The sequence below is a fragment of the Bosea sp. F3-2 genome (assembly GCF_008253865.1).
GTDB lineage: Bacteria > Pseudomonadota > Alphaproteobacteria > Rhizobiales > Beijerinckiaceae > Allobosea.
Window position 1 is genome coordinate 3,103,338 of the sequence record NZ_CP042331.1, and the last position, 57,477, is coordinate 3,160,814.

49 protein-coding genes (2 of these 49 running past the window's edge) are annotated in these 57,477 nt (G+C 66.6%); 27 read left to right on the forward strand and 22 right to left on the reverse strand.

What is annotated here, in order from left to right:
* From FQV39_RS14410 to FQV39_RS14445, 8 genes are all read left to right on the forward strand, one after another.
* A protein-coding gene (locus FQV39_RS14410) for an NAD(P)/FAD-dependent oxidoreductase (RefSeq protein ID WP_149130923.1) crosses the window boundary here: on the forward strand, nucleotides 1-832 show its 3' portion. It extends 455 nt beyond the left edge of the window; 832 of the gene's 1,287 nt are visible here — the last part of the coding sequence; its start codon lies off the left edge, out of view; its stop codon occupies nucleotides 830-832.
* A gap of 216 nt (nucleotides 833-1,048) precedes the next feature.
* Entirely contained in the window at nucleotides 1,049-2,686 is a 1,638-nt protein-coding gene (locus tag FQV39_RS14415) for a methyl-accepting chemotaxis protein (protein WP_149130924.1), read from the forward strand.
* Between the two features lie 23 nt (nucleotides 2,687-2,709).
* On the forward strand, nucleotides 2,710-3,174 hold the full coding sequence (locus FQV39_RS14420; RefSeq protein ID WP_149130925.1) for a chemotaxis protein CheW: 465 nt from the start codon (nucleotides 2,710-2,712) through the stop codon (nucleotides 3,172-3,174).
* Nucleotides 3,174-4,448, forward strand: coding sequence for a CheR family methyltransferase (locus tag FQV39_RS14425; protein WP_149130926.1), 1,275 nt, complete (start codon nucleotides 3,174-3,176; stop codon nucleotides 4,446-4,448). The genes FQV39_RS14420 and FQV39_RS14425 overlap by 1 nt, the downstream gene beginning before the upstream one ends.
* A complete protein-coding gene (locus FQV39_RS14430; RefSeq protein ID WP_149130927.1) occupies nucleotides 4,448-5,149 on the forward strand; it encodes a chemotaxis protein CheW in 702 nt (233 codons plus the stop codon). Before FQV39_RS14425 ends, FQV39_RS14430 begins: the two co-directional genes overlap by 1 nt.
* On the forward strand, nucleotides 5,146-7,410 hold the full coding sequence (locus FQV39_RS14435; RefSeq protein WP_149130928.1) for a hybrid sensor histidine kinase/response regulator: 2,265 nt from the start codon (nucleotides 5,146-5,148) through the stop codon (nucleotides 7,408-7,410). The genes FQV39_RS14430 and FQV39_RS14435 overlap by 4 nt, the downstream gene beginning before the upstream one ends.
* A gap of 26 nt (nucleotides 7,411-7,436) precedes the next feature.
* Nucleotides 7,437-8,459 carry a chemotaxis response regulator protein-glutamate methylesterase gene (cheB, locus tag FQV39_RS14440; protein WP_149130929.1) on the forward strand — a complete coding sequence of 341 codons (1,023 nt, stop codon included), beginning with the start codon at nucleotides 7,437-7,439 and terminating at the stop codon, nucleotides 8,457-8,459.
* 10 nt (nucleotides 8,460-8,469) lie between these two features.
* Nucleotides 8,470-9,498: a response regulator gene (locus FQV39_RS14445; protein WP_149130930.1), complete on the forward strand. Its 1,029-nt coding sequence runs from the start codon at nucleotides 8,470-8,472 to the stop codon at nucleotides 9,496-9,498.
* Between the two features lie 40 nt (nucleotides 9,499-9,538).
* On the opposite strand, the gene FQV39_RS14450 is transcribed toward FQV39_RS14445, so the two are convergent.
* Entirely contained in the window at nucleotides 9,539-10,243 is a 705-nt protein-coding gene (locus FQV39_RS14450; RefSeq protein WP_149130931.1) for an SDR family oxidoreductase, read from the reverse strand.
* Nucleotides 10,244-10,372: 129 nt separating this feature from the next.
* On the opposite strand from FQV39_RS14450, the gene FQV39_RS14455 reads away from it, so the two are divergent.
* Together FQV39_RS14455 and FQV39_RS14460 are read left to right on the forward strand one after the other, a co-directional pair.
* Nucleotides 10,373-11,257: a LysR substrate-binding domain-containing protein gene (locus FQV39_RS14455; protein WP_187640289.1), complete on the forward strand. Its 885-nt coding sequence runs from the start codon at nucleotides 10,373-10,375 to the stop codon at nucleotides 11,255-11,257.
* A gap of 110 nt (nucleotides 11,258-11,367) precedes the next feature.
* On the forward strand, nucleotides 11,368-12,531 hold the full coding sequence (locus FQV39_RS14460) for a M20 aminoacylase family protein (RefSeq protein WP_149130932.1): 1,164 nt from the start codon (nucleotides 11,368-11,370) through the stop codon (nucleotides 12,529-12,531).
* A gap of 7 nt (nucleotides 12,532-12,538) precedes the next feature.
* Here the strand turns inward: FQV39_RS14460 and FQV39_RS14465 are convergent, their stop codons facing one another.
* Nucleotides 12,539-13,177 carry a Vgb family protein gene (locus tag FQV39_RS14465; RefSeq protein ID WP_149130933.1) on the reverse strand — a complete coding sequence of 213 codons (639 nt, stop codon included), beginning with the start codon at nucleotides 13,175-13,177 and terminating at the stop codon, nucleotides 12,539-12,541.
* A 34-nt stretch (nucleotides 13,178-13,211) separates the two neighbouring features.
* A complete protein-coding gene (locus FQV39_RS14470; protein WP_149130934.1) occupies nucleotides 13,212-14,432 on the reverse strand; it encodes a helix-turn-helix domain-containing protein in 1,221 nt (406 codons plus the stop codon).
* A 109-nt stretch (nucleotides 14,433-14,541) separates the two neighbouring features.
* On the opposite strand from FQV39_RS14470, the gene FQV39_RS14475 reads away from it, so the two are divergent.
* The gene (locus FQV39_RS14475; RefSeq protein WP_149130935.1) at nucleotides 14,542-15,321 is read left to right on the forward strand and encodes a DUF899 domain-containing protein; all 780 of its coding nucleotides are present in this window, start codon (nucleotides 14,542-14,544) and stop codon (nucleotides 15,319-15,321) included.
* A gap of 21 nt (nucleotides 15,322-15,342) precedes the next feature.
* Here FQV39_RS14475 and FQV39_RS14480 read toward each other — a convergent pair whose 3' ends face one another.
* The 10 genes from FQV39_RS14480 to FQV39_RS14525 form a co-directional block, all read right to left on the reverse strand.
* A complete protein-coding gene (locus FQV39_RS14480; RefSeq protein WP_248313370.1) occupies nucleotides 15,343-17,826 on the reverse strand; it encodes a DNA translocase FtsK in 2,484 nt (827 codons plus the stop codon).
* Between the two features lie 193 nt (nucleotides 17,827-18,019).
* A complete protein-coding gene (gene ccoS, locus FQV39_RS14485; RefSeq protein WP_149130936.1) occupies nucleotides 18,020-18,169 on the reverse strand; it encodes a cbb3-type cytochrome oxidase assembly protein CcoS in 150 nt (49 codons plus the stop codon).
* On the reverse strand, nucleotides 18,166-20,376 hold the full coding sequence (locus FQV39_RS14490; protein WP_149130937.1) for a heavy metal translocating P-type ATPase: 2,211 nt from the start codon (nucleotides 20,374-20,376) through the stop codon (nucleotides 18,166-18,168). The genes ccoS and FQV39_RS14490 overlap by 4 nt, the downstream gene beginning before the upstream one ends.
* Nucleotide 20,377: 1 nt before the next feature.
* A complete protein-coding gene (locus FQV39_RS14495; RefSeq protein WP_187640290.1) occupies nucleotides 20,378-20,899 on the reverse strand; it encodes a FixH family protein in 522 nt (173 codons plus the stop codon).
* A gap of 20 nt (nucleotides 20,900-20,919) precedes the next feature.
* Nucleotides 20,920-22,374, reverse strand: a complete 1,455-nt coding sequence (gene ccoG, locus FQV39_RS14500) for a cytochrome c oxidase accessory protein CcoG (protein ID WP_149130939.1) — start codon at nucleotides 22,372-22,374, stop codon at nucleotides 20,920-20,922.
* A 1-nt stretch (nucleotide 22,375) separates the two neighbouring features.
* Nucleotides 22,376-23,275 (reverse strand): cytochrome-c oxidase, cbb3-type subunit III, encoded by a 900-nt coding sequence (ccoP, locus tag FQV39_RS14505; protein WP_149130940.1) that lies wholly within the window; start codon nucleotides 23,273-23,275, stop codon nucleotides 22,376-22,378.
* A 3-nt stretch (nucleotides 23,276-23,278) separates the two neighbouring features.
* Nucleotides 23,279-23,434, reverse strand: a complete 156-nt coding sequence (locus FQV39_RS14510) for a cbb3-type cytochrome oxidase subunit 3 (protein ID WP_149130941.1) — start codon at nucleotides 23,432-23,434, stop codon at nucleotides 23,279-23,281.
* A gap of 11 nt (nucleotides 23,435-23,445) precedes the next feature.
* The gene (gene ccoO, locus FQV39_RS14515; protein ID WP_149130942.1) at nucleotides 23,446-24,210 is read right to left on the reverse strand and encodes a cytochrome-c oxidase, cbb3-type subunit II; all 765 of its coding nucleotides are present in this window, start codon (nucleotides 24,208-24,210) and stop codon (nucleotides 23,446-23,448) included.
* 12 nt (nucleotides 24,211-24,222) lie between these two features.
* Nucleotides 24,223-25,845, reverse strand: coding sequence for a cytochrome-c oxidase, cbb3-type subunit I (gene ccoN, locus FQV39_RS14520; RefSeq protein WP_149133851.1), 1,623 nt, complete (start codon nucleotides 25,843-25,845; stop codon nucleotides 24,223-24,225).
* Nucleotides 25,846-26,018: 173 nt separating this feature from the next.
* Nucleotides 26,019-26,675 carry a helix-turn-helix domain-containing protein gene (locus FQV39_RS14525; protein WP_149130943.1) on the reverse strand — a complete coding sequence of 219 codons (657 nt, stop codon included), beginning with the start codon at nucleotides 26,673-26,675 and terminating at the stop codon, nucleotides 26,019-26,021.
* A gap of 217 nt (nucleotides 26,676-26,892) precedes the next feature.
* Here FQV39_RS14525 and FQV39_RS14530 point away from each other — a divergent pair, with 217 nt between their 5' ends.
* Nucleotides 26,893-27,366, forward strand: a complete 474-nt coding sequence (locus tag FQV39_RS14530; RefSeq protein ID WP_149130944.1) for a hypothetical protein — start codon at nucleotides 26,893-26,895, stop codon at nucleotides 27,364-27,366.
* Between the two features lie 50 nt (nucleotides 27,367-27,416).
* Here FQV39_RS14530 and pcaF read toward each other — a convergent pair whose 3' ends face one another.
* The 6 genes from pcaF to FQV39_RS14560 all read right to left on the reverse strand — a co-directional run bounded on the left by pcaF (nucleotide 27,417) and on the right by FQV39_RS14560 (nucleotide 34,278).
* Nucleotides 27,417-28,625 carry a 3-oxoadipyl-CoA thiolase gene (pcaF, locus tag FQV39_RS14535; protein WP_149130945.1) on the reverse strand — a complete coding sequence of 403 codons (1,209 nt, stop codon included), beginning with the start codon at nucleotides 28,623-28,625 and terminating at the stop codon, nucleotides 27,417-27,419.
* A gap of 123 nt (nucleotides 28,626-28,748) precedes the next feature.
* A complete protein-coding gene (locus tag FQV39_RS14540) occupies nucleotides 28,749-29,666 on the reverse strand; it encodes a dihydrodipicolinate synthase family protein (protein ID WP_149130946.1) in 918 nt (305 codons plus the stop codon).
* 52 nt (nucleotides 29,667-29,718) lie between these two features.
* Nucleotides 29,719-31,230, reverse strand: a complete 1,512-nt coding sequence (locus FQV39_RS14545) for a tripartite tricarboxylate transporter permease (RefSeq protein WP_149130947.1) — start codon at nucleotides 31,228-31,230, stop codon at nucleotides 29,719-29,721.
* Nucleotides 31,231-31,515: 285 nt separating this feature from the next.
* Nucleotides 31,516-32,004 (reverse strand): tripartite tricarboxylate transporter TctB family protein, encoded by a 489-nt coding sequence (locus FQV39_RS14550; RefSeq protein WP_248313371.1) that lies wholly within the window; start codon nucleotides 32,002-32,004, stop codon nucleotides 31,516-31,518.
* Between the two features lie 170 nt (nucleotides 32,005-32,174).
* Complete coding sequence (locus tag FQV39_RS14555; protein WP_149130949.1) at nucleotides 32,175-33,170, reverse strand: Bug family tripartite tricarboxylate transporter substrate binding protein; 996 nt, start codon at nucleotides 33,168-33,170, stop codon at nucleotides 32,175-32,177.
* 73 nt (nucleotides 33,171-33,243) lie between these two features.
* Nucleotides 33,244-34,278: a 4-hydroxythreonine-4-phosphate dehydrogenase PdxA gene (locus FQV39_RS14560; RefSeq protein WP_149130950.1), complete on the reverse strand. Its 1,035-nt coding sequence runs from the start codon at nucleotides 34,276-34,278 to the stop codon at nucleotides 33,244-33,246.
* A 154-nt stretch (nucleotides 34,279-34,432) separates the two neighbouring features.
* Here FQV39_RS14560 and FQV39_RS14565 point away from each other — a divergent pair, with 154 nt between their 5' ends.
* From FQV39_RS14565 to FQV39_RS14615, 11 genes are all read left to right on the forward strand, one after another.
* Entirely contained in the window at nucleotides 34,433-35,824 is a 1,392-nt protein-coding gene (locus FQV39_RS14565) for an NAD(P)H-dependent oxidoreductase (protein WP_149130951.1), read from the forward strand.
* A 52-nt stretch (nucleotides 35,825-35,876) separates the two neighbouring features.
* Nucleotides 35,877-36,542 carry a GntR family transcriptional regulator gene (locus FQV39_RS14570; RefSeq protein WP_149130952.1) on the forward strand — a complete coding sequence of 222 codons (666 nt, stop codon included), beginning with the start codon at nucleotides 35,877-35,879 and terminating at the stop codon, nucleotides 36,540-36,542.
* A 249-nt stretch (nucleotides 36,543-36,791) separates the two neighbouring features.
* Nucleotides 36,792-38,384, forward strand: coding sequence for an ABC transporter substrate-binding protein (locus FQV39_RS14575; protein WP_149130953.1), 1,593 nt, complete (start codon nucleotides 36,792-36,794; stop codon nucleotides 38,382-38,384).
* Between the two features lie 149 nt (nucleotides 38,385-38,533).
* Nucleotides 38,534-40,150 (forward strand): ABC transporter substrate-binding protein, encoded by a 1,617-nt coding sequence (locus tag FQV39_RS14580; RefSeq protein ID WP_149130954.1) that lies wholly within the window; start codon nucleotides 38,534-38,536, stop codon nucleotides 40,148-40,150.
* A gap of 286 nt (nucleotides 40,151-40,436) precedes the next feature.
* A complete protein-coding gene (locus tag FQV39_RS14585) occupies nucleotides 40,437-41,447 on the forward strand; it encodes an ABC transporter permease subunit (protein ID WP_149130955.1) in 1,011 nt (336 codons plus the stop codon).
* Between the two features lie 40 nt (nucleotides 41,448-41,487).
* On the forward strand, nucleotides 41,488-42,399 hold the full coding sequence (locus FQV39_RS14590) for an ABC transporter permease subunit (RefSeq protein ID WP_149130956.1): 912 nt from the start codon (nucleotides 41,488-41,490) through the stop codon (nucleotides 42,397-42,399).
* Nucleotides 42,400-42,403: 4 nt separating this feature from the next.
* On the forward strand, nucleotides 42,404-43,426 hold the full coding sequence (locus FQV39_RS14595) for an ABC transporter ATP-binding protein (protein WP_149130957.1): 1,023 nt from the start codon (nucleotides 42,404-42,406) through the stop codon (nucleotides 43,424-43,426).
* Nucleotides 43,423-44,403, forward strand: coding sequence for a peptide ABC transporter ATP-binding protein (locus tag FQV39_RS14600; protein WP_149130958.1), 981 nt, complete (start codon nucleotides 43,423-43,425; stop codon nucleotides 44,401-44,403). Before FQV39_RS14595 ends, FQV39_RS14600 begins: the two co-directional genes overlap by 4 nt.
* A gap of 99 nt (nucleotides 44,404-44,502) precedes the next feature.
* On the forward strand, nucleotides 44,503-45,732 hold the full coding sequence (pepT, locus tag FQV39_RS14605; RefSeq protein ID WP_149130959.1) for a peptidase T: 1,230 nt from the start codon (nucleotides 44,503-44,505) through the stop codon (nucleotides 45,730-45,732).
* Nucleotides 45,733-45,868: 136 nt separating this feature from the next.
* Entirely contained in the window at nucleotides 45,869-46,864 is a 996-nt protein-coding gene (locus FQV39_RS14610; RefSeq protein WP_149130960.1) for a sterol desaturase family protein, read from the forward strand.
* Entirely contained in the window at nucleotides 46,861-48,024 is a 1,164-nt protein-coding gene (locus FQV39_RS14615) for a GNAT family N-acetyltransferase (protein WP_149130961.1), read from the forward strand. Before FQV39_RS14610 ends, FQV39_RS14615 begins: the two co-directional genes overlap by 4 nt.
* On the opposite strand, the gene FQV39_RS14620 is transcribed toward FQV39_RS14615, so the two are convergent.
* Nucleotides 47,948-49,444, reverse strand: coding sequence for a glucosamine inositolphosphorylceramide transferase family protein (locus FQV39_RS14620; RefSeq protein WP_248313372.1), 1,497 nt, complete (start codon nucleotides 49,442-49,444; stop codon nucleotides 47,948-47,950). The genes FQV39_RS14615 and FQV39_RS14620 overlap by 77 nt on opposite strands.
* A gap of 285 nt (nucleotides 49,445-49,729) precedes the next feature.
* On the opposite strand from FQV39_RS14620, the gene FQV39_RS14625 reads away from it, so the two are divergent.
* Nucleotides 49,730-51,826, forward strand: coding sequence for a GumC family protein (locus FQV39_RS14625; RefSeq protein WP_248313373.1), 2,097 nt, complete (start codon nucleotides 49,730-49,732; stop codon nucleotides 51,824-51,826).
* Nucleotides 51,826-53,169 (forward strand): VpsF family polysaccharide biosynthesis protein, encoded by a 1,344-nt coding sequence (locus FQV39_RS14630; RefSeq protein ID WP_187640291.1) that lies wholly within the window; start codon nucleotides 51,826-51,828, stop codon nucleotides 53,167-53,169. Before FQV39_RS14625 ends, FQV39_RS14630 begins: the two co-directional genes overlap by 1 nt.
* Here the strand turns inward: FQV39_RS14630 and FQV39_RS14635 are convergent.
* Entirely contained in the window at nucleotides 53,111-54,352 is a 1,242-nt protein-coding gene (locus FQV39_RS14635; protein ID WP_149130964.1) for a glycoside hydrolase family 5 protein, read from the reverse strand. The two genes, FQV39_RS14630 and FQV39_RS14635, sit on opposite strands and share 59 nt — an antisense overlap.
* Complete coding sequence (locus FQV39_RS14640) at nucleotides 54,349-55,521, reverse strand: DUF1972 domain-containing protein (protein WP_149130965.1); 1,173 nt, start codon at nucleotides 55,519-55,521, stop codon at nucleotides 54,349-54,351. Before FQV39_RS14640 ends, FQV39_RS14635 begins: the two co-directional genes overlap by 4 nt.
* Before the next feature lie 558 nt (nucleotides 55,522-56,079).
* Here FQV39_RS14640 and FQV39_RS34385 point away from each other — a divergent pair.
* Both FQV39_RS34385 and FQV39_RS14650 read left to right on the forward strand, forming a co-directional pair.
* Complete coding sequence (locus FQV39_RS34385) at nucleotides 56,080-56,829, forward strand: glycosyltransferase family 4 protein (RefSeq protein WP_472840645.1); 750 nt, start codon at nucleotides 56,080-56,082, stop codon at nucleotides 56,827-56,829.
* Nucleotides 56,826-57,477 carry the 5' portion of a hypothetical protein gene (locus FQV39_RS14650; protein ID WP_149130966.1) on the forward strand. Its footprint extends 605 nt past the window's final position, so the window shows 652 of its 1,257 coding nt (coding positions 1-652); it begins with the start codon at nucleotides 56,826-56,828; its stop codon lies off the right edge, out of view. The genes FQV39_RS34385 and FQV39_RS14650 overlap by 4 nt, the downstream gene beginning before the upstream one ends.

Consider the following 57,477-nt stretch of genomic DNA (forward strand, 5'->3'; position numbering starts at 1 on the left):
TCTGCGCTATCTCGGGCGGGAGGAGACGCGCGGGCTGCTGCGCTCGCCGAAATACCACGCAGCGCTCGCCGATGACGACGCCTTCCACTTCCACCCTCTGAACTATGCCCGCGGCCTCGCCCGCGAGATCGTACGGCTCGGCGGCGCCATCCATGAAGGCTCGCCGGTCCTGTCCTGCGAGCTGGAAGGGTCGGTGAAGCGTCTGCGCACGGCGCAGGCCACCATCGAGGCCGAGCAGGTGCTGTTCACCACGGGCGGCTATACGGACGGCCTGTTCGCGCCGCTGAAGCGCGCCTTTCTGCCGATCGCTACCTATGTGCTGCTGACCGAAGCGGCGCCGGAGCTGATCCGCGAGGCCATCCGCACCAGTGCAGGCGTCGGCGACGATCGGCGGGCCGGCGACTATTACCGGCTGGTCGAAGGCGGCTCCCGCATCCTCTGGGGCGGCCGGATCACCACACGCACGACCGAGCCGCACAATGTCGCCGCGCTCCTGCGGCGCGAGATGGTCACGACTTATCCGCAGCTTTCGGAACTCAAGGTCGAGCTCGCATGGTCGGGGCTGATGTCCTATGCGCGCCACCTGATGCCGCAAATCGGGCAATACCGCCCTGGCGTCTGGTACTGTACCGCCTTCGGCGGCCACGGCATGAATACAACAGCTGTCGGCGGCACCGTCATCGCGGAGGCGATCCGGGGCGCCAGCGATCGCTTCAAGCTGTTCGCCCCGTTCGGCCTCGCCTGGAATGGCGGCCCGTTCGGCACCGCTGCGGTCCAGCTGACCTACTGGCGCTACCAGGCGGCCGATTTCCTCCGGGAACGCCGACAATAGAGCATCGGACCGAGAAGTGGACTCCACTTCGCGTCCAATAGGACGCTCGGCGATCTAGCGGCCGGATCGACGCCAAGGCGGTTCTTCGAATCGTAACGGCGCTCTTCAACAGTCGGGAAATAACTCCGCGCTAACGATGATTCGGAGCGTTCCGTCCGCGTGCCTGCGCAACCGCGATCGGGGAGCCCGAACCGCACCTCGGTGAGAGATTAAACCATGAAGAGCCTGACGATACGCCGCCGTATCCTGCTCAGCTTCGCTGCCGTGATGGCGGTGATGTCTGCGATCGCGGCGCTCTGCTATCTCTGGTTCCTGCAAACCGAACGCGAAGCGCTGGCCGTCGAGACCAAGACGGTGCCCGCCCTCTACTACAGCGCGCAGCTGACCACGGCCTGGACCGAGGCCCGCGGCCTCGTCCGCGAATTCCAGCTTTCGGACACGGCGGCGGAAAGGAACCGTGCGAGCGATGCCATCCTCGCGAGCAGGGAGCGGATGCGTTCCCTGCTGAAGTCATATGAACCCACCATCGACTCCGAGGGGGATCGCAAGAACCACGCCGAGGCGCAGCGGTTGTTCGAGCAATTGGTCCTGATCGAGGATGCGATGGTCGCGGCCGCAAAGCTCGCGGCCACCAATGGGCAGGCCATTGATCAGAGCGCGATGGTGAAGAACCAGATCGAGCCGCTCGCGGCCCGGCTCAGCAATGCCCTTCAGACCATGATGGAGTTCAACAAGGCCGAGGCCGACGACTCGACACGCAACATCGTCGCCATCGTCCGAGCCGCCGAATTCGGGCTGATCACCGCCTTCGTCGTCGCGCTCGGCCTCGCGATCCTCTGCGGCTTCCTGCTGTTCAGGGCGATCACCGTGCCACTCGGCAAGCTGCTGGGCCTTGTCGACGTGATGCGGCGCGGCGATTTCAGCGAAAGGCTGGAGCTTGCCCGGCGCGACGAGTTCAGCACGCTGGCGGACGGCGTCAACGCCATGGCCGACGACCTCGCCGGGCTGATCGGCCAAGTCCAGAAATCGAGCATCCAGGTCAACACCTCGATTACCGAAGTCGCCGCGACGTCGAAGGAACAGCAGGCGACGGCCAGCGAGATTGCCGCAACCACGACGGAGATCGGCGCCACCGCCAAGGAGATCTCGGCGACCTCGAACGAGCTGGTGCGGACGATGGACGAGGTCTCGGCCGTGGCCGAGCAGACCGCGACGCTCGCCGGCGGCGGCCAGGCCGGCCTCGCGCGAATGGAAACCACGATGCAGCAGGTGATGGAGGCTGCCGGCGCGATCAATGCCAAGCTCGCGATCCTCAGCGAGAAGGCCGGCAACATCAATCAGGTCGTCACCACCATCACCAAGGTCGCCGACCAGACCAATCTGCTGTCGTTGAATGCCGCGATCGAGGCTGAGAAGGCGGGCCAGTACGGGCGCGGCTTCGCCGTCGTGGCGACAGAAATCCGCCGCCTCGCCGACCAGACCGCAGTCTCGACCTATGACATCGAGCAGATCGTCAAGGACATCCAATCGGCCGTCGCAGCCGGCGTGATGGGCATGGACAAGTTCTCCGAGGAGGTCCGGCGCGGCATGCAGGATGTCCAGCAGGTCGGCGGACAGCTGTCGGAGATCATCGAGCAGGTGCAGGGGCTGGTGCCGCGCTTCGAGGTGGCGAACGAGGGCATGCAGGCGCAGGCGACCGGCGCAGGCCAAATCAGCGAGGCGCTGGCGCAGCTCAGCGAAGCCGCGCAGCAGACCGTCGAATCCCTGCAGCAATCGACCCTCGCGATCGACGAGCTGAACCAGGTGTCGAGCGGGCTGCGCGGCAGCATCTCGCGCTTCAAGCTGCGTGCGTGACGGAGACGGTGCGGGAGCGAGCGATGCTGTTCCTCATGTTCCAGCTTGGGCAGGATCGCTACGTGCTCGACACCGCGCAGGTCGAGGCGGTGCTGCCGCTGCTCGCGGCAAAGCAGCTCCCGGCGGCTCCAGCCGGTGTCGCGGGCGCGATCAGCTACCGCGGCACGCCGGTGCCGCTGATCGACCTCTCCCTGCTTGCGCTTGGCCGCCCGGCTGCGCCGGTGCTGAGCACCCGGATCATCCTGCTGCGCTACCCGACGGAACAGGGAGAGCATAGGCTCCTCGGGCTGATCGCGGAGCGGGCCATCGAGACAATCGCACGCGATCCCGCCGATTTCGTCGCCTCCGGCGTCGAGGCCGGGACGCCGCCCTATCTCGGGCCGGTTGCGGCCGACGAAGGAGGCCTCATTCAGTGGATCAGGGCGGAGGCGCTGCTGCCGCCCGAGATCCGCGACATCCTGTTCCGGCAACTGGCGGCAGAGCCGTGATGGAGAAAGGCGCAGCCACCGGCGAGTTCGAGCGCATCCTCCGGGCGATGATCGGGCTGAGCAGCGAGACAGTCGGTCCCTCGGTCATCCGTCACGCTCTGACGCGGCGCATGGCGGCTTGCGGCCAGCCCGACCTCGACGCCTATCGGCGCTATTTCGCCGAGAACGCGGGCGAACGCCAGGGGCTGATCGACTGCGTCGTCGTGCCGGAGACCTGGTTCTTTCGTGACCGCGAGGCCTTTGTCGCAATGGCGCGCAAGGCACACGAACTGCGCCGCCGGGACCGCCCGCTCCGGCTGCTGAGCCTGCCCTGCTCGACGGGCGAAGAGCCGTATTCCATGGCGATGGCGCTGTTCGACGCCGGCTTCGAGCCGAAGGACTTCGCGATCGACGCCATCGATGTCAGCAGCCGCAACCTCCTGCTGGCCGAGCAGGCGAGCTATGGGCGGAACTCCTTCCGCGGCAGCGACCTCTCCTTCCGGGCGCGCTACTTCGAAGTACTCGACGGCGAGTTCCGGCCCCATGAGATCGTGCGGCGGCAGGTTCGGTTTTTGCTCGGCAATGTCCTCGATCCGGCGCGAGCACCCGGGCGCGAGGCCTACGACATCATCTTCTGCCGCAACCTGCTGATCTATTTCGATCGCGAGACGCAGGCCGCAGCCCTTGCGGTGCTCCGTCAAGCCCTGACCCCGGATGGGTTGCTGCTCGTCGGGCCTGGGGAATCCGGCCTGCCCTCCTTGCACGGCTTCACGGGCGCGCGCCTGCCGCGAGCTTTCGCCTTTACCAAGGCGGACGCTCCACCGACAATCCAGACCAAGCTGCGCCCCGAGCCGAAGCCGCAACCAAGTCGCAAACCGCCTGGCCCCGCAGTCTCCGGCGCAGCGTCCAAGCCGAGACATCGCCCCTTCGCGGCTCCGGCACCGACCGCGTCGAAGGTTCCAGCCGTGTCGCCCGACGGCGAAGCTGCAGGCCTTGCCGACATCGAGAACGCCGCCAATGCCGGGCGCCTCTCCGAAGCGCGCGTCGCAGCGGAACGCCATATCGCCGCGTTCGGCCCCTCGGCCCAGGTCTTCTATCTACTCGGCCTCGCCCAGGATGCCGACAATGCCGAGGAGGAAGCTGCCGGCAATTATCGCAAGGCTCTCTACCTCGCACCGGACCACCGCCAGGCGCTGGCGCATCTCAAGCTGCTGCTGCAGCGCCGCGGTGACGAGACGGGCGCCAGGGCGCTTGCCAACCGGCTCGATCGGCTGACGAAGAGGAGCGGAACCTGATGTCCGTCGCAGTCGACATGACGCCGGAGCCAGCGAGCGGCATCAGCGAATGCTGGCGACAGATCGGTGTCCGGGGCGACCAGTCCTGCCCCGAGCTCGCGGCGCATCTGCATTGCCGCAACTGCCCGACCCATGCGCAGATTGCCCGCCAGCTGCTCGATCGGGCGGTGCCGCAGGGCTACCGCGAGGAATGGACCCGGTTCTTTGCCAAGCCGGCCAGCGACGACGCGAAACGGGGCACGCTTGAGACCGTCCTGATCTTCCGACTTGGGCAGGAGTGGCTCGCCCTGCCGGCAGCCGCCTGTCAGGAAATCGCCGAGCCGCGCCCGATCCGTTCCCTGCCCCACCGCCGCAGCAGCGCCGTTCGCGGCATCGTCAACGTCCGCGGCGAGTTGCTCGTCTGCGTCGCCCTGTCCGAACTGCTTGGGATCGATGCCGGCGCGGCGCCGCAGGCAGGCGGGCGGATCACCGCTTTCCGCCGCCTCGTCGTGGCTGGGGAGGAAGGCCGGCGTTCGGCCTTCGAGGTCGATGAGGTCCATGGGCTCCACAGCTTTGACCGGAGTGACCTGGGCGCGGCTCCCGCCACCATCGGCAAAGCCACCGCCAGCATCGTCGCTGGCGTGATCGCCTGGAACGGCCGGGCGGTGGGCCGTCTCGACGACGGAAGGCTGTCCGGGCTGATCGACCGGAGCATCGCATGAGCGGCGAGGATTTCAGCGAACTCTCCCTGCTCGAGCTGTTCCGCGCCGAGCTTTCCACGCAGTCTCAGGCGCTGACGACCGGGCTTCTGGCGCTGGAGCGCGATCCGGTGGCCGCCACGCATCTGGAAGCCTGCATGCGGGCCGCGCATTCGCTCAAGGGCGCAGCGCGGATCATCGATCTGACCCCTGCCGTGCGGGTCGCCCATGAGATGGAGGAGTGCCTAGTCGCAGCGCAGCACGGAAAGCTGCGGCTGAATCACGCCCATATCGACACCCTGCTCAAGGGCATCGATCTTCTGGCAGCCCTGTCCTCCGACGAGGGCCCCGATGCGGCCGAGGCGGAGCGGCGGATCGACAGCTTCATTGCGGCGCTTCAGCAGGCTTCTGCAGGCGGCGTGCCGGAGGCTCCCAAGAGCGCCGAACCCGCGCCCGAACAGAATACCGCCCCGTTCACAGACAACAGCGCGCTGTCGGCTTCTGCCGAGGCCGGCTCGATATCTCTCCCGGGCGACGGTCATGGCGGCCGCATGGTCCGGGTCACGGCGGAGAGCCTCAATCGCCTGCTCGGTCTTGCCGGCGAGTCATTGATGGCATCCCGGCGCCTGCGGCCTTTCAACGATGGGCTTCTGAGGCTGCGGCGAGCGCAGGCCGAGCTCGTCCGGAGCGTCGACGCCCTCCAGACCGCGCTGCCGGCCGCGACGACCGACCCGCACGCGCTGCAGGCGCTGGAAGCCGTGCAGATCAGGCTGCAGGAAAGCCAGGCGATCCTGAGCGAGCGGCTCGATGAGTTCGACGCCGTCGACCGGCACGCCACCGATCTGGCCAGCCGGCTCTACGACGAGACGCTAGCAAGCCGCATGCGGCCTTTCGACGACGGCGTCCGGCACTTCTCCCGCACTGTCCGGGACATCGGGCGGGCGCTCGGCAAGACGGTACGCCTCGACATCGTCGGCGGCGCGACGAGCATCGATCGCGATATCCTCGAACAGCTCGACGCCCCGCTCGGCCATCTGCTGCGCAACGCCGTCGATCACGGGCTCGAAACGCCCGAGGAACGGCGCGCGGCCGGCAAGCCGGCCGAAGGCGTCATCCGGCTCGAAGCTCGGCACCATGCCGGGCTCCTGCAGATCATCGTCTCGGATGACGGTCGCGGCATCGATCTCGACGCGTTGCGGCAGGCGACGCTCGAACGCGGCTTCACCACGACTGAGACCGTGCATGATCTCAGCGAGGCGGAGCTGCTGGAATTTCTCTTCCTGCCCGGCTTCTCGATGAAACCGACGATCAGCGACATCTCCGGACGCGGCGTCGGCCTCGACGCCGTCCAGGCGATGGTGCGCCAGACACGCGGGCAGATCGAGATCACCTCGCGGCTCCGCCATGGCACCCGCTTTCAGCTGCAACTGCCGCTGACGCTGTCGGTCATCCGCGCCTTGCTCGTCGAGATCGCCGGGGAACCCTATGCCCTCCCCCTCGCCGCAATTACGCGGACCCTGCACCTGCCGCTGGAGTGGATAGCCTCGCTCGAAGGTCGACCGCATTTCCAGTTCGACGACCGGCAGGTCGGGCTCGTCACCGCGCATGAGGTTCTCGGTCGTGGCGAGCCCAGCTCGGCCGGGGCCGAACTCGCGGCCGTCGTCGTCGGCCAAGGCAACGACATCTATGCCCTGGTTGTCGATCGCTTCCTGGGCGAGCACGAACTCGTGGTGCGTCCGCTCGATCCGCGGCTGGCCAAGGTCAAGGATGTGAGCGCCGCCGCCCTGATGGAGGACGGCTCCCCCGTGCTGATTCTCGATGTCGAGGATCTGATCCGTTCGATGGAGAAGCTGGTTTCGAGCGGTCGCCTGAAGCCGCTGGAGCACCGGGCGGAACGCGCCGCGCAGAGGCAGCGCAAGCGCATCCTCGTCGTCGATGATTCGCTCACCGTGCGCGAGCTGGAGCGGAAGCTGCTCGCCCATCGCGGCTTCGAGGTCGAGGTCGCGGTCGACGGGATGGATGGCTGGAATGCCGTCCGGTCCGGCGCGTTCGACCTCGTCGTGACCGATATCGACATGCCCCGCATGGATGGGATCGAGCTCGTGACCCTGCTCAAGAAGGACAGCGGCCTGCGGAACATCCCGGTGATGATCGTTTCCTACAAGGATCGCAAGGAAGATCGGCGGCGTGGCCTCGATGCCGGCGCCGATTACTATTTGACCAAGAGCAGTTTCCACGACGAGACTTTGCTCCACGCTGTCGAAGATCTCATCGGCGAGCCGTGAGGTCGAAGCCCGATGAAGGACGTCCCATGAGAGTCGGTCTGGTCAACGATCTGCCGATGGCCGTCGAAGTCCTGCGGCGGATCGTGACCTCGACCGCTGAGCACAGGATCGCCTGGATTGCGATGGACGGCTCGGAAGCCGTGGAGGCCACCCGGCGCGACCGGCCCGATCTCATCCTGATGGACCTGAACATGCCGGTCATGGACGGCGTCGAGGCCACCCGGCGGATCATGGCCGAGACCCCCTGCCCGATCCTGCTCGTGACGGCCAGCGTGGATGCCAATGTCTCAGGCGTCTACGACGCGATGGGCTATGGCGCGCTCGACGCCGTCGATATCCCCGTCATCGGTGCAAATGGTGCCGCCTCCACCCAAGGCGGCGCGCTGCTGGCGCGCATGTCGGCCGTCGCCCGCCTCGCCAGCGACATGCCGCGAACGGTGCGCAAATCCCGTCCGCCGGCTCCCCGCAGCGCCTCGACGCAGGAGCTCGTCGCCATCGGAGCCTCTGCCGGCGGCCCCGCCGCCGTAGCCACCCTGCTCACGGGGCTGCCGCGGGGCTTTTCGGCGGCCATCGTCCTCGTCCAGCATCTCGACGCGCAGTTCGTGCCGGGATTCGCAAGTTGGCTCGAACAGCAAAGCGGGATCGCAGCGCGCCCGGCCCGAGAAGGCGACCGGCCCGTGTCGGGCAGCGTGCTGATCGCGGCAAGCGGCGACCATCTGGTCTTCACCTCGGCGGACGAGCTCGGCTACCGGGCGGAACCGCGCGACTATGCCTATCGCCCCTCGGTCGATGCCTTCTTCGAGAGCGTCGCCCGGCAATGGCGCGGCAACACGGTCGGGGTGCTGCTCACCGGCATGGGGCGGGACGGCGCGCGCGGATTGAAACTCCTGCGCGACAAGCACCATTTGACAATCGCGCAGGATCAGGCGACCAGCGCCGTCTACGGCATGCCCAAGGCAGCCGCGGCCATCGGCGCCGCCACCGAAATTCTGCCCCTGACCGCGATCGCGCCGCGCCTCGCCGAGGTCTGTGGCCAGCCGGCTCTCTAGAAGGCTCACCATGGCAGGCGAACCCACCACCTCCTCCCCCGATGCGCCGCTCCCCGCCGATAATTATCTGGCGATGGTGCTGCTCGTGGACGATCAGGTCATGGTCTGCGAGGCGGTCCGGCGGGCGCTGACGCATCATGGCGACGTGGACTTCCACTATTGCACCGACCCGCTCGAAGCGATCGAAGTCGCCCAGCGCGTCAAGCCGACCGTCATCCTGCAGGATCTGGTGATGCCCGGCGTGGACGGACTCGATCTGGTGCGGCGCTACCGCAAGCACCCTGCGCTGCACAACGTGCCGGTCATCGTGCTCTCGACCAAGGAAGATCCGGCAATCAAGAGCGAAGCCTTCCAGGCCGGTGCCAACGACTATCTGGTGAAGCTGCCGGACAAGATCGAGCTGATCGCGCGCGTCCGCTATCACACCCGGGCCTATCTCGATCACCTCCAGCGCGACGAGGCCTACCGAGCGCTGCGCGAGAGCCAGCGCGAACTCATGCGCGCCAATCTCGAGCTTGAGCGCCTGACACGAATCGACGGGCTGACCGGGCTCGGCAACCGCCGCTATTTCGACGAGTATCTCGCGGCGGAGTGGAAGCGCGGCGTTCGGACCGGCGGTCCGCTCTCGGTGCTGATGATCGATGTCGATCACTTCAAGCGCTACAACGACGCCTATGGCCATCTCGCCGGCGACGACGTGCTGAAGCAGGTGGCGGGCGTGATCCAGAACGGGGCCTTCCGCGCGACCGATCTCGCCGCCCGCTTCGGCGGCGAGGAGTTCGTCATGATCCTGACCGATGTGTCGCCCGAAGGCGCCGCCAATGTGGCGGAGCGTGTGGTCCAGGGCGTGCGCGACCTGAACATCCCCCATGGCGCAGGGCGCGTGACGATCAGCGTCGGCGTGGCGACCGCCTGGCCCAGCAGCGAAGCCGGCCCAGGCGGCCTCGTCAACGCGGCCGATCTCGCCCTGTTCCGCGCGAAGAACAGCGGGCGGGACCGCGCGGTGTTCCCGGAGGCGACGCCAGCGGAGGGCGGCTAGATCGCGTTAGTCCAGGTATCGGATTGGCGGAAACTTCGTCTCAGACAGACCGGGTGAGACCGCCGTCGACGCGGAGATTCTGGCCGGTGATGTAGGCTGCGTCCGGCGAGACCAGGAAGGCGATGGTGCCGGCGATCTCGGCGCTCGTCCCATAGCGCTTCATCGGCACGCCCTGGCGCCGCTCCTCCGTCGCCGGCAAGCTGTCGATCCAGCCCGGCAGCACGTTGTTCATGCGGATGTTGTCGGCCGCATAGGTGTCGACGAAGATCTTGGTGAAGGATGCGAGCCCCGCGCGGAACACGGCCGAGGTCGGGAACATCGCGCTCGGCTCGAAAGCCCAGGCCGTCGAGATGTTGACGATGGCGCCGGATTTCTGCGCCTGCATGATCGGCGCCACCAGGCGCACCGGGCGGATGACGTTCAGCAGATAGGTCTCCATGCCTCGGTGCCAATCCTCGTCGGTGATGTCGAGGATGGGCGCGCGCGGCCCGTGGCCGGCGCTGTTGACGAGCGCGTCGATGCGGCCCCAGCGCTCCATTGCGAGATCGACGAGCCGGCGCAGATCGTCGTTCGACTGGTTGGAGCCGGTCACGCCGATTCCGCCGAGTTCCTGCGCCAGCGCCTCGCCCTTGCCGGACGAGGAGAGGATGCCGACCCGGAAGCCATCCGCCGCCAGGCGTTTCGCCGCGGCAGCGCCCATGCCGCTGCCGCCTGCGGTGACGAGAGCTACTTTTTCTGTCGCCATGCTTGTCTCCATCGTCGTTGCGCAGCACTATCAAGCGGCGCATTCCAAGAGCTGGGCGACTTTCCTATCACTCCGACCCCGGCCTGACGAACCAGTTCCATTCGCGGCGGCCTGTAGAAAAACTATCGCATGACCGGCCGCATCCATCGCCTGCCCTCACTCAACGGCCTGCGCGTCTTCGAGGTCGCCTCGCGCCATCTCAACTTCCGCCTGGCTGCCGAGGAATTGGGCGTGACTCAAGGAGCGGTCGCCCAGCAGATCCGCCAACTCGAGGCGGAACTCGGCCTCAAGCTCTTCGAGCGGCTGCCGCGGGCGCTGGCACCGACAGAAGCAGGGCGCAGCTATGTCGTCTCCGTGCGGCGCGCGCTCGAACTGATCGCCGACGCGACCGAGGGCCTGAAGCCGGCGCCGCTGCATCTGACCATCAGCGTGACGCCAAGCTTCGCCTCGCGCTGGCTCATCCCGCGCCTGCCGGATTTCACCGCCGCCCATCCCGGCATCGACCTGCGCATCGTCGCGACCGACCGGCTCTCCGATTTCCGGACGGATGCGGTCGATCTGGCCATCCGGCTCGGGCGGCCGCCCTTCGGAGCGGGGCTTAACGCCGAACTGCTCTATGAGCAGAGGATCATTGCCGTCGGCAGCCCGCTCCTGCTGGAGAAGCTCGGCGATCCGGCAGAGCCGAGCATCTTCGCACGCTACCCGTTGCTGCATGACGGCCATGATTTCTGGCCGGCCTTTCTGGAGGCCATCTTTTCCGGCTCGGCACCGAAATCCGCCCAGAACATCCGCTTCAACCAGACGGCGCTCGCGCTGGACGCCGCCATCGCCGGCCAGGGCCTGGCGCTGACGAGCCGCTTCCTCGTCGATGACGATATCGCGCGCGGACGGCTGGTCCCTCTCTTCGGCGCCGAGCTGCCGATCGAGGCCGGCTTCTACATCCTGTCGCCGCGCCGGCGTCGGCACCCGGAGCCGGTCGCAGCCGTGCGCAGCTGGTTGATCGAGGCCGCCTGAGCGCGCTGACGGCAAGCGCAACAAACTTGCATCCCACATGCCGGATTGCAGCGCCTCTTTCGCGCAGCCTGCCCTAACCATATGGCCGATGGACCAGCGAGGCCGCGACCATGCCCGAACTCGATCTTGATGCACTCCAGTCCGAGATGACGTCATGGCGGCGGCATCTGCATGCCCATCCCGAATTCGGCTTCGAGGAGGTGGGGACGGCCTCCTTCGTCGCCGCGAAGCTCCGCGAGTTCGGGCTCGACGAGGTGGTGGAGGGCGTCGGCGGCTCCGGCGTCGTCGGCACATTGAAGCGCGGCAGCGGCAACCGCGCGATCGCGCTACGTGCCGACATGGATGCGCTGCGCATCACCGAGCAGGGCGAACGCCCCTATCGCTCACAAACACCCGGCGTGATGCATGCCTGCGGCCATGACGGGCACACGACAATGCTGCTCGGCGCAGCCAAGCTGCTCGCGACTGAGGGCGGCTTCGACGGCACGGTGCGTTTCCTGTTCCAACCGGCAGAGGAATGGGGCAAGGGCGCGCTCGCCATGCTCGCCGACGGCCTGATGGAACGCTTTCCCTTCGACGAGATCCACGGCCTGCACAACATGCCGGGCCTCGCCGTCGGACAGTTCCAGACCCGCGTCGGCCCGTTCATGTCGGCGGAGGACAATTTCGAGATCGTGCTGAAGGGCGTGGGCGGCCATGCTGCAAGGCCGCATTCCGGCAACGAGGTGCTGGTCGCGGCCTGCGCGCTGGTCACCAGCCTCCAGACCATCGTCTCGCGGCGTTTGAGCCCTGCGGACATCGCCGTGGTCTCGGTCACGGAACTGCTGACTGACGGCACCCGCAACGTCCTGCCCGGAACCGCGCGCATCCTCGGCGACGCCCGCAGTTTCCGCCCCGAGGTCAGTGCCGAGATCGAGCGGCAGATGGGGATCATCGCGCAGGGCACGGCGCAGAGCTACAATCTCAGCGCCGAGCTGCACTACACCCGCGAATTCGTGCCGCTGGTGAACGATGAGACCATGGTGCAGGAGGCCTTCGCCGCGGCGCGCACGGTGTTCGGCGATGGCAACGTCTCCATCGCGCGCGAGCCGATGACCGGATCGGAGGACTTCGCCCGCTTCCTCGATCAGGTGCCGGGCTGCTTCGCCTATGTCGGGAACGGCGAGGATTCCGCGCCGCTGCACAATCCCCGTTACGATTTCGACGATCGCGGGCTGATCCATGGGGCGCGCTATCATGCCGCCATCGCGCGCCGCAGGCTCGCTCCCGGCTAAGGAGGTCTCAGTTCCGCTTCGGCCGGCGGATGGCACGAACCGTGCCCTTCCCCGCAGCGCCACAGAAGAAGAGGTCTTTGCCGTTCGATTCCATGCCCGACACGCCCTCGCCCGCCGGCATGACGAGGCTGTCCAACACCTCGCCCGTCGCGGGGTCGATCCGGCGCAGCTCGCTCTCCTCGCCTTCCCAGGTTCCGTGCCAGAGCTCGCCATCGACCCAGGTCACGCCGGTGACGAAACGGTTGGATTCGATGGTGCGCAGTGTTTTGCCGGTCTCCGGGTCGATCTGGTGGATCTTGCGCTCCCGGTACTCACCGACCCAGAGCGCGCCCTCGGCCCAGGCCAGGCCGGAATCGCCGCCGCCGCCGGGCGCGGGGATGGTCGACAGCACGGCGCCTGTGCGAGGGTCGATCTTCTGGATGCGGTCCTCGGCGATCTGGAACAGGTGACGGCCATCGAAGGCCGTGCCGGCATGTGCGGGCACGTCGAGTGCGCGCTCCACCTTCCCGCTGTCCGGATCGAGGGCGTTCAACCGATCGCCCGATGCGAACCAGACGCGCTCGCCATCGAAGCTCACGCCATGGACCTTGTCGACGCCCGGAAACGGGCCGTATTCGCGGATGATCTCTGCCTTGGATGCCGTCATGGTTCTGCTCCGAGAGGATGGTGACGACGCCACCCTAGGCGTCGCGCCAGGGAGCCGTGAGTAACAAGCTCGTCGCGAAACCGGGGATCGTCGGCATCGTCCAGCGCCGCGCCCGGCCTTGCCCGTAAAATTGCACCTTGCCGGCCGTTGCCAGCTCTTCGAGCGCGCGCTGGACATTGCGCTGGCTGGCCCCGAGCGCAAGTGCGAGCGCCGAGCTCGACCAGCTCTCGCCATCGGCGAGAAAGGCAAGCACCGCCGCGTGCTTCTCCTCGACAGGGCGCGCCAACACGACCACTTCGGCAGCATGGCGCGGCACCATCGCGAAGCCGTCCCGCGTGGCAGAAAATCTTGCAACCGGACGCAATGCTGCGCGCAACCGCCCGATCTCGACGCGCAGGCGGGCGCGATGCGATTCATCGGTGAATTTCGACCCGAACGCCCGTGCGATCAGCACCTCCCGCGACGCATCGGCGGGCCAGGCCTGAGCGAGCGCTCGCGCCAGGGCAAAGAGCACCGGGCGGGTCGCCAGGGATACCGATGCCTGCAGGTCGCGCACGACGAAACGGCACGCATCGACGATCAGGGCGGGCGAGGATTGCAACGCTTCGACATTGCTGAGGAGCAGGCTGCGCTCCTCTCCATTTGCGATCAGCCGTGCCGCCGGCGCGTGCAGGGTAGAAAATGCCCCCTCCACCTCGGCCAGCAGTGCCGGGATGCCGCCTCTGCGTGCCGCTTCGCGCGCGGTAGCCAGGGCCTCTTGAGCTGCGCCAGCGCGCAGCCTGCGCAAGGCGATGCTTGCGGTCGCGAGCCCGTGTACGGCCTGGAGCGCCGATGGCAGCAGCGCGGGCTCCATCGCCGCCAACGCCTGCTCAGCCGCGTCGAGCCGGCCGATCAGCACCAGTCGGCGAATATCGAGATAGTGCGCATGCGCGGCATTGATCCGGTCGCCATGGGCTTCGAGCGTCGCAGCAGCAGCAGCGAGCCGGCGCGGCGGCCAGCCCAGATCGCGCGACGCCAGGGCGATCTCGGCTTCGGCGACCACACAGCGAGCCCGTGCGACGACCTCCTTCGTTCCAAAGCCGCGCGCCGCCCGGCGCAACAGGAGCTTGGCCCGCGGAAAATCGCCGAGCTGCGCCATCGCGATGCCGCGCAGGGCCAGCGCAGGCGGGTCTTCGCGCAGGGCGACGCGGTTCAGGGCGCCCAATGGATCGCCCGAGGCGAGCGCTCGGCCGGCGGCAGTGATCAGCGAGTCCATGCGAATCCCGCCAAACTTGTCACTCCCTTCCCGCGTTGTCTCCGCAGTAGCACCGATCAGCGCGCCGCAGCGAGCGGCGCGAGACATCCGGCAACAGGAGCGAAGCACGATGACGACACATCGTATCGGAACGCGCGCGGAATGGCTGGCGGCACGGATCGCGCTGCTTGAGGCCGAGAAGGAATATACGCGTCAGGGCGACGCGCTGGCGCAGCGGCGCCAGTCCTTGCCCTGGGTGCGCATCGACGAGGATTACCGCTTCGACACCGAGGACGGCGCGGCGTCGCTAGCCGACCTCTTCCGTGGGCGCTCGCAGCTTCTCGTCTACCACTTCATGTTCGGCCCGGACTATGAGGCGGGCTGCCCGTCCTGCTCGGCGATCGCGGACGGGTTCAACGGCTGCGCCACCCATCTCGCCCATCACGACGTGATGCTCTGGGCGGTGTCGCGGGCGCCGCTCGCCAAGCTCCTCGCCTTCCGCGAGCGGATGGGCTGGAGCTTCCCCTGGGCCTCATCGAGCGACAGCGACTTCAATTTCGACTTCAATGTCTCCTTCACGGAGGAGCAGGAGCGCACCACGGGAATCGACTACAACTTCCGGCACAAGCCGAAATTCGAATGGCGCTCCGGCGGAAACGCGGTCGAGCGTGCCTTCGCGGAGATGGCCGGCACCGATGTCCCGACCTATCACCGCGAACGCCCCGGTATGAGCGCCTTCATCCGCGAGGATGGCGCGATCTATCACACCTATTCCACCTATTCGCGCGGCGTGGACGGCATCTGGGCGATGTATGCCTGGCTCGACCGCGCCCCGAAGGGGCGCCACGAGGCCGGCGGCCCCTGGTGGCGCCATCACGACCGCTACGAGAGCGGACGGAACGCATCGTAGACGTGGATCGACGCCTTTCGATCAATCCTCATCGTCACGCGGCGGGCGGGCGCCATCGACGAGGATCTCGCGCTTGCCTGCGTGGTTGGCGGGTCCGACGATGCCCTCGTTCTCCATGCGCTCCATGATCGAGGCGGCGCGGTTGTAGCCGATCTGGAGGCGGCGCTGGATGTAGGAGGTCGAGGCCTTCTTGTCGCGCAGGACGACGGCGACGGCCTGCTCATAGGGGTCGTCGCTCTCGGCCGAACCCATGCCGGTCTTGTCGAAGACGGCGCCGTCCTCGTCCTCGCCGGCTTCCTCCTCCTCGGAGGTGACGGCGTCGAGGTACTGCGGCCGGCCCTGCGTCTTGAGATGCGCGACGACCTTCTCGACCTCGGCATCCGAGACGAAGGGGCCGTGCACGCGGGTGATGCGCCCGCCACCGGCCATGTAGAGCATGTCGCCCTGGCCGAGCAATTGCTCGGCGCCCATCTCGCCGAGGATCGTGCGACTATCGATCTTGCTGGTGACCTGGAAGGAGATCCGGGTCGGGAAATTCGCTTTGATCGTGCCGGTGATAACGTCGACCGACGGGCGCTGCGTCGCCAGGACGACATGGATGCCGGCGGCGCGGGCCATCTGGGCGAGGCGCTGGATCGTGCCCTCGATCTCCTTGCCGGCGACCATCATCAGGTCGGCCATCTCGTCGACGATGACGACGATATAGGGCAGAGGCTCGAGGTCCATGACCTCCTCCTCATAGATCGCCTCGCCGGAATGCTTGTCGAAGCCGGTCTGGACCGTGCGGGTGATGATCTCGCCGGCGGCCTTGGCCTCGCCGACCCGGGCGTTGAAGCCGTCGATGTTGCGCACCGAGAGCTTCGACATCTTCTTGTAGCGCTCCTCCATCTCGCGCACCGCCCATTTCAGGGCGACGACCGCCTTCTTCGGGTCGGTGACGACGGGGGTGAGCAGATGCGGGATGCCGTCATAGACCGAGAGCTCGAGCATCTTGGGGTCGACCATGATCAGGCGGCATTCCTCCGGTTTCAGCCGGTAGAGGATCGACAGGATCATGGTGTTGATGGCGACCGACTTGCCCGAGCCGGTGGTGCCGGCGACGAGCAGATGCGGCATGCGGGCGAGATCGGCGATCACCGGCTCGCCGCCGATGGTCTTGCCGAGGCACAAAGCGAGCTTGTGCTTGGTCGCCTCGAAATCCTGGCTGGCGAGCAATTCGCGCAGGAAGACGGTCTCGCGCTTGCTGTTGGGCAGTTCGATGCCGATGGCGTTCTTGCCCTGCACCACCGCCACACGGGCCGAGACCGCGCTCATCGAGCGCGCGATGTCGTCGGCAAGAGAAATCACGCGAGAGCTTTTGATGCCGGGGGCGGGTTCGAGTTCATAGAGCGTTACGACGGGACCAGGGCAGGCCTGGACGATCTCGCCCCTGATATTGAAGTCTTCCAGAACACCTTCGAGGAGGCCCGCATTCTGCTGCAACACCTCGATCGGCATCGCCTCGCTCTGCGTCAGCGGCGGCTCGGCCAGGAACTCGATCGGCGGAAGCTGGAAGCCGGCATCGTGCACCACCACCGGAGATGGGTCGATGAGACGAAGCTTGGCCTTGAAGGGGGCGGCCTTGGCGGGTTGGACCGCAACAGGCTCTGACGCAACAGGCTCTGACTCGGGTTCGACCGCAGGCCGCGTGCTGCGCGCCACCGGTACGCCGGGTTTCGTGGCGGTCGCGGGTTCGACCGGGGCCGGAACTTCGTTCTCGACCGGGCGCACTTCAGCCGCCGGCGCGTTCCAGGACGGCGCCGAGATCTGGAAGCTCACCTGATAGCTTTGACCCCAGCCCAGACCCGACCAGGCAGGCACACTGACCGGAACCGAAACCGCGAGCGGCGTAGCCTCAGGCCGCTTGGCCTCGGGTTGTGCGTGCGCCTTCTCGGCCTGTGGCGGCTCTTCGAAAATAGTGGCGGCTGGAGCTGCTGTGGTGTCAGCGGTCCAGGTTGCAGGCGGCGCAACAGTCTCGAACGAGAACTCCGCATCGTCCCGCTCGGCTTCGGGGACGCATTCCCAGAAGGCGTGATCGGAAATGAAGGCGAGCGGTGTCGTGGCCTCCTCGGCTTCGCTCGGCGACTCCGGCCAGACGACCTCGTCCACGACCTCGAAAGGCTCGTCGATGATCGGAGACACGGCTTCGTCCAGCTCGGCATCGCGCGCAGCGGGCGGCTCCGCGAGCGCGGTCTCTTCGCTCTCCGGAGCGCCCCAGACCTTCTTGATGAGATGGTCCGGCGTGCGCCAGAAGCGGACGCGGTTGGCGCTTGCGGCCGGCTCGGCCGGAGGCGCGGCAACGGCGACGGCCTTGGTTTCCACAGCGGCGGGGACCGCCTGTTCGCGTTCCGCCTGCGCCGCCTTGCGCAGCTTGTCGGGCGTGCGGCTGAAACGGACGTTCTCGGGCCAGACGAAAGGCTTCTCCTGCGGCTCCGCCGCAGGGCGACGGACGGCCCGCTGCGGCACCGGAGCCTGAAAGGATTCGTCGGTTTGATCGGGACGATGAGCCTCGGAAACGATGACGTTCGCGCGGCGATGACGGTCAAGTTTATGCATGGGCTTGGGCGAACACGATAACTCGTTAACCAGTCACCCAGTGCTAGCCCGGCAGGGTTAAGGCCCCATGAATCGCAGCGGTTGTTAACAGGCGAGACAGAGCTCAGTCGCGCGTGTCGTCATCCTGCAGGACACGCCAGGCCGCCCCCTCCAGATCGGCGAATTGCCCGCTGCGCATGCACCAGAAAAAGGCGCCGAGCCCGATCAGCCCGAGCCCCAGAGCGAGAGGAAACAGGATCACGATAATGTTCATGCCTCTAACTCCGCGGCCCTGCGGCTGCGTACGCGCAGGGCGTTGAGCGTCACCCCCAGCGACGAGCCCGACATGGCGGCAGCAGCCACCAGCGGTGTCGCCAGCCCCGCAATCGCGATCGGCACCGCCACCGCGTTATAGAGCACGGCGAACCACAGGTTCTGCAGCATCAGCCCGCGCGCCTTGCGGGCGATCTCGATCGCTGCAGATACCGGGGCGAGGCTGTCGCCGAGGAAGACGACATCCGCCGCAGCTTGCGCGAGATGGGTGGCGCTGACCGGCGAAATCGAGACATGGGCGCCCGCCAGCGCCGGTGCATCGTTGAGGCCATCGCCGACCATCAGCACCTTGCGGCCATTCGCCGCCATGCTGTCGAGCAGGTTGAGCTTGTCGCTCGGCAGGAGGCCGGCACGAACATGCTCGATGCCGAGCGCAGCCGCAATCGGCGCGACCGCTTCCGGCCGGTCGCCGGAGAGAATCGCGATCTCCAGCCCCGCCGCGCGCAGGGCGTCGATCGTCTCGCGCGCTTCCGGACGCAGGCTCTGCCCGAACGCGAGCACGGTGCGATAAGTGCCGCGGCGATAGGCGATGAGCGAGGCGCCAGGATACTGCGCCTGCACCGGAGCGGCTTCTGCTTCCGCGCCGCAGAAGTCGATGCTGCCGAGCCGCTGCTCGCCGCCGCCCCCGCCGGCCGACAAGCCCTGCCCGCGCTCCTCGCGGACATCGGCTCTTGCGGACGGGCCACCGAGCGCACGCGCCAAGGCCTGCGCCAGCGGGTGGTTGCTCGCCGCCGCCAGCGCACCGATCTCGGCCCGGCGTTCCGATAGCAGCGCCTCGGGATTGAGGATGTCCGGCTCGGGCAGCGTCAGAGTCCCGGTCTTGTCGAAGACGGCGATATCGGCCTCGGCGAGACGCTCCAGCGCGTCGCCCTCCTTCAGCATGATCTTGCGCTTGAACAGGGCGGAGGCTGCGACGACCTGCACTGCAGGAATCGCGAGGCCAAGTGCGCAGGGGCAGGTGATGATCAGCACGGTGACGGCGATCATCAGCGCCTCCGGCCAGGCGAGCCCCCAGGCGAGCCAGCCGAGGAAGGTCGCGGCCGCCAGGGTGTGGACGACCGGCGCATAAAGCCGCGCGGCCCGATCTGACAGGCGGACATAGCGCGAGCGGCTGCCGACGGCCTGGCTCATCAGCCGATCGATCTCGTCGAGCAGCGTGCCTTGGCCTGCCGCCTCGACGCGCACCGTCAGCGCGCCGGTGAGGTTGAGCGTGCCGGCATGGACGCGCTCGCCATGACTAATCGCAACGGGAGCGGTCTCGCCGGTGACGAGGCTCTGGTCGAGTTCGGAACGGCCGGTCTCGACGATGCCGTCGACCGAGACGCGTTCGCCCGGCCGCACGAGGACGCGGTCGCCCGGCGCGATCGCCGCGATCGGCGTGATCGTCCAGCTTCCATCATCGGCAAGCCGCGTCGCGGTCTCGGCCTTGAGGGCTGCGAGGTTGCCGGCGAGGTCGCGGGTCCGCCGCCGCATCAGCTGATCGAGATAGCGCCCGATCAGCAGGAAGAAGAGCAGCATCACCACGCCGTCGAAATAAGCGTGGCGGCCATGGGTCCAGGTTTCGGCAACCGACATGGCGAGCGCCAGCACGACGCCGATGGTGATCGGCACGTCCATGTTGACGGCGCCGGCCCTCAGCGCTCGGAGCGCGCTCTCGAAGAAGGGGCGGCCGGCATAGGCCGCCGTCGGCAAGGCGATGAGTGCCGAGAGCCAGTGGAAGAAGTCCCGTGTCGTCGGGTCGATGTCGCCGCTGTTGCCGGACCAGACGGAAACCGAGAGCAGCATGATGTTCATAGAGGCGAAGCCGGCGACGCCGACGCGGCGCAGCAGGCTGCGCTCCTCGGCGACCGCGCCGTCCTCCTGACGCTCCGGCACAAAGGGATAGGCCTTGAAGCCGAGCGCCTCGAGCTTGTCGACGACCGCTTCCGGCCGCAGTAGCGCCTCGCGCCATTCGACCGAAACGCGCTTCAGCGCGAGGTTGACGCGGGCGCCGAGAATGCCGGGCTCGCGACCGAGCCCGCTTTCGATCGCCTGCATGCAACCGGCGCAACGGATGCCGTCGACCGCGAGCTCCATGCTGGCGACGCCACCATCGCGATGGCGCACGAACACCGAAAGATCCCGGACCGAGAGATCCTGCGCGGCCATCTCACTTCTCCGGCAGGGTGATGCGACTGCGCGAGACGAAGACGACCTCCTCGCCCCGCCGCGCCTGCAGTTCGAGGATCCAGGAACCGGCCTCGATGCGGTCGAAGCGCGCCTCGTAGCGTCCCGGCTGGTGCTCGCCCAGCGCGACGTCCCGGTCGCGCGCGGAGGTAGCGGGGTGGCGCAGCCGCGCCGTCGCCGTAAAGCCGGAGAGCGGCTGGCCGAGGCGGTCCGCCAGCGTCACGCCGAGTGCCGCCCCCTCGCCCTGCCTTGCGAGCGTGGCCGCGGCGCTCCAGCCGCGCGCATCGCGCTCGTGCTGGCGCGCGATCTCCTCGTTGAAGTGCTGGCTGTCCTCATAGGCGCTGCGGGTCTCGACCCCCGGCATGGTCCGCAGCGCCACCGTCATGATCGTCGCATTGACCGAGATGATGACGCCGAAGAACAGCACCAGCATCGCGGCAACCATGCGCCCGGTGAGTTGGAAAGGACGGCGCGGACGCGGGGCGGCGGGGGTGTCGCAGGACATCAGGAAAACTCCGCAGCAGCTCATGGTTTGCCTCCGCGCGCCATGAAGTGATCGGTCGCATGCACGGTTTCCCCGGCGAAGAGATCCGAGGCCGTGATGGTGATGGGCTGAGACGCCTCGAGCGGCACGCCGGCCGGCACGGTGACGAGGACACGCACCTCACGCGAGGAATCCGGGTCGACGGCCACGACCGGCCGCAGATCGGCAGTGGGAGCGACCCCGACCGCGTCGATGCGGATGCCCGGCAGACCGTCCACGGTGAGCGCGAAGGGGCGGACCTCCGGGCGCTTGTTGAGCAGGCGGACAGCATAGGCGTTGCGGATCGAGCCGTCGCTCAGCGTCACGAAGAGCGGCGCGCGCTCGTGCAGCACCGAGATATCGGCGGTGCGACGTGTCGCGAGCTGCCAGATCATGGCCCCGCCGACGACGAGGATCAGCGCCGCATAGATCAGCGTGCGCGTCCGCAGCGGGCGGTAGACGGGAGGCTTTCCGGCCATGCGCCGCTTGACGTTGATCTCGGTGTCATAGGCGATCAGCCGCTTGGGGCGGTCGATCTTGGTCATGACGGTGTCGCAGGCGTCGATGCACAGGCCGCACTGGATGCAGTCGAGCTGGGCGCCCTCGCGAATGTCGATGCCGACCGGGCAGACGGCGACGCATTGATGGCAGTCGATGCAGTCGCCGGCCGGCGCGCCCTGCGCCTTGAGCTTCTGCGCCTGCTTGACCGAGACGCGCGGCTCGCCGCGATCGTAGCGATAGGTGACGTTGAGCGCCTCATCGTCGGTCAGGGCCGCCTGGATGCGCGGCCAGGGGCACATGAACTTGCAGACCTGCTCGCGCATGATGCCGGCGAGCGAATAGGTGGTGAAGGTCAGGATCGCGATCCAGACATAGGCCGAGATCGGCGCGGTGAAAGTCGCAAGCTCACGCACCAGCGTGGGTGCATCGGCGAAATAGAGGACCCAGGCGCCACCGGTCCACCAGGCGATGACGAGCCAGACCGCGTGCTTGGCGCTCTTGCGCCAGAGCTTGTCGATAGTCCAGGGCGCCTCGTCGCGACGCATGCGCTCGCGCCGGTCGCCCTCGAAGAAGCGCTCGACGGCGAGAAAAAGGTCGGTCCAGACCGTCTGCGGGCAGAGATAGCCGCACCACACCCGGCCTGCGACGGCATTCATCAGGAACAGGGCGAAGGCCGCCATGATCAGCAGGCCGGTGAAGTAGTAGACCTCCTGCGGCCAGATCTCGATGAAGAAGAAGTAGAAGCGGTTATTGGCGAGATCGGCCAGCACCGCCTGGTTCGGCAGATGCGGGCCGCGATCCCAGCGCAGGAACGGCAGCAGGTAGTAGATGCCGAGGCAAAGGAACAGGATGAGCCACTTCGCGCGCCGGTACGGGCCGGAGACGCTCTGCGGATAGACCTTCCGCGACGCCGCGAAGAGCGGGATGTCGTCGGGATCGGCCTCGGCCGTACTCACGCTACTGCCCTCCCCCCAGCGAATGAACGTAGACGGTCAGCGCCTTCAGCGTCGTCTCGTCGAGGCGACCGCCCCAGGCCGGCATCACGCCGCCCCGGCTGTTGGTGATGGTCTCGGTCAGCGAGGCCACGTCCATGCCGTAGAGGCTGATCGCGTCGGTAAGGTTGGGCGCGCCCATCTCCTGGTTGCCCTTAGCCGCAGGGCCATGGCAGGCGGCGCAGTTGTCGGCGAAGAGCTTGCGCCCGAGCGCCAGGTTCGCCTTCGGCTCGGTCGACAGGCCGGCGAGCTCTCGGACATGGTTGGCGACGGCGTTGATCTCGTCGCGCTTGAGCATGCCGTCGCGGCCGAAGGCCGGCATCTGGCTGACCCGCGTTTCGTCATGGCCGGCGACGCGGACGCCATGGCGCAGCGTCTGCATGATCGCGTCGAGCGAACCGCCCCAGAGCCAGTCGTCATCGTTCAGATTGGGATAGCCCTTGCCCCCGGCACCGCCGACGCCGTGGCAGGCGGCGCAATTGTCGCCGAAGGCGGCCTTGCCCTGCGCCATCGCGATCTGGAACAGCGTCGGATCGGCCTTGATCTGGGCCGGCGTGGCGTCGGCCATGCCGGCGGCCAGCGCGGCGCGCTGGGCCTTGAGCTCGTTCATCTGCACGGTGATGTCCGAGCGGGTGGCATAGCCGAACACGCCCCTGGTGGCGTCGGTCAACAGCGGCCAGGCCGGGTAGACGATCCAGTAGCCGAAGGACCAGATGATGGTGGCGTAGAAAATGCCGAGCCACCAGCGCGGCAGAGGCGTGTTGAGCTCGCGGATGCCGTCCCATTCATGGCCGGTCGTGGCCTGGCCGGTGACGGCGTCGATATGGGCCGCGTGGATCTTGGGGACGTCGTGGTGCTGGTCCATCGTTCAGTCCTCGCGCAGCGGATTGAGCGCGGCTTCCTCGAAGCGGGCGCGGTTCTTCGGCCAGAAGGCGTAGAGGCAGACGCCGAGGAAGACGGCGACGAAGTAAAGGAGGCCGACGGACTGGGCGAAGCCGGCGAGCCAGTGATAGGTCGATTGCATCGTCGTCTCGCTCAGCGGATGTTGGCCTTGTCGTCGTAGAGCTTGAAGTCGACCAGCGTGCCGAGCGCCTGCAGATAGGCGATCAGGGCGTCGGCTTCGGTGATGCGCTGCGGGTCGCCGTCGAAATCGCGCGACTGCACCCGCGGATAGCGCTTCTCCAGGTCGGACTGGCCGGGATGCTCGGGCGTCGCCTGCGCCTTCAGGTCGCTCTGCGCCTGCGCGATCATGTCGTCGGTATAGGGTACGCCGCCGGCGCGGTTGGCGCGGAGCTCATCGGCGACGTCGCTAAAGGCGAGCTCGGTCTTCGCCAGGAAAGGATAACCCGGCATGATCGACTGAGGCACGACGGCGCGCGGCTCGGCGAGATGCGCCCGCTGCCATTCGTCGGAATACTTGCCGCCGACGCGGGCGAGGTCAGGCCCGGTGCGCTTGGAGCCCCACTGGAAGGGCTTGTCGTACATGCTCTCGGCCGCGAGCGAGTAATGCCCGTAGCGCTCGACCTCGTCGCGCAGCGGCCGTATCATCTGGCTGTGGCAGTTGTAGCAGCCCTCGCGGACATAGATCGCGCGGCCGGCGAGCTCGAGCGGGGTGTAGGGACGCATGCCCTGCACGGTCTCGATCGTGTTCTTCAGGTAGAAGAGCGGGGCGATCTCGACGAGACCGCCGACCGAGATCACCAGCAGCACGCCGATGACCAGGATGATCGAGTTGGTCTCGAAGATCTTGTGCTTGGCCCAGAGCGACCGGCGCGCGGGCTTGTGTTCGATGCTCGTCATTCCGGGAACTCCTCAGACGGCCATGGCCAGCGGCGCCGGCGCCTCGTCGGAGCGCGGCATCTCGGCCGCGCTTTCGGAGCGCACGGTCATCCAGAGGTTGAAGGCCATGATCAGCGCGCCGATCAGGAACAGGGCACCGCCCATCGCGCGGATCACATAGAAGGGGTGCATCGCCGCGACGGTCTCGATGAACGAGTATTCGAGGAAGCCGAGCGAGGTATAGGCGCGCCACATCAGGCCCTGGAGGATGCCGGAGACCCACATCGCCGAGATGTAGAAGACGATGCCGAGCGTCGAGATCCAGAAGTGCCAGCTCACCAGCTTGAGCGAATAGAGCCCCTTGCGGTTCCACAGCCAGGGCACGAGGCAGTAGATCGCGCCGAAGGAGATGTAGGCGACCCAGCCGAGCGCGCCGGAATGGACGTGGCCGATGGTCCAGTCGGTGTAGTGCGACAGGCCGTTGACTGCCTTGATCGACATCAGCGGCCCCTCGAAGGTCGACATGCCGTAGAAGGCGAGCGAGACCACCATCATCCGCAGCACGGGGTCGGTGCGCAGCCGGTCCCAGGCGCCCGAAAGGGTCATTATGCCGTTGATCATGCCACCCCAGGAGGGCATCCACAGCATGATCGAGAAGGTCATGCCCAGCGTCTGCGCCCAGTCGGGCAGCGCGGTGTAGTGGAGATGGTGGGGGCCCGCCCAGATGTAGATGAAGATCAGGGCCCAGAAATGGATGATCGAGAGCCGGTAGCTGTAGATCGGCCGCTCCGCGCGCTTCGGCACGAAGTAGTACACGATCGCGAGGAAGCCGGCGGTCAGGAAGAAGCCGACCGCGTTATGGCCGTACCACCACTGGAACATCGCATCCTGCACGCCCGACCAGAGGCCGTAGGACTTCGGCGACAGGATCGAGACCGGCACGGCGACGTTGTTGCCGATATGCAGGACGGCGATGGTCAGGATGAAGCCGAGATAGAACCAGTTCGCCACATAGATATGCGGCTCCTTGCGCTTCATCACCGTGCCGAGGAAGACCAGCAGGTAGACGACCCAGACGATGGTCAGCCAGAGGTCGGCATACCATTCCGGCTCGGCGTATTCCTTGCCCTGGGTGATGCCCAGCAGATAGCCGGTGCCGGCGATGACGATAAAGAGGTTGTAGCCGAGGACGACGAACCAGGGCGAAAGCGTGCCCGCCAGGCGCGCGCGACAGGTGCGCTGCACGACGTAGAAGGAGGTGCCGATCAGCACGTTGCCGCCGAAGGCGAAGATCACCGCCGAGGTGTGGAGCGGCCGCATCCGGCCGAAATTGATCCAGGGCAGATCGAAGTTGAGATCGGGGAAAGCCAGCTGGGAGGCGATGAGCAGCCCGACCGTGAAGCCGGCGATGCCCCAGACCATGGAGGCCACGGTCGCGAACTTGACCGGACCCATGTTGTAGTTCGGCTTGCCGTCGATCTCTTGCGGCTGGACCGCAGGCGAGTCGTCGAAGCAGCGGTTCGCGATCAGGATGACGCTGGCGGCAGCCGCCACGACGCCGATCATGGCGTGGAAGGCGTAGCCGGAATTCTCAGTCAGTGCCGCGATCAAGATCAGCGGCAGCACGCAGGCCGCTGCGATCAGCATGCCGATCATTTCGCCGACAGTCGCCTGCCTGACAGGGCTTGCCGTTGCCGTCACATTCGACTCCCGCTTCGTCGCCGGCGCATGAGCGCGCCATGAGAGGCAGGCTTAGCGAGCGGCCAGGAGCCGGGCGTTGATTCAGGTCAAGGGGAGCAGGCGGAAGGTTGCGGCGATAGGGCGCAGGCTCAGGCCGCGACCATGCTCATCCGCTCGGGGTTCATCACGCGCACGCCGCCCGGCACGATCAGAATCGTCTTATCCTTGGCGAGGCGGGTGAAGGTGCGGCTGACGGTCTCGATGGTCAGGCCAAGGAAGTCCGCGATGTCCTGCCGCGTCATCGGCAGCGGCACCGTGACCGAGGGCTTGCCGAGCCGCGCCCAGCGCTGCTGCATGCCGAGCAGGAAGCAGATCAGCTTCTCCTCAGCCGTGCGCCGGCCAAGCAGCATCATCTGCTCATGCGCCAGCGTGAGTTCATGCGTGGCGAACTCGTGGAGACGCTTCAGCAGATGCGGCTTGGCGTCGACCAGCGCCGTATAGGCGCCGCGCGAGAAGGCGCAGACCGCCACATCGCCAATCGCATCGGCCGAGAAGCCATAGGCATCGCGCATGGCAAGCCCGAGGAAATCCCCCGGCAGGGCGAAGCCGACGACCTGACGGCGACCGTCCGACAGCAGCTTGTAGAGGCGCACCACGCCAGCCGTGACATTGTAGACGGAGTGGGCCTCGCGCCCCTGCGTGAACAGCGTCTCACCGGAAGAGAAATGGGTGGGGTGCGCCAGGGATTCGAGCAGCGCCAGCTCATCGTCGGAGAGCGACGCACAGACGCTCACCAGGCGAACCATGCAGTTGCGGCAGTTGCCTTCGCCGCGGTTCGCAGCGCTACAGGCCGAAGGGTGACAGTTCACGATCGCATCTTCCCGCTTGTCGGAACGACCATAGCCGAGGCGAACAGGGCCACAAAGCACGCTTGCTACCGCAGCCGGCGAAATTGATCCAGATCAATGCGACAACATGGCCCCCGCAACCACCGTGCACCCCTGAAATTCGGGAGAGCCGCACGTGACCGGCGATGACATCTTCGAGGTCGCGCGCATCGCGCCGGCCGGAGCCGACGCCGTATACGGCCTCGTCGCCATGCTGCATCCGGAGGTGACGCCCGACGGCTGGGCCGCCTTCGTGCGCGAGCATTCGCGGGACGGGGCGCGGCCGCGCGGCGTCTTTGCGCTGCGCGATGCGCGCGGCATGCCGCATGCCCTGTTCACCTTCCGCGTCGCGCAGACGATCGAGGGGGGGACCGCGTTGGAAATCTCCGAACTTGCGATGCTGCGCCTGCCCGGGACGCATCTGGTCGATGCGATGCTGCGCTTCGCCAACCAGCTCGCTGTCGAGCTCGAGCTGCCGCGGATCGCGATCTCGCTGGAGCGTTCGGCCGCCTGGCCGCAGGACCGCGACGCGCTGCAGCGCTCGGGCTTCCAGGTCGACCGGGTGATGGTTCTGGGGCGGGCTCGCATGGAGCCCGCACGCTGGAATTGACCTGTCTCAATTCGGCGGAGCGCGGCTTCAGAGGGCGCTAAACCGGCCGGTCAGACCCGCTCCAGTGCGATGGCGATGCCCTGGCCGACGCCGATGCACATGGTGGCGAGCGCGCGCTGCTTGCCGGTCAGCGACAGTTCGAGCGCGGCCGTGCCGGCGATGCGGGCGCCGGACATGCCGAGTGGATGGCCGAGCGCGATCGCGCCGCCATTCGGGTTCACATGCGCCCCGTCCTCCGCGATGCCGAGCTCGCGCAGCACGGCGATGCCCTGGCTGGCGAAGGCCTCGTTGAGCTCGACCACGTCGAAATCGATCGGCTTCAGGCCCAGGCGCTCGCAGAGCCTGCGCGTCGCCGGGATCGGCCCCAGCCCCATCACCCGCGGCGCGACTCCACCCGCCGCACCACCGACGACGCGCACCAGCGGGGTCAGGCCATATTTGGCCGCGGCCTTCTCCGACGCGATGATCAGCGCCGCGGCACCGTCATTGACGCCGGATGCATTGCCGGCGGTAACGGTGCCGCCTTCCTTGCGGAAGGGTGTCGGCAGCTTGGCCAGCTTCTCCAGCGTGGTGTCGCCGCGCGGATGCTCGTCGATCTCGACACGGATCGGATCGCCCTTCCGCTGCGGGATCACGACCGGCACGATCTCCTTGCCAAGCCGGCCGTTCTGCTGCGCGGCGACAGCCTTCAGCTGCGAGCGCAGCGCGAAGGCGTCCTGATCGGCGCGGCTGACATTGCAATCGGCCGCGACGTTCTCGCCGGTCTCCGGCATGGAATCGACGCCGTACTGCGCCTTCATCAGCGGGTTGATGAAGCGCCAGCCGATGGTGGTGTCGTGGATCTCGGCATGGCGCGAGAAGGCGCTGTCGGCCTTCGGCAGCACGAAGGGCGCGCGCGACATGCTCTCGACGCCGCCGGCGATCATCAGTTCGGCCTCGCCCGCCCTGATCGCGCGCGCCGCCGTGATGACGGCGTCCATGCCCGATCCGCAAAGCCGGTTGATCGTCGTGCCCGGCACCTCCTTGGGCAGGCCTGCGAGCAGCAGCGACATGCGCGCGACGTTGCGGTTGTCCTCGCCCGCCTGATTGGCACAGCCGAAGATCACATCGTCGACCGCGCCGAAATCGACGCCTGAATGGCGCTCTACCAGGGCCTTTAGCGGCACGGCGCCGAGATCATCCGCGCGCACCGAGGACAGCGAGCCGCCGAAGCGGCCGATCGGCGTGCGGACATAGCCGCAGATGAAAGCTTCGCTCATCGTCGGGAACTTCCCCTGTGTCGCCGTGCACCAGGCCCGGCCGTCAGTCGGGTGTTCTCGCCGTCCCTCCCGGCTTTGTAAAGACGAAGCGGCGCGCGCCGGGCCCGCGCCGCCCGCCTCGTCTCACTTGCCCCAGCGCAGCGCCAACGGATCGAGCTCGCGAGCGAGCTCGATCAGCCCCTCGCGGGTCTTCGGATGCAGCGGGGTCAGCGGATGGCGGACGGCTTCCGACCTGATGACGCCGCCCTCCTTCATCACCGCCTTGGCCGAGCGCAGGCCGCATTGCCGGTTCTCGTAATTGATGATCGGCAGGACGCGGGCATAGAGCGCCGCCGCCTGCTTGCGGTCCCCAGCGGCATGCGCGGCCAGGATCGGCTTGATCAGGTCCGGGATCATCGCCGATGTCATCGTGCCGGTGGCGCCGGCGTCGAGATCGGCCATCAGTGTGATCGCCTCCTCGCCATCGAAGGGGCCGACGACGGCCGCGCCGCCCGCCTCGATCAGCGCGCGCAGCTTGTTGGCCGTGCCGGGAACCTCGATCTTGAAGTAGCGGACGAGCGGCACCTCCTTCGCCAGCCTGATCATGAAGGGCACGGTCATGGTGACGCCGGAGAGCGGCGCGTCCTGCAGGATGATTGGAATACCGCAGGCATCAGCGACGGCCTTGAAGTGCTCGATCATGCCCTGCTCGTCGGCCTTGAGCAGCGCGCCGTGATAGGGCGGCATCATCATCAGCATCTTGGCGCCGGCCTCGGCCGCAGCCTTGGCGCGGGCCGCGGCGATGCGCGTCGAAAAATGCGAGGTCGTGACGATGACCGGGACGCGGCCGGCGACCTGCTCGATCGAGAGCCGCATCACCTGATCTCGCTCCTCGTCGGTGAGCAGGAACTGCTCCGAGAAGTTGGCGAGGATGCAGATGCCGTCGACGCCCTGATCGACCATCAGGTCCATGACGCGCTTGTTGCCCTCGCTATCGAGGTCGCCATTGTCGTGGAAGATGGTCGGCGCGATCGGCAGAATGCCCTTGTAGGGTTCGGTCATAGCGTCATCTCGCATGGCGGACAGGGTGGGATTCGAACAGGTGGTACGGCCGTCAGACGGTGCTGGCGGCCCTGGTGCCGCGCAGGCGGCGGGCGACGCTGCCGACGAGCGGCAGCACCAGCAGTGCGAGCCCGATCGTCATCAAAGTCGAGACCAACGGGTTTGACCAGAAGATCGAGAGCGAGCCCTGGCTGAAGATCATCGACTGGCGGAAAGCGTCCTCGGCCTTGTCGCCGATGACCATGGCGAGCACCAGCGGCGCAATCGGATAGTCGAGCTTCTTGAAGACGTAGCCGACCAATCCGAAGATCAGCGCGAGCCAGATGTCGAATTCCTTGCTCGCGGCGGTGTAGGCGCCGATGAAGCAGATCACCACGATGATCGGCCCGATGATCGAGAAGGGGATGCGCAGGATCGAGGCGAAGAGCGGCACCGTCGCCAGCACGATCACCACTGCGACGACATTGCCGAGATACATCGAGGCGATCAGGCCCCAGACGAAATCCGGCCGGTCGGTGAAGAGCGTCGGGCCGGGATTGAGGCCCCAGATCATCAGGCCGCCCATCATCACCGCCGCCGTCGCCGAGCCGGGGATGCCGAGCGCCAGCATCGGCAGCATGGCGGAGGAGCCGGCGGCATGGTCGGCCGTCTCCGGCGCGATCACGCCCTCGGGCTCGCCCTTGCCGAACTTCGCGGGGTGGCGCGAGGAGCGCTTCGCCATGGCGTAGCTCATGAAGGAGGCCGCGGTCGGCCCGCCGGGCGTGATGCCCATCCAGATGCCGATCAGCGAGGAGCGCAGCAAAGCGAGCCAGTAGCGCGGCAGCTTCGCGGCGGTGCGCAGCACATCGCTGATGCGGACCTTGGCGGCGACACCCTCGAACCGCAGCCCCTCCTCCATGGTCAGCAGCAATTCGCCAATGCCGAAGAGGCCGATGACCGCGATCAGGAAGCTGACGCCGGCGAGCAGCACGTCGAACTCGAAGGTGAGGCGGACATTGCCCGAGACCGAGTCCATGCCGATGGTGGCGAGCGCGAAGCCGATCGCCATCGACACCACCGTCTTGAAGGGCGAGGCGCCGCCGAGCCCGATGAAGCTCGCGAAGGTCATGAAGTAGACGGCGAAATACTCGGGCGATGAGAAGCGCAGCGCGAATTTCGCGACCCAGCCGGAGAGCAGCGTGATCAGGATGACACCGGCCATGGCGCCGAAGCCGGCGGAGAGAAAGGCGAAGGAGAGCGCTTCGGTCGCCTTGCCCTGCTTGGCCATGGGGTGGCCGTCGAAGGTCGTGGCCACGGATGAGGGCTCGCCGGGGATGTTGAACAGGATCGAGGTGGTCGAGCCACCGAAGAGCGCGCCCCAATAGAGCGAGGTCAGCAGGATGATCGCCGAGACCGGGTCCATCGAGAAGGTCAACGGCAGCAGCAGCGAAACGCCGTTGGGAGCGCCGAGCCCCGGCAGCACGCCGACGAGCACGCCGAGGAGCACGCCCGCCATCATCAGCAGGATATGATGCGTGGTGAGCGCGACCGAGAAGCCGTGCATCAGGTTGGCGACGTTGTCCATGCGCGGTTCCCTGCCGGCTTAGAGGCTGTTAGTGACCATGAACAAGATCTGGGCGTCGGCGATTTTGCCCGAATGCCAGGAGCTTGGCGCGGCCAAGCCTTGCGGTTTGGCCGCGACGAGTGACACCGCAGTCGGGCAAAAGCGCCACGCCGCTTTGCGGTGAGGTGAAACCGTCCGACTGCTGCGTCGCATCGCTTGCCGATGCTGCAGTATGGGCTGCGCAATGCTCCTGGCATTCGGACGGTTTGACCTCACCCAGACCTTGTTCATGGTCACTAACAGCCTCTAAAGGCCGATGAGCGGCTCGATCGGGCCCTTGAGCAGGCCGATCTGGAAGAATTTTTCGAGAGCGAAGTAGAAGAACGCCGCCGTCGCGAAGGCCGTGACAAGGCTCGGCAGCCAGCCATATCGACCCTGGAAGCGCATCGCGAAGACGAGATAGAGGATCGTCGCGACATACATGCCGAGCGTGGCGCTCAGCACGACGAAGGCGGTGAGCGGCAACAGAAAGGCGAGCACGCGCTTGCCGCGCTCGGCGTCGAGGAAAGCTTCGGCGAGCGCCGCCTTGCCGGAGACGCGCTGGCCCACCGTCATCGCCAGCGTGCCCAGGCTCGCCAGCGCGATCAGCGCTCCTGCATAGAAAGGAAAGGCGCCGGGCTGCGGCCCAGACGAATCCCAGCCGATGCCGAATTCCAGCGAGCCCTTCACGATAACGAGCCCGAAGACGAGCGTCAGGATCGCCGTCGCGATTTCAGCCCAGAAGCGGGTGATCATGCGGTGGGTTCCTCTTGTCGGAGCGCTCGGAAAGCACCGCGTCATTCCGGACGCAGCGAAGCGGAGATCCGGAATCCATCATCGGGCGCAGCGGCCTTCGATGGATCCCGGGGCGGCCGAGGGCCGCCCGGGATGACGGACAGGTTCGGTATCCTATTCGACCGGGGGCCTTACTTGGCGACCCAGCCTTCGTTCTCGAAGACCTTCTTGTTCGCGGCCTCGTCCTTGGCGACGAAATCGGCGAGCTCCTTGCCCTTCATGAACTTGCCGGTCTGGGCGGTGCGCTGCACGAATTCCTGCCATTCCGGCGTCTTGGAGACCTTCTCCAGCAGGTCGGCGTAGTAGGAGACGGCATCGGCCGGTACGTCGGCCGGCAGCCAGACGGTGCGCGGCATCTGGAAGGTCTCGAGCGGCAGGCCGGCCTCCTTGCAGGTCGGGATGTCGCCCCAGCCCTTGCCCTCGAAGACCGGATCGCTCTTGGCGAGCCGGACCGGCGAGAAGACGCAGAGCGGCTTGACCTGCCCGGCCTTCCACTGGCCGATGTTCTCGTTCGGGTTGTTGGTATTGGAGTCGATGTGGCCGCCGGCGAGCTGGACCGCCGCGGCGCTGCCACCCTGGAACGGCACGTAGATCCACTTCGCGCCGGTTGCGTCCTGGATCATCGAGGTCAGGGTCTGGTCAGTGTCCTTGGACTGGCTGCCGCCCATCTTGAAGCCCATGGGCTTCGCCTTCACCGCCTCGATATAGCTCTTGGCATCGGCATAGGGCGCATCGCCCTTGACCCAGATCAGGAACTCGTCGAGCGCGAGAGCCGCAACCGGCGTCAGGTCCGAGAACTTGTAGCCGAGCTTGGCGACATAGGGCAGCAGATAGGCGTTGTTGGTGCCGAAGATGACGCGGTTAGGATCGCCCTTGGCGCCCTTGCCGTAGACATAGCCCTCGGCGCCGGAGCCGCCGCCCTTGTTCACCACCACGATCGGCTGCTCGGTGAATTTGTGCTTGGTGATGATCGACTGGATGACGCGGGCGAAATTGTCGGTGCCACCGCCCGCGCCCGAGGTCACGACGAACTCGATCGGCTTGGTCGGCTCCCAGGCCTGCGCCGCACCGATGCCGCCGAGCGCAAGCGCGCCGGCGAGCACGGCCGAGATGGCAATGGTCTTCATGGTGATATTTCTCCCTAGGATTTGGATTTTGTGATGCCGCTCTTATTGGCGGCTTCATTGAAACCGGCTGAAGTCAGGCCGCAGCGCGTGCCCTGGCCTTTCCGTCCTGAGCCATCTTGATGGCGAGCGAGAGCGCGGCGCGGGTAGCGCCGAGATTGGCGATGCCCTTGCCGGCGATCTCATAGGCGGTGCCATGGGCCGGCGTGCAGATCGGGAAAGGGAAGCCGCCGATCAGGGTAACGCCGCGATCAAAGCCGATCAGCTTCATCGCGATCTGGCCCTGGTCGTGATACATTGTGAGCACGGCGTCGAAATCGCCGTTCTTCGCCCTCAGGAAGACGGTATCGGACGGGAACGGCCCCTCGACGGTGAAGCCCTTGGCCTTGGCCGCGGCGACTGCCGGCTCGATCGTCTCGATCTCGTCACGGCCGAAATTGCCGCCGTCGCCGGCATGCGGGTTGATGCCCGCGACCGCGATGCGCGGCGGGTTGAAGCCGGCCGCCCGCAGATTGGCGTCCGCCAGCGTCAGCGCGCGCAGGATGCGCTCCTGGGTGATGTTCTTCGCTACCTCGGACAGCGGGATATGCGAGGTGACGCGGGCGTTCCAGAGCTTGTCCAGAATGTTGAACTCACTCGCCGCCCCGTCGAAGCCGATGGCGTCGCGCACGAAGCGGATCTCGTCGTCATAGCCCGGATAGGCGAAGCGCATCGCCGCCTTGTTGAAGGGCGTGAAGAACACCGCATCGGCCTTGCCGGAGGCGGCGAACTGCAGCGCACGACGGAAATTCTCGGTCGCAGCCTTGCCGCCGGCGAGCGTCGCCTTGCCGCGCTGGAGATCGGCCGGATCGTGGTTGGCGAGGTCGACGAAGACGGGCTTGTCGCCGAGCGGCAGTGCATCGCCATCCTTCACGACTTGAACCTGCGGATCGGCACCGCCGTCCTCGATGCCGAGATCGAGGAGCCGCTTGTCGCCGAACACGACATAACGCGCCGCCGCCCTGAGATCGGCCTCGGAGAGAATCCGCGCCGTCAGCTCCGGGCTGATGCCCGAAGGATCGCCCATCGCCACGGCGATTACCGGCAGGGCCTCATTCATCCGCTCGTTCATGGCCGCACTCCGCTGCCCAGCATGTCTTGTCGGCCTCTTCGCTAACACAGGCATTCCGCCGCCTCAAGTATGCTGTATGCAGCATAACGGGATTGCTGTAGTCATCGCCAAAAGCGCGGACCACGCCGTCATCGGCCGCGCCGGGAGGAGAGCGATGAATTTCCACGCGCATTACGCCGGGATCACCGAACCGGTCGAAACCTGCCTCGTTGGCAGCGGCAGCTTCGGCCGCAGCTATCTGGCGCAGTCGCGCCGCACGCGGCTGGTCAATGCGCGCATCGCCGTGGACATGACCGCGGAGGCCGCTGGGCGTGCGTTCACGGCCGCCGGCTTTGCGCCTACCGAGATCGCCCTTTGCGAGACGGCAGCCGAGGCGCGTATGGCGTGGGACAGCGGCAAATGCGTCGCGGCGGCCAGCCTCGACATCGTCCTCGGGCTGCCCTTCCAGCTCCTCGTCGAAGCGACCGGCAGCCCGGAAGCGGCGACCCACCACAGCCTCGCGGCGATCGATGCCAAGCATCATGTCGCGCTGGTCTCAAAGGAGGCCGACAGCGTCGTCGGGCCGGGGCTCGCGCGCCTTGCCCGCGAGAAGGGTGTGGTGGTGACGCCGGTCGACGGCGACCAGCCGAGCCTGCTGATTGCGCTGGCGAGCTGGGCCGAGGTGCTCGGCCTCGAAATCATCGCGGCCGGCAAGTCGAGCGAATACGACTTCGTCCTCGACGCAGCTGCAGGCAATGTCACCTGCAATGGCGTAACCCGCTCGCTGCCGGCGCTGCGCGAGCATTGGCTGCCCGGCTCGCGCTCGATCGTCGCCAACGCGGCGGAACGCGCGCGCGTTCTCGGCGAGGCCTTCCCGCTGCGAGCTGTGCCCGATCTCTGCGAGATGACGCTGGTCGCCAACGCGCTCGGCTTCTCGGCCGATACCGCCGGCTTCCACGCGCCGTCGGCGCGCATCCCGGAGCTCGCCGACCTCTTTGCAGAGCGCAGCGAAGGCGGGCTGATGAGCGGAACGCGCCGCATCGACGTCTTCCACCATCTGCGGCTCAAGGAAGAGGCAAGCTTTGCCGGCGGCGTCTTCATCGTCGTGCGCTGCGACAATGCCGAAACCTGGGAGATGCTCGCCGGCAAAGGCCATGTCGTCAGCCGCAGCGGCCGGACGGCGGCGCTCTATCTGCCGCGCCACCTGCTGGGCGTGGAAGTCGCCACCTCCATCCTCGACGCCGCCGGCCTCGGCCGCTCCGGCTATGGCGAGGATTATCGGCCGCGGCAGGATCTCGTCGCGGTGGCCCAGCGCGATCTCCCAGCCGGCACGGTGCTGAAAATGGGCGGGCATCATCACAGCATCGACGGCATCGGAGCCGAGGTGCGCCCCGCTGCCACCCTCGCGGACAACCGCCCTGCCCCGTTCTATCTCGTCGCCGACCGGCCGCTCGCGCGCGCCGTCAAGGCCGGCGAGGCGATCCGGCTCGGCGATGTCGAGATCGCCGAGGATTCCGGCCTGCTGGCGATGCGCCACCGCCAGGACGCGCTCTTCGCCGCCGTTTGACAGCGACGAAGCCGCATGCCGTAACGGAGTAGCCGAGAACAATGGAGCAGCGATGAGCGAGACCGCGGCCGATTTCCCCCGGATCACGCGGCGGACCTTGCATGACGAGGTCCTTGAGCGTGTGCGCGACATGATCATCGAGGGGCTGCTCGCCCCCGGTCAGCGCATCAACGAGGGGCTTGTCGGCGCGCAGCTCGGCGTCTCGCGGACGCCCCTGCGCGAAGCGATCAAGACGCTCGCTAGCGAGGGGCTCGTCGAGATTCTGCCGGCCAAGGGCGCCGTAGTCCGCAAGTTCTCGGCGCGCGACCTCGCCGATATCCTCGAAGTCATCAAGAGCCTGGAGCAGCTCGGCGGCCGCATCGCCTGTGCCCAGGCCAGCGACGCCACGATCGAAGCGATCCACAAGATGCACCGGGAGATGCTGGCGCTCTATGCGACGCGCGACCGGCTCGACTATTTCAAGCTGAACCAGGCCATTCACAGCGCCATCGTCGCGGCCTCCGGCAATGCGGTGCTGCTGGAGATGCACACCACGCTGCAGTCGCGCATCAAGCGGTTGCGCTTCGTCGGCAATGAAGGCCCCGAGAAATGGGCGGGCGCCGTCGCCGAGCACGAGGAGATGATGGCGGCGCTGCTCAAGCGCGACGCCGACGCTCTCTCCGAGGCGATCGGCCGCCATATGGATACCACCTTGGTGAGGGTGCGCGAGGTGCTCTAGCCACCCGGGGCCAAAGACCCGTCTCGCGCTCTGCAGCACCTCTTTTCCAAGGGATGCGGAGCGTATCGCGCAATCGTTTACCCTCCCCTCTGCGGCTCACGAAATGCCCGCGGAGACGACTATTCGCGCCCCTCGACTTTCAATAAGCTGTTGACAAGGCGGCTCGGGGAATTCCGCCCAGGAAGCTTCCGATACAACGGGGCCATCATCCGCCCGCAGCGGCGGAGAGAGGCGTTCAAGGAGACATCCATGAAGAAAATTCTGTTAGCGACGCTGTCGGCCTCGGCGCTGATGGCGGCGCAGCCCCTCATGGCGAAGACGCTGGTCTATTGCTCCGAGGGCAGCCCTGAGAACTTCGCGCCGAGCGTGAACACGACCGGCACCTCCTTCGACGCGAACACCCAGATCTACGACACCATCGTCCAGTTCGAGCGTGGCGGCACCAAGGTCCAGCCAGCGCTCGCCGAGAAATGGGACATCTCGCCGGACGGCCTGACCTACACCTTCCACCTGCGCAAGGGCGTGAAGTGGCATTCGAACAAGACCTTCAAGCCCTTGCGCGACTTCAACGCCGACGACGTCATGTTCATGATCGAGCGGCAGTGGAAGGAAGACCACCCGTTCTTCAAGGTGACGAGTTCGAACCACTCCTACTTCAACGACATGGGCATGCCCAAGCTCTTGAAGTCGGTCGAGAAGGTCGATGACTACACGGTGAAGTTCACGCTGAACCAGCCGGAGGCGCCGTTCCTCTCCGACCTCGCCATGCAGTACGCCAGCGTGCAGTCGAAGGAATATGCCGATGCGATGCTGAAGGCGGGGACGCCCGAGAAGCTCGATCAGGACCCGATCGGCACCGGCGCGTTCTATCTGGTGCAGTACCAGAAGGACGCGATCATCCGCTACAAGGCCTTCCCGGAGTACTGGGCCGGCAAGGCCAAGATCGACGACCTCGTCTTCGCGATCACGCCGGACGCCTCGGTGCGCTGGGCCAAGCTGCAGAAGGGCGAATGCCATGTCATGCCCTATCCGAACCCGGCCGATCTCGACGCGATGAAGAAGGACGCCAATGTCCAGATCCTAGAGCAACCGGGTCTGAACATCGGCTACCTCGCCTACAACACCACCAAGAGGCCCTTCGACGACGTCAAGGTGCGCCGCGCCGTCAACAAGGCGATCAACAAGAAGGCGATCATCGACGCGGTCTATCTCTCCAGCGGCATTGCTGCGGTGAACCCGATCCCCCCGTCGATGTGGTCCTACAACGAGACCATCAAGGACGACCCCTATGATCCGGAGGCGGCCAAAAAGGAGCTGGCCGAGGCCGGCTATCCGAACGGGCTCGAGATCGATCTCTGGGCGATGCCGGTGCAGCGCCCCTACAACCCGAATGCCAAGCGCATCGCCGAGCTGATGCAGGCGGACCTCGCCAAGGTCGGCGTCAAGGCCGAGATCAAGAGCTTCGAATGGGGCGAGTACCGCAAGCGTATGCAGGCGGGCGAGCACCAGACGGGCATGCTCGGCTGGACCGGCGACAACGGCGATCCGGACAACTTCCTGCACACGCTGCTGGGCTGCGACTCCGCCAAGACCAACGGCTCGAACGTGGCCAAGTTCTGCTACAAGCCGTTCGAGGATCTGGTCGTGAAGGCGAAGACCGTCACCGACCAGGCCGAGCGCGAGAAGCTCTACCGGCAGGCGCAGGTGGTGTTCAAGGAGCAGTCGCCCTGGTTCACCATCGCGCATGCGGTGCAGCTGAAGCCCGTCCGCAAGGAAGTGAAGGACTTCAAGCTCTCGCCGTTCAGCCGCCACGTCTTCTACGGCGTCGACATCGGCAACTGAGCTAAAGCGCCAGCCGCGCCCCGTCCTGGCGCGGCTGATGCTTGCCAATCGACGCGGCCCCACCGGGGCCGCGTTTCGGGAGGCGGAGACGATGGGGCACGACGCCCCGCGCCCGATCCGTCTCCCCGCCTGTCCCGAGAGAAACGCCCATGTCCGTTCGTGCCCGCTCCTTCGCTCTGACGCTGGGGCTGAGTGCCTTTTTGCTGCCTGCCGTCGCCAGCGCCCAGGCGCTCGTCGTCTGCTCCGAAGCCAGCCCCGATTTCCTGAACCCGCAATTCAGCAGCCAGAACACCGCTTATGACGTGGCGGCGCAGATCTATGAGCGGCTGACGGCGACGGAACGCGGTGGCTCGCAGATCATCCCGAGCCTCGCCGAGTCGTGGACGATCTCCGATGACGCGCTGACCTACACCTTCAAGCTGCGCAAGGGCGTGAAGTGGCACGCCAGCAAGACCTTCACGCCGACGCGCGAGTTCAACGCCGACGACGTGGTCTTCTCCTTCGAGCGGATGTTCGATGCGAACAGCCCATACAACAAGGTCGGCAGCGGCAATTACCAGTTCTTCAGCGAGATCGTGAAGCCGAGCCTGAAGTCGATCGAGAAGGTCGACGACTACACGGTCAAGCTGACGCTGACCAAGCCGAACGCGCCGCTGCTTTCCGCGCTCTCCGTCGAGCCGATGTCGATCCTCTCTGCGGAGTATGCGGCCGCGATGCTGAAGGCCGGCACGCCGGAGCAGATCGATTTCGCGCCGATCGGCACCGGTCCCTTCTCGCTGCTCTCCTACCAGAAGGACGCGATCATCCGCTTCAAGGCGGTGCCGGAGCACTGGACCAAGGCCGTCGGCAACCGCGACCGCATGGCGCTGGTCAACGACCTGATCTTCGTGATCACGCCCGATGCCGCCGTGCGCTTCGCCAAGGTGCGCTCGGGCGAATGCCAGATCGCGCGCTACCCCAATCCCGGTGACCTGCCGGCGATGAAGACCGAGCCCACCGTCAACCTGCTGCAGGGCAGCATCGCCGACCAGAGCTTCCTCGCCTTCAATCAGCAGAAAAAGCCGTTTGGCGACAAGCGGGTGCGCGAGGCGCTGGCCTATGCCACCAACATCGCCGCCATCATCGACGCGGTCTATCAGGGCACCGGCAACCCCGCGGCTGCTGCGGTTCCGCCCTCGCTCTGGTCGCATCACGCCGACCTCAAGCCGCGCCCCTATGATCCGGAGAAGGCCAAGGCGCTGCTGGCCGAAGCGGGATATCCGAACGGTTTCGAGACGGTGCTATGGGCGATTCCCGTCGTGCGCGCCTATATGCCGAACGGCCGGCGCGCAGCCGAGCTGATCCAGGCCGACTGGGCCAGGATCGGCGTCAAGGCGACGATCCAGACCTTCGAATGGGGCGAGTACCTCAAGCGCGGCCGGGCCGGCGAGCACGAGGTCGGCATGTTCGGCTACACCTGGGATTATCCCGACCCGAGCCAGATCCTGCTCTCGGGCTGGACCTGCGAGGGCGTGAAGACCGGCGCCAACCGAGCCCGCTGGTGCAACCAGGAAGCGTCCGACGCGCTGGCCAAGGCCAACACCATCACCGATCAGGGCGAACGCACCAAGCTCTACAAGCGTTTCCAGGAGCTGTTCCACGAGGATGTCGCGGGGTTGCTCTTCGCCAATGCGCAGGCTTTCACGCCGGTGCGCAAGGAAGTGAAGGACTACAAGATCCACTTCTTCGGCGGACAGCCGTTCTACGGTGTATCGATCGCCAAGTGATGGCAGACGATCAATAATTATAGATGCCGATGGAGCATTCATTGCTTCGTCGGCACTCAGGCTTTTCCTATTGTTGCGTTGATCGCTGCGGAAATTTCCGAGTCTTTCGCCCAGCAAAAGAGTCAGAACCGCCCACCACCGCCGTGATCCACGGTTTTTGTCATCGCGTTCTTGATCTTTCGTGGATTCTGGTGTTTCCGCTGCGCCGGAATTCAAACTCGACTAAAATGACAAGACAGGCCGCCGCGCAGGACGACATGCCCGGGCCGACAAGAATGGCAGAACCATGCTGCGCTTCATCTTCACCCGGCTGAGCCTGGTCATCCCGACCTTCATCGGCATCACGCTGCTGGCCTTCTTCCTGGTGCGGCTCGTGCCGGGCGACCCGATCGAGACCATGGCCGGCGAGCGCGGCATCGACGCGGCCCGCCATGCCCAGCTCCTCACGGAATACGGCCTCGACCGGCCGCTGCTCGTCCAATACGGCAAATATATCGAGCGTGTCGTGCAGGGCGATCTCGGCAAGTCGATCGTGACGCGCGAGAACGTACTGACCGAATTCAGCCAGCTCTTCCCGGCCACCATCGAGCTCGCGCTCTGCGCCATCCTGATCGCGCTCATCATCGGTCTGCCGGCCGGCATCATCGCGGCGGTGAAGCGGAATTCGATCTTCGACCATGGCGTGATGGGCATCTCGCTGACCGGCTATTCCATGCCGATCTTCTGGTGGGGCCTGCTGCTGATCCTGCTGTTCTCGGTGCAGCTTGGCATCACCCCGGTCTCGGGCCGCATCGCGGTGCAGTACTTCATCGAGCCGGTCACCGGCTTCCTCACCATCGACAGCCTGCTTGCCGGCGACATCGACGCCTTTTGGTCGGCGCTCTCCCACCTCATCCTGCCGGCGATCGTGCTCGGCACCGTGCCGCTCGCGGTCATCGCCCGCATGACGCGTTCGGCGATGCTCGAGGTGCTCGGCGAGGACTATATCCGCACGGCGCGGGCCAAGGGCATGGCGCCGATCCGCGTCGTCGCGCTGCATGCGCTGCGCAATGCGCTGATCCCGGTCGTCACCGTCATCGGCCTGCAGGTCGGCACGCTCTTCACCGGCGCGATCCTGACCGAGACGATCTTCTCCTGGCCCGGCGTCGGCAAATGGCTGATCGAGGCGATCAGCCGGCGCGACTACCCGGTCCTGCAAGGCGGAACCCTGCTGCTGGGAATGGTCGTGATGAGCGTCAACCTCTTCGTCGACCTGCTCTACGGCCTGATCAACCCGCGCATCAGGCATGCCAAATGATCCGTCCTTCACATTCCAGCTCCCATCGGAGCCCTCGTCCATGAGCGCAGAAACCCTCGAAGCCCCAGCAGTCGCCGCGCCGAGTGGCACGCCGCCCCATCCGGCGCGCGAGTTCTGGACCTATTTCAGCGCCAATCGCGGCGCCGTTGCGGGCCTGGTCGTCATCGTGCTGGTGCTGCTCTGCGCACTCTTCGCGCCGCTGATCGCACCGCATGAGCCGAACCTGACCAACAACGCGGTCTTCCTGAAGCCGCCGTTCTGGCAGGAGGGCGGCTCGCTCTCCTACCCGCTGGGCACCGATGCCATCGGCCGCGACATCCTCTCGCGCCTGCTCTACGGCGCGCGGCTCTCCCTGGTGATCGGCATCGCGGTCGTGGCGCTCGCCATCGTCGTCGGCATCGTGCTCGGGCTGATCGCCGGCTACTTCAAGGGCATCGCCGATATCGCGATCATGCGGCTGATGGACATCCTGATGACGATGCCGAGCCTGCTGCTCGCCATCGTCATCGTCGCCATCCTCGGCCCCGGCCTGATGAACGCCATGCTCGCCGTCGCCATCGTCGTGCTGCCGCATTATGTCCGCATCACGCGCGCCGCCGTCATCACCGAGGCCAGCAAGGACTATGTCATCGCCGCAAAGGTCAGCGGCGCGCAGACGGTCCGGCTGCTGTTCTCCGAGATCCTGCCGAACTGCGCCGCCCCGCTCATCGTCCAGGCGACGCTCGGTGTCTCGACCGCGATCCTCGACGCCGCCGCGCTCGGCTTCCTCGGCCTCGGCGCCCAGCCACCGACGCCCGAATGGGGCACGATGCTCGCCGACGCCCGCGAATTCGTGCTGCGCGCCTGGTGGGTCGTCACCTTCCCGGGCCTCGCCATCCTCATCACCGTCCTCGCCTTCAACCTTCTCGGTGACGGTCTGCGCGATGCGCTCGACCCCAAACTGAAGCGCTGATCCCATGCCCCTGCTCGAGATCGAAAACCTCAGCGTCGAGTTCCCCACCTCGCAGGGAACTCTGCGCGCCGTCGACCGCATCGACCTTACCCTCGACGAGGGCGAGGTGCTCGGCGTGGTCGGCGAATCCGGCTCCGGCAAGAGCGTCACCATGCTCGCGCTGATGGGCCTCGTCGGCTATCCCGGCCGCGTCCGCGCCGACAGGCTGCGCTTCGACGGCCGCGACCTCCTCACCATGTCCGCCCGCGAGCGCCGCCAGCTCACCGGCAAGGACGTGGCGATGATCTTCCAGGAGCCGAGCACCAGCCTCAATCCCTGCTTCACCATCGGCTTCCAGCTCGCCGAGACGCTGCGCAAGCACGAGCGGATGGACGGCAAGGCCGCCAAGCGCCGGGCGATCGAGCTGCTGGAGCAGGTCGGCATCCCCGCACCGGAAAGCCGCCTCAAGGCCTTTCCGCACCAGCTCTCGGGCGGCATGAACCAGCGCGTGATGATCGCGATGGCGATCGCCTGCAATCCGCGCCTGCTGATCGCCGACGAGCCGACGACGGCGCTCGACGTCACCATCCAGGCGCAGATCCTCGAATTGCTGATGACGCTGCAGCGCGAGCGCGGCATGGCACTCGTCCTGATCACTCACAATATGGGCGTCGTCGCCGAGACGGCGCAGCGCATCATGGTGATGTATGCCGGGCAGATCATGGAGGAGCGCAAGGTCGACGCGCTCTTCGCCGATCCGCAGCATCCCTATTCCGCCGCACTGCTCGCCGCCCTGCCGGAGCGCAGCGAGCATGCAAGCCGTCTCGCCACCATCCCCGGCATGGTGCCGGGTCTGAACGACCGGCCGAAGGGCTGCCTGTTCAGCCCACGTTGCGCCTATGCGACGGAGCACTCCCGCAACGTCCAGCCGGAGCTGCGGCCTTGGGCCGACGGGCGCGTGCGTTGCCATTATCCGCTCGGTGATCCGCAGCGCGACGCCGAACGGGCTCGCGATGAGAGCCGCCTGACGACGGAGGTGACACGATGAGCAACCTTGTCATCGAAGCCCGCGAGCTGACGCAGACCTACCCGGTCAAGCAGGGCTTTTTCCGCCCGCCGGCACAACTGCAGGCGGTGAACAAAGTGTCCTTCTCCGTCGAGGCCGGCCGCACCCTCGCTGTGGTCGGCGAATCCGGTTGCGGAAAGTCGACGCTGGCGCGCATGGCGACGCTGATCGAGACGCCGACCTCGGGCAATCTGACCCTCGACGGGCTCGACGCCGTCAACCCGCCAGCCAGCGAACGCAAGCGCCTGCGCCGCACGGTGCAGCTCGTGTTCCAGAACCCCTATGGCTCGCTCAACCCGCGCAAGAAGGTCGGCACGATCCTCGAGGAGCCGCTGCTGATCAACACCGACCTCTCCAAGGCCGAGCGCACCGAGAAGGCGCGCGCGATGATGGCCAAGGTCGGCCTGCGCCCCGAGCACTACAACCGCTATCCGCACATGTTCTCGGGCGGCCAGCGCCAGCGCATCGCGATCGCCCGCGCGCTGATCCTCTCGCCCAAGCTGCTGGTGGCGGACGAGCCGGTCTCGGCGCTCGACATCTCGATCCAGGCACAGGTGCTGAACCTGCTGGCCGATCTGCAGGAAGAGCTGAAGCTCGCCTATCTCTTCATCTCGCACGACCTCAGCGTCGTCCGGCACATCGCCCATGACGTGATGGTGATGTATCTCGGCAATGCCATCGAGCACGGCCCGAAGGAGCGCATCTACGCCCGCCCGCTGCATCCCTATACCCAGGCGCTGCTCGCCTCGACGCCGCGCGTCGGCGGCGGCAAGCGCGATCGCATCGTGCTGCGCGGCGAATTGCCCTCGCCGCTCAACCCGCCGAAAGGCTGCGTCTTCTCGACACGCTGCCCCTATGTCACCGACCGCTGCCGGACGGAGCGCCCGGAGAAGCGCGAGGTCGACGGCCGGCAGGTCGCTTGCCACTACGCCGAGGACTTCCTCGCCAAGGCGGCGTGATCGCCCCGCTTCGGCAGGCCTTGCCGAAGCGCTCGCCGGCGCGATAGCTCTCGCTGCGCCCGCCATCTCGCGCGGCGCAGCCTGACGAGCGAGGTCGAGATGTCCCTAGCAGCGAAACTGACGGAGCGCTTCCTGCGCTACGTCGCGATCGAGAGCCAAAGCGATGCGCAGGCCACGAGCCTGCCCACAACGCCCGGACAGCAGCGCCTCGCCGCTCTCCTCGCTGAGGAACTCCGCACCCTCGGCCTCGCCGACATCGTCATCGACGACCACGCCACCGTCACCGCGCGCAAGCCCGGCACACGGCCGGGCGCGCCGCGCATCGGCTTCATCGCCCATCTCGACACGGTCGATGTCGGGCTCTCGCCGGTGATCCGCCCGCAGATCCTGCGCTTCGAGGGGCAGGATCTCTGCCTCAATCGCGAGCAGGACATCTGGCTGCGCGTCGCGGAAAACCCGCAGATCAAGCCCTGGGTCGGCGCAGACGTCATCGTTGGAGACGGCACCAGCGTGCTCGGCGCCGACAACAAGGCCGCCATCGCCGCCATCGTGACGCTTCTGGCAGAACTCAGTCCCCAAGACGTCCATGGCGACATCCTCGTCGCCTTCGTCCCCGACGAAGAGATCGGCCTGCGCGGCGCCAAAGCGCTCGACCTCTCCCGCTTCGCTTGCGACTTCGCCTACACGATCGACGCCTGCGAGCTGGGTGAAGTCGTCATCGAGAACTTCAATGCCGCCCAGGGCGAGATCAGCTTCACCGGCGTCAGCGCCCATCCGATGTCGGCCAAGGGCGTGCTGGTCAATCCGCTGCTGATGGCGATGGATTTCATCGCCGCGTTCGACCGTGCCGAGACGCCGGAGAACACCGAAGGGCGCGAGGGCTATTTCTGGTTCAGCGACATCGCCGCGGGCCAGAGCGAGGCCAGGCTGAAAGTGATGATCCGTGAGTTCGACAAGGCCCGGTTCGAACAGCGCAAGCGTCGCATCGGCGAGGTCGCGGAGCTGATCGCGCAGCGCTACCCGAGGGGGCGGGTCTCGTCGCTGGTCACCGATACCTACGGCAACATCCACGACAGCCTGGGCGATGATCGCCGCTCCGTCGATCTGCTTTTCGCGGCGCTCGACGCGCTGAAGATCGAACCGAAGCTGATTCCGATGCGCGGCGGCACGGATGGCGCGGCGCTCTCCGCGCGCGGGCTGCCGACGCCGAACTTCTTCACCGGCGGCTGCAATTTTCATTCGCGCTTCGAATTTCTGCCCGTGCCGGCCTTCGTGAAATCCTACGAAACCGCTCGCATGATCTGCCGGCTCGCGGCGGAGCGTGACTGAAGACAGCGCCTCGCTTCGGAATCTGGCCGCCTGAAGCCGCGTTTAACCATAAGGCGCGAGGTTTCCTGCGATGTCTCGAATATTTAATAGCCTTGTGGCCTAAGGGTACCGTTTCACGCCGCAGGTGCTAGACGGAATGACCGATTTTATTAGCAAGATCCTCGACAAGATTTCGGCGACAAGCCTCTTGACGACGGGGTTGCTGCTGCTGACGGCGCTGGTCAGCGCGCTGGTCGCCTATTGGCGGACGGCCGAGCAGAAGAGCTTCCGGGAGTTCTTCGATTTCATCTTCCCCAATGAGATCATCACCCACCCCTCGGCGAAGGCCGATCTGCTCTTCTGGGTGACGCGCAAGGCGATCATGCCGTTCCTGATGCTGCCGGCGGGCGTCACCTTCATCGTCGCCGTCGGCTATGCGACCAACAAGGTTCTCGCGACGATCTTCCAGATCGACCCGCCACTCATTCCGGGGCCGGCCGGGCCGATGACCACCGTGATCTTCACGATCACGATGCTGCTGGCCTATGACATTTCCTATTACTTCTATCACGTCGCGCAGCACCGCTTTCCCATCCTCTGGGAGCTGCACAAGGTCCATCATTCGGCGGAGGTGATGGTGGGCATCACCAAGGACCGCGTCCACCCGCTCGACGAATTGATGAACCGGGCCTGGGACGGCGTGATCCCGGGGATCTGCTTCGGGATCTGGTCGCTGGTCTCGCTCAACCTCGTCGAACTCACCGTCTTCGGCGTGAACGTCTATGTCATGCGCAACATCCTGATGATGGACTTCGTCAGGCACACGCATTTCAAGATCTCGTTCGGCCCGCTCAACAACCTCATCCTGTGCCCGCACTGGCATCAGCTGCATCACAGCGTCGATCCGCGCCATTACGACAAGAACTTCGGCCTGCTGTTCTCGTTCTGGGATCGGCTGTTCGGGACGCTGTGCGTGCCCAAGCCCGACGAGGATTTCAAGTTCGGGCTGATGGAACGCGGCGTCCGCGACTACCAGTCGCTTTCGGGGCTCTATCTGCTGCCATTGAAGAGGATGTGGCAGCAGATCCGGCGCCGCCTCGGCTTGCGCTCCGCTGGCCGCACCGAAGCCGAGATCGAGGGAGCGCAGCAGTGAGCGCATCTGCCGAGTTCACCGCCGTCGATGGCCGAAAGCTGGAGATCGTGACCTCGGAAGCGCGGCTCACGGCGCTGGCTCCAGCCTGGGATACGCTGTGGCGGCAGGCCGACGGCCTCGTCTTCCAGAGCCATGGCTGGATCAACGCCTGGTGGCGGACCACACCGGGCCGCGACCAACGTGGGCTGCTGATCGGCCTGGTCTGGAATGGCGAGAACCTTGAAGCCGTGCTGCCTTTCGCCACGATCAAGCGTCGCGGCATCCGCATCCTCGAATGGGCGGCCAAGGAACACAGCGACTATGGCGACATCCTCGTGGCTCCCGGCTGGAGTCGCGAGGCCGCAGCCGCCTTGTGGCGGGCGATCGCCGCAGCCGGCCGTTTCGACATGGCCTATCTCAACCGGCTCGTGCCCGAGGCGGTGGCCCGCCAGATCCTGACGGGCGACAACGCAGCCCTCCGTCTGCGCCCGAACCATCGTAGCGAGATCAACTATCGTGTGAGCGGCTCCTGGAACCGCGGCGCGCTCTGGTTCGAACAGCAGTCGAAGAAGACGCGGCAGAACTACCGGCGCGGGCGCAAGTTCATGGAGGAATCCGGGGAAGTCCGCTTCCGGCTGATGTCTCCTGAGGAACCGCTAGAGCCCGTGCTGCTGCGCGTCGCTGCCCTCAAGCGCAAATGGCTCGAGCGCCACGGCCATGCGTCGGACCTGTTCGACGAAGGCTCACCGGCCCTCGCCGCGCTCGTCGGCGTGATGGCGAAGCTCGGCATCCTGCGGGTCTTCCTGCTCGAATGCGGCGATAGCGTCGTCGCGGTCTCGATCAATCTGGTGCAGCGCGACAGGATGATGGCCTTCGTCACCACCTATGACCCGGACCATGAGCGTGCCTCGCCGGGCATGGTGCTGATGATGGACTACATCCAGTGGTCGATCGACCAGGGCCTGTCGATGGTCGATTTCCTCTGCGGCGGCGAGGATTTCAAGCGGCGCTTCGCCACCCAGGCGGTGACGCTAGACTCGGTTTCGGGGGCTCGCACGCTGCTCGGGCGGCTCGCCGTCCTGGCCGATGGCGCCCAGCACGCCATCAGGAGCCGGCGAGCGCCGGCACAGGCCGCAGACGAGCCAGAAGCGGCCGGCGAGCCATTGCCGAGCCGTCGATGAATTCGTATCCGCCGGCCTGGTTGAGGCTATGGATGCGGCGGCCGGGCCAGAGGGCACCGGCCTGGATGATGGTCTCGATTTCCTGATCGAAACCCTCGGGGTCAAGCCGGGTGACGCGGGCAATGCCGAGCGCCTTGCCATAGCCGAACCGGCAGTCCTGCACCGGACGCAGCAAAACGCCATCGCGGACGGTCATATGCCCCGCCGGCCGGGCCGAGGCGATATCGATCAGCACGGGGTTACGGGGATGCGGTTTCCAGGGGCCGCGGAAATCCGGCGCCGACCAGAGATGCAGCGCATCCGAATGGGAGCCGCCGCCATCACGCACCGTGGCAAACAGCCACCATAGACCACCGTGCTCGATCAGCGTTGCATCGCTGGCAACCACGCCGTCGATCAGCGTCGCCTCCCTGACCCAGCCGCCGGGGAATGCCGTCGCGCGAAACAGATCGACCCTGGCGGCGCCGGAGCTTTCCGGGATCATCCAGACCTCTCCGTCCCGTTCGAAGACGAAGGGATAGGATAGATGGCCGGGCTGCTCCAGCACCGGCTCGGGGCGGCCCGTCGGGCCGTCCGGCCCGAACTCCACCGCCGAAATGATGCCCTTGCCGGTAGCATGGGGGAAATCCTCGACGAAGAGCGTGAGGCGCCCCCCATGCAGGATCGGAAACGGATCGGCATAGAAGCGGGTGCCGTCATCGGGCAGGTGGCGCCAGCCCGTGCGGGGATGGCGCCTCAGATCGAACAGATCCGGGCCGTCGAGCTTGCGCCAGCCCACCCGCCAGTGCGGGGCGTGGAAGCAGCGGCGATAGATGCGATCGACCGCATTCGATGTCACCGCCCGGACCATGGTCCGCGTGAGGCCGGTCCGGGGCGCAGGCGAGGGCTCGGCTTCGGCAGGCAATTGCGGCACACGCATGCGGCTGCCCGCGACCGCTGCCACGATGAATGTGATCACGCGGCTGAGGATATCGTCGAGCTTCGCGAGCAGAACGCGGCCATGCTCGCTGCCCGGTCGCCCTGCGGCGATGAGCGCGCCGTTCTCCGTCAGCTCGACCAAGGGAACGCCACCGGCGAGAAGACCGGAGACGAGCGCCGCTTCTCCCGCCTCCCCGTCGAAGCGGAGGACCCAGCGACGCGCTGGTCCAGACGGTTCGTCGCTGCCCAGATCGAGAAGCAAGTCGACTTCGTCCTGCCCCGCCACGGCCGCCACAGTAGCTGCCTCTGCCGCGGTAACCACAGTGAAGAGGCCGTCGGGCTGAAGGCCGTGCAGATAGCCTTCCACGCGGAAGAGGCCGTCGAGTCGATGTGGGTCGGCTGCCTTCGCGGCCGACGGAACGACCGAAAGCGTCAAGCCGGGAATGGCCCGGAGCCGCTCGATCAGGACCAGATGCCAGCGCCGCAGAGGCGAAGCACCCATGTTCAGTCTCAATCTCATATCCAAGCCCAGCCGCATTTCTTGCGGCAACTGCACCAAAGCAGCCGGCATTCTCCCATCTCCGCATTTCGATTTGGTTAGCCCTGCCTGATCCGCGTGCAAATCCGCGCATGCGAGCGGCTTCGACCGATCGGAGCACTTGTTAAGGAGTTCGTGGCAGTGTCGCGCCTGGAAGCTGCGGTTGGAAGATGCCGCGGCATCGCGTTGCGTTGTCCGAGTAGAGGAATGGCAAGTCTGGCTGCGACCGCTCATCGGCAGGAGGAAACGGTGCAGCCGCCTCCTCAGGAGACCTTTCGTCGCCGCCAGGATGGCGCCGTCGAGGTTTCCGAGCTCTGGCGCATCCTCTGGCATCGACGCCTGATGATCCTGGCCGTCGCGGGCCTGCTGGCGGGGCTGGCCCTCGCCTATGGGCTCGTCACGCCTTCGCTCTACACCGCCTCGACACAGATCCTGATCGACCCGCGTGACCGCAACGTCGTCAGCAACGACGTCAACCCCAATACGGTCTCGCCGGATGGCGGGCTGGCACAGGTCGAGAGCCAGGCCAGCGTCATCCAGTCCACGGGCGTGCTGGCGCGGGCGATCAGGGCGACGAAGCTCACCGAGGACACCGAATTCAACGGCGCCGGGCTGCTCAGCCGCCTTCTCGGCCGGATCGCGACGGATACTCCCGCCCCGGATGGCACCCTCACCCCCGCTGAGGCGCGGACGCTCGCCAATCTCCGGCGCAAGGTTTCCGTCAGGCGCGCGGACAAGGTCCTGGTGCTGGACGTGGTGGTGACGACACGCGACGCCGACAAGTCCGCCAAGCTCGCCAACGCCATCGCCGAAGCCTATCTCACCGACCAGGCCGATGCCCGCAGCCGCGCTGCGACGGAGGCGTCCGAGGCGCTGACCGCCAGGCTCGCGGAACAGCGCAAGCGGGTCGAGGCCGCTGAGAACGCCGTCGAGCGCTACCGTGCCGAGAACAATCTCGTGGCGGCGTCCGGGCGCCTGATCAGCGACCAGCAACTCAGCGAGATCAGCAATCAGCTGTCGACCGCCCAGGCACGCACCGCCACCTTACGGTCCCAGGTCGAGCTGGTCGCGCAGCAACGCCGGCGCGGGGCGCTCGCCGGCAGCTCCACGGAGGCAATCCAGTCTCCGGTCATCGGTAGGCTGCGGGAGCAGGAGGCCGCGCTGGTCCAGCGCGAAGCCGATCTGCAGAGCCAGTTCGGCCCGCGCCACCCGTCGATCGGCGCGGTGCAAAACCAGCTCGTCCACGTCCGCCGCCTCATCGCGACGGAGATCGAGCGGGTCGAGCAGTCCGTGCGCACCGAATATGAGCGCGCGCTCGGCAATGAGAAGCTGCTCGCCAGCAAGCTCGAGACTCTGACGCGCCAGACGCAAGGGGCGGACCAGGCTTCGGTGCGGCTGCGCGACCTCCAGCGCGATCTCGAAGCGGTCCGTGCCGTCTATGCGACGTTCCTGCTGCGCGCGCAGGAAACACGCGAGCAGGCGAATCTGGACACCACCAACGCCCGTATCATCAGCCGCGCTCAAGCGCCGCTGCAGGCGAGCTGGCCGCCGACGCTTCCGCTTGCAGCAGCAGCGGCCGTCCTCGGGCTGGGACTCGGTGCCGGCCTCGCATTGCTTCGCGAATATGCCGCGCCTCATCTGCTCTCCCGCTCGCAGGCCGAGGCTCTGATCGGCGCTCCGGTGATCGGTGTCCTGCGCCCCCGGACGGCGCCCGCGCGCGGCCTGGGCCGGTGGTTCCGACGATCGACGGGCCAGCAAGCGGAAGAGGAAGGCACGGCGCAACTCGCGCTGCTCCTGCTGTTCAAGGCCACGGATGCACCGGTCCCGGCCGCACGCAGCGCCCTGCTTATCTCGGCCGAGGCCGATGGCGATGAGCGGGAGCGCGTCGCCGACCTGCTCGCCGGCGCCGCGGTCCAGCATGGCGAGCGCGTCCTCCTGGTCGATACGGCGACCGAATCCGCCCAGGGCGGCCCTGCCGGGCTAATGGATATCCTGCGCGGCGAATGCAGCTTCGAGGACGCCATTCACTTCAGCGGCAGCAAGGATGTGGCGCTGATGTCCGCCGGTCGCCCGAAAGCCGCATCGCAGAAGGCGTTGGCGCGTAGCTATGCGATGCGCATGCTGGCGGATGCCAGCCGCCATTTCGACATCGTGGTCATCGACGGCGGCCCGCTGGAGCGCAATGTGAAGGTGGCTCCGCTGGTCGGCATCGTCGAGGAAATCGTGCTCGTCGCCCGTCTCTACACCACGCATCAGCGGGAGATCATGCGGGCGGTCGAATCCGCGCGCGTCATGGGTCGCGCGGTGACGGCAACGATCCTGATCGACGCCGACGGGCGGGGCTGATGCCTGCTGCCAGCCTCACGGCCGAGGCTTCGGCCCGTGGGGCACCGGGCTGGGCTCGGCTGGATGGGCTGACGCGCTACGGCCTTTTCGCCACGGTTCTGGTACTCTTCTGCGTGTCGGGCGGCATGCTCTGGCTCGTCGGCTACAATTATGACGGCCTCGCCGGCGCAGCCGCCACGAAGATTCATCCCTCGACCTATATGGTCGTGCTGCTGTTCGGCTGGAGCCTGATCGCCTGCGGCGATCCGGTCAGCCGCGCCATTCACCTTGCCAGCGCGCGACCGGCGACGCTGTTCATGCTGGTGGTGACGATCGGGATCATCATCGTCACGGTGCTGCGCGACGGGCCGGGCATCGGTGGAATGGTCGACACCTATGTCGCCGTCTGCCTGCTGGTCCTGTTGCTCGTCGATGCCGACGACGAGACCATGACGACGCTCACGACGATGCTGCATGTCGTCATGACCCTCAACGCCCTGCTGGCGCTCATCGAGTTCGTCACGCAGTTCCGGCTCTTTCCCTACCGCTTCGACGGCGCCGTCTTCGAAACCGATACCCGCTCCAGCGCGTTCCACGGCCATCCCCTGGCCAACGCCATGATCACCGCCTGCTATCTGATGGCTCTGATCAGCGGATCCCGCTCCCTGCCGCCGGCACTACGTGGCGTCCTCATCGCGCTGCAGAGCGCCGCCCTGGTGGTCTTCGGCGGCCGGACGGCGCTTCTGACGTCGCTGGCGTTCGGCCTCGGCTACGGCACGATACAGCTGTTCGCCTTGCTGCGGACCGGGCGGATCTCGCTGATCGCCGCCGCTCTCGGCTGCGTGCTCGTAGCCCTCCTGCCCGTCGCCATCGGCGGGTTGATGGCGCTTGGTTTCTTCGACGACGTGGCCACGCGCTTCGTCTCCGACGGCGGCAGCGCCAACGCCCGCAAGGAGATGTTCGAGCTGCTGCAGATGTTTTCGATCGGAGACCTCGTCTTCGGGCCGGATGTGCAGCTCGTCGACACGCTGCGCCGCGTCAACGGGCTCGAATGGGGCATCGAAAACCCGTTCATCCGCATGACCCTGTATCAAGGGGCGATCATCACCGCACTCGTGACGTTGGCCTTCGGCCTCTTCATGTATGAGCTGGGGCGCGGACGCTCCGGCGTCTGGCTCCCGATGATCGTCTGGATCATCCTGCTGAACGGCTCGGAGAGCATCGCGACGAAGACGACGATTCCGTCGAAATTCGTCGTCGTGCTTATGTGCCTATATCGACCGGAAAGGCGCGGTTCCGACCGGCTCAATCCGGCATTCTCAGGCCGAGAGCCGCGATCATCGCCGGGTCGAGCCGGCGGCTGACATCGTCCATCATCCCCATGCTGTCGAACAGGTTCCAAAAGGCCCAGGGAAAGCCGAGCGCTTCGGCGCCGAGCCTGACGTCGCGCACATAGCGGGCGCGATCGTCCGGAGCGGAGGCGACCGTGCCGCCCCCGGAGCGCAGGGCTCCGAACTCGCCCATCAGGATCCGGCCGGGCTGGACGCCCTCACGCTCCGACCAGGCGCGGACCCGGCGCAGATAGCCGTCGATGAAGGGGCGGTCCGGCTGGGCATCGAAATACTCCTTCAGGACGCGCACGGTCTCGCGATAGGCGGCCGCCCCACTGCCCTGTGCCGGCTCACCCAGCGCGGCCATTCTGGCGCGGACCGCAGCGAGGGTGGCGTCGAGGTTTCCCCGCGCCGCAGGCCAGGGCACGGAGTTGAGCGCCCGATAGACCGGTTCGCTCATCCAGCGCGCGCCCTGATGCGAGAAGAGGTAGGGCTCATAGAAGTGAAAGGTGAAGAGCAGCGGCTCATAGAGCGAGAGCTCGCGGACCCGGAGGGGTTCGAGGCCGGTGATCATGCTGCCGCAAGCCCCGGTCGCGAGCAATGTCAGCCCTGGTGCGGCCAGTCGGGCCGTGGCCAGAAGCCGTTTCTGCATCTCTCCCCAATCAGCGGAGCCGCAGGCCTGGAGCGGCTCGTTGACGGGCTCGAATCCGGTCCACTCCAGATCGCTCCGCCCCAACCGCGCCGCCAGCTCCGTCACCAGATCGCGATAGGCTGGAAACGCGGGAGCCTCCAAGCTGCCGAACAATCGCGACGGCGTCCAATGATGCGTCGCAGCATTGGCGTGCAAGTTGACGATCACGGCGAGCCCCTCGCCTTGCGCCAGCGCGACGGCGGCCATCACCTGATCAAGCAATGACCTCTTGGCGGCAGGAGCGGCGGCAAGGAACGGGCCGGGGTCCACGGGCAGCCGGACGAAGTCGAGGCCCGCACCACGCAGCCGCGCGAGATCCGCCCGTGTCGGAACCGGCCGGTCGAGCTGGAATGGCGGCCAAGCATAGTCGGTTCGCGGCGCCGGGTGCTCCCGCGTCAGGGAGAACCACGGCCAGAGGTTGACGCCGCGCCGGAGGCCGAGCGGCCGCGCCGCATGAGCGCGACCGCCGCCGATGGCCGCCGCGCCGATCGCACCCGCCAGCAGAGACCGGCGGCTGACCGTCATCCCCGGCGGCTGCCGGTCATTTCGACAGGAGCAAAAGTGGCTTCCGGCTCGAGGCCGAGCAGGGCAAGCGCCTCGCGTTCGTAGTGTTCGAGGACCGCCTGCCATTCAAAGCCGGACCGGGCGCGCCCGAGCGCGGCCTGCTTCAGGCGCGCCGCCAGCTCGTCATCGGCCAAGAGCCTCTCGATCGCCGCGGAACAGGTCGCCTCGTCGCCAAAGAACAAGCCCGCCTCGCCCGCCGTCCAGCGATTATAGGGATTGTCGTGGGCGATGACCGGGTTCCCTGCCCACAGCGCCTCGACCAGCGAGGGATTGGTCCCGCCGACCGTATGTCCGTGCAGATAGCCCCTTGTGTGGAAGCGCAGGGCCCTCACGGTCTCGGTATCGTAGATCGCACCCGGCAGGATCACCTCCGGCCCCGCCGCCGCCTTGACCTGGCGATGATAGGCGTTCTCATCAGAGAAATTGCCGAGGACGACGAGGGGCATGCCGCGCCGCTTGCGCGAGAACGCCTCGACGAGAGTGAGGATCGAATTGTCGGGCTCGATCCGGGCGATCGAGATCAGATAGCGGCCGCTCTCCAGCCCGAACCTGGCGAGCGGCTTTGCCGGCGCCATCCTGATGGGCATGCCACCATAAGGAATCATCGCCGTGGCACTGCGCGGACGCCGCGTCGCAAGGTGATCGGCAATGACCGGGTGATCGGCCACGAGACGATGCGAGGACCAGGCGGCGATCCACTCATTGACCCAGAACCAGCTGCGGACCGGCCATGACCATTTCGGCCTGCGCCACTCGATCCCGTCCATATTCGTCATGATCTTCCGCCCGGCCAGGCGCAGATAGGGCAGGAAGATCGCGCCATTATATCCCAGGACGAGGCTGAGCGCCGGACGCCGCGCCGCGTGCCGGACACAATGCCAGTCGAAATCGAGGGTCGCGCGCGGACCGGATGACGACACCTGCGTATGGATAAGCTCTATGCCCCGCCAGCTTTCGCTGCGAAACCGGCGCGTGACAGCCGGAACATCGTCCTGGCAGTACACGCCGACCTGCCAGCCCCGCTCGACCAAGAACAAGGCGAGCTTCTCGGCGAAGGTCTCAAAGCCTCCATGCGCAGCCGGAATACCCCTCGTTCCGAGGATCAGCAACGAGGGAGCGGTATTAGCCATGATTTCATCCGGAGGCACGCAAAGCTGCGTGAAGATAGCGCATACCTCCAAGAATACCTTGAACTTCCGGGGCTTATTCTCTTTTTATCGAAGATGGTTAGGACGCGCTTTCCGGCCCTGCGGAATCGGTGGAAGCGCGATGGCGGCGTCCTCGCATGGAAATGGATCGTGACGCTGCGTATCGCCTGCATTCATCAGGGCTATGAGCTCTACGGCTCGGATCGCGCTTTTGCCGAGAGCGTGGCCGCCTTGCGGCAGGCCTATCCGGCCGCCGATATCGAGGTCGTGCTCCCGCGCGATGGCCCGATTCTCAGCCTGCTGCAGCCGATTGCCAGCCGGATCGTCATCGAGCCGCTATGGGTCCTGCGCCGCAGGAACCTGCCCAGATTGATGGCCACGGCCCCGATCGAACTGCCTCGCGCCGTATTGCGCGCAACCCGGCGAATGCGCCGCTGCGACCTCGTCTACATCAATACCTCGGTCATCGTCGACCATGTGCTCGCCGCGCGCTTCTTCGTCGGCAAAGTAATTCAACATATCCACGAGATCCCGGAAGGGATGACCCGCACGCTCCTGCGCCGGCTGATCCTCTGGGGCCGGGCGCGGCTGATCTTCAACTCTCAGGCGACGCGCGCTGCCTTCCCGCTCCCGGCCGGCCATGAAGCGGATGTGGTCTATAACGGCGTAGCCGGACCGGTCGATTGGGCTCCCACGGATTATGACGCGAAGCGTCCGCTGCGCGTCCTCATGCTCGGCCGGATCAACCGCATCAAGGGCCAGGAAATCCTGCTCGCAGCGGTGAGCGCCCTGCCCCCGGATCTGCGCGAGCGGCTGGAGGTCAGGATCGTCGGCAGCGCTTTTGAGGATCCCGCCCTCGAACAGACCTTGCGCGAAGCCGTGACGAGCGCGGGGCTCGACGAGCGGATCAAGGTCGAGCCTTTCCGCGACGATCCCACGCCGCTTTATCGGTGGGCCGACATCGTCGTGGTGCCGTCCCGTCGCCCGGAATCGCTCGGCCGCGTTGCGATCGAAGCGATGGCATTCGGCCGGCCTCCGCTCGCCTCGGCGATCGGAGGCCTGCAGGAGGTGGTGGTCGACGGTGTGACCGGCCGGCTGCTGCCGCCGGGCGATCCCAACGCTCTCGCCGAAGCGCTGAAGCAGGTGATTCTCGCGCCGGAGATGCTCGCCCCCTTGGCGCATGCGGGCCGCGAACGCTTCTCCGCGCTGTTCAGCAATCAGGCCGTCGCCCGTGCCATCGGCGCGGTTGTCGAGGACGTGCTCGCACGCGGCCGGCAGGCGCAGCGATGAATTTCGAAGCCCTGCGCCGTCTGATCCTGAAGCTCGTCGTCATGGTCGGCGGCGAGGCGATGCAAAGCGCGTTTCACCTCGCCCTCAACCTCGCCCTGCTGCACTCCGTCTCCGTGTGGGACTATGGCGTCTTCGCGCTGGTCATGGTGGTCGGCGGCATCGGCCTCACCTATATCCGCGCCCTCACGGCTCTCCCGGCGAGCATCTTCATCGCCCGCAGTCACAGCGTCGCCGCGGCCGGGGCCTATGAGATCACCTTCGGCTCCGCGGCCGCGCTGCTGTCGGCGCTGCTGGGCGTGGGCGTCGCCTGCGCCCTGAGCGGCTGGCTTGCTGAAGGGGCTGTGATCGGCGGCGCCTTCGTCTCCCTGTGGACCGCACGCGCGCATATCCGCACGGTCTTCTTCGCCCGCAACCGGCAGATGCTGGTCACCGCCAGCGATCTGGTGTTCACGATCAGCGGCACCGTCGGCGCCGCATGGGTCGTGTGGAACGGCACACATATCCTGCAACACACCTTTCTCGTCATGACGACGGCAAATGCGCTCGGCATCGCCGTGATGCTCGCGCTCGGTCGGCGACCCATACGGTTGAGCTTCGGCAGACATGTCTGGCGGCGCTACCGCAAACTCTGGCGAGACTTGAAATGGT

Coding starts and splice junctions, on each gene's coding strand:
- FQV39_RS14555 (WP_149130949.1), bottom strand. CDS start 33,170: ATGAAGACCATTGCCATCTCGGCCGTGCTCGCCGGCGCGCTTGCGCTC.
- FQV39_RS14630 (WP_187640291.1), top strand. CDS start 51,826: ATGCCTGCTGCCAGCCTCACGGCCGAGGCTTCGGCCCGTGGGGCACCG.
- FQV39_RS14635 (WP_149130964.1), bottom strand. CDS start 54,352: ATGACGGTCAGCCGCCGGTCTCTGCTGGCGGGTGCGATCGGCGCGGCG.
- FQV39_RS14600 (WP_149130958.1), top strand. CDS start 43,423: ATGAGCAACCTTGTCATCGAAGCCCGCGAGCTGACGCAGACCTACCCG.
- FQV39_RS14570 (WP_149130952.1), top strand. CDS start 35,877: ATGAGCGAGACCGCGGCCGATTTCCCCCGGATCACGCGGCGGACCTTG.
- FQV39_RS14565 (WP_149130951.1), top strand. CDS start 34,433: ATGAATTTCCACGCGCATTACGCCGGGATCACCGAACCGGTCGAAACC.
- FQV39_RS14575 (WP_149130953.1), top strand. CDS start 36,792: ATGAAGAAAATTCTGTTAGCGACGCTGTCGGCCTCGGCGCTGATGGCG.
- FQV39_RS14545 (WP_149130947.1), bottom strand. CDS start 31,230: ATGGACAACGTCGCCAACCTGATGCACGGCTTCTCGGTCGCGCTCACC.
- FQV39_RS14525 (WP_149130943.1), bottom strand. CDS start 26,675: ATGGTTCGCCTGGTGAGCGTCTGTGCGTCGCTCTCCGACGATGAGCTG.
- pcaF (WP_149130945.1), bottom strand. CDS start 28,625: ATGAGCGAAGCTTTCATCTGCGGCTATGTCCGCACGCCGATCGGCCGC.
- FQV39_RS34385 (WP_472840645.1), top strand. CDS start 56,080: ATGACCCGCACGCTCCTGCGCCGGCTGATCCTCTGGGGCCGGGCGCGG.
- FQV39_RS14595 (WP_149130957.1), top strand. CDS start 42,404: ATGCCCCTGCTCGAGATCGAAAACCTCAGCGTCGAGTTCCCCACCTCG.
- FQV39_RS14550 (WP_248313371.1), bottom strand. CDS start 32,004: ATGATCACCCGCTTCTGGGCTGAAATCGCGACGGCGATCCTGACGCTC.
- ccoO (WP_149130942.1), bottom strand. CDS start 24,210: ATGACGAGCATCGAACACAAGCCCGCGCGCCGGTCGCTCTGGGCCAAG.
- FQV39_RS14420 (WP_149130925.1), top strand. CDS start 2,710: ATGCTGTTCCTCATGTTCCAGCTTGGGCAGGATCGCTACGTGCTCGAC.
- FQV39_RS14540 (WP_149130946.1), bottom strand. CDS start 29,666: ATGACCGAACCCTACAAGGGCATTCTGCCGATCGCGCCGACCATCTTC.
- FQV39_RS14495 (WP_187640290.1), bottom strand. CDS start 20,899: ATGTCCTGCGACACCCCCGCCGCCCCGCGTCCGCGCCGTCCTTTCCAA.
- FQV39_RS14580 (WP_149130954.1), top strand. CDS start 38,534: ATGTCCGTTCGTGCCCGCTCCTTCGCTCTGACGCTGGGGCTGAGTGCC.
- FQV39_RS14435 (WP_149130928.1), top strand. CDS start 5,146: ATGAGCGGCGAGGATTTCAGCGAACTCTCCCTGCTCGAGCTGTTCCGC.
- FQV39_RS14465 (WP_149130933.1), bottom strand. CDS start 13,177: ATGACGGCATCCAAGGCAGAGATCATCCGCGAATACGGCCCGTTTCCG.
- FQV39_RS14415 (WP_149130924.1), top strand. CDS start 1,049: ATGAAGAGCCTGACGATACGCCGCCGTATCCTGCTCAGCTTCGCTGCC.
- FQV39_RS14620 (WP_248313372.1), bottom strand. CDS start 49,444: ATGGGTGCTTCGCCTCTGCGGCGCTGGCATCTGGTCCTGATCGAGCGG.
- FQV39_RS14590 (WP_149130956.1), top strand. CDS start 41,488: ATGAGCGCAGAAACCCTCGAAGCCCCAGCAGTCGCCGCGCCGAGTGGC.
- ccoN (WP_149133851.1), bottom strand. CDS start 25,845: ATGATCGGCATGCTGATCGCAGCGGCCTGCGTGCTGCCGCTGATCTTG.
- FQV39_RS14445 (WP_149130930.1), top strand. CDS start 8,470: ATGGCAGGCGAACCCACCACCTCCTCCCCCGATGCGCCGCTCCCCGCC.
- FQV39_RS14610 (WP_149130960.1), top strand. CDS start 45,869: ATGACCGATTTTATTAGCAAGATCCTCGACAAGATTTCGGCGACAAGC.
- FQV39_RS14640 (WP_149130965.1), bottom strand. CDS start 55,521: ATGGCTAATACCGCTCCCTCGTTGCTGATCCTCGGAACGAGGGGTATT.
- FQV39_RS14475 (WP_149130935.1), top strand. CDS start 14,542: ATGACGACACATCGTATCGGAACGCGCGCGGAATGGCTGGCGGCACGG.
- FQV39_RS14585 (WP_149130955.1), top strand. CDS start 40,437: ATGCTGCGCTTCATCTTCACCCGGCTGAGCCTGGTCATCCCGACCTTC.
- FQV39_RS14425 (WP_149130926.1), top strand. CDS start 3,174: ATGGAGAAAGGCGCAGCCACCGGCGAGTTCGAGCGCATCCTCCGGGCG.
- pepT (WP_149130959.1), top strand. CDS start 44,503: ATGTCCCTAGCAGCGAAACTGACGGAGCGCTTCCTGCGCTACGTCGCG.
- FQV39_RS14455 (WP_187640289.1), top strand. CDS start 10,373: ATGACCGGCCGCATCCATCGCCTGCCCTCACTCAACGGCCTGCGCGTC.
- FQV39_RS14460 (WP_149130932.1), top strand. CDS start 11,368: ATGCCCGAACTCGATCTTGATGCACTCCAGTCCGAGATGACGTCATGG.
- FQV39_RS14470 (WP_149130934.1), bottom strand. CDS start 14,432: ATGGACTCGCTGATCACTGCCGCCGGCCGAGCGCTCGCCTCGGGCGAT.
- FQV39_RS14430 (WP_149130927.1), top strand. CDS start 4,448: ATGTCCGTCGCAGTCGACATGACGCCGGAGCCAGCGAGCGGCATCAGC.
- FQV39_RS14450 (WP_149130931.1), bottom strand. CDS start 10,243: ATGGCGACAGAAAAAGTAGCTCTCGTCACCGCAGGCGGCAGCGGCATG.
- ccoP (WP_149130940.1), bottom strand. CDS start 23,275: ATGGACCAGCACCACGACGTCCCCAAGATCCACGCGGCCCATATCGAC.
- FQV39_RS14490 (WP_149130937.1), bottom strand. CDS start 20,376: ATGGCCGCGCAGGATCTCTCGGTCCGGGATCTTTCGGTGTTCGTGCGC.
- cheB (WP_149130929.1), top strand. CDS start 7,437: ATGAGAGTCGGTCTGGTCAACGATCTGCCGATGGCCGTCGAAGTCCTG.
- FQV39_RS14510 (WP_149130941.1), bottom strand. CDS start 23,434: ATGCAATCGACCTATCACTGGCTCGCCGGCTTCGCCCAGTCCGTCGGC.
- FQV39_RS14560 (WP_149130950.1), bottom strand. CDS start 34,278: ATGAACGAGCGGATGAATGAGGCCCTGCCGGTAATCGCCGTGGCGATG.
- ccoS (WP_149130936.1), bottom strand. CDS start 18,169: ATGAACATTATCGTGATCCTGTTTCCTCTCGCTCTGGGGCTCGGGCTG.